Source organism: Streptomyces angustmyceticus, assembly GCF_040701845.1.
GTDB lineage: Bacteria > Actinomycetota > Actinomycetes > Streptomycetales > Streptomycetaceae > Streptomyces > Streptomyces angustmyceticus_A.
In genome coordinates this window covers 56,145-111,521 of record NZ_JBFBHQ010000013.1, presented here as the reverse complement: position 1 = coordinate 111,521, position 55,377 = coordinate 56,145, and the positions used below count along the sequence as shown (strand labels likewise).

54 protein-coding genes and 1 tRNA gene (1 of these 55 cut by a window edge) are annotated in these 55,377 nt (G+C 73.1%); 18 read left to right on the top strand and 37 right to left on the bottom strand.

The annotated features are described in order from the left end of the window. The first annotated feature begins 275 nt into the window (after positions 1–275). A complete protein-coding gene (locus tag AB0411_RS24835; protein WP_086720378.1) occupies positions 276–944 on the top strand; it encodes a lysophospholipid acyltransferase family protein in 669 nt (222 codons plus the stop codon). 81 nt (positions 945–1,025) lie between these two features. Here the strand turns inward: AB0411_RS24835 and AB0411_RS24830 are convergent, their stop codons facing one another. From AB0411_RS24830 to AB0411_RS24815, 4 genes are all read right to left on the bottom strand, one after another. Next, entirely contained in the window at positions 1,026–2,996 is a 1,971-nt protein-coding gene (locus tag AB0411_RS24830; protein WP_366419490.1) for a bifunctional metallophosphatase/5'-nucleotidase, read from the bottom strand. A 229-nt stretch (positions 2,997–3,225) separates the two neighbouring features. Further along, positions 3,226–4,860, bottom strand: a complete 1,635-nt coding sequence (locus tag AB0411_RS24825) for an MFS transporter (RefSeq protein WP_366419489.1) — start codon at positions 4,858–4,860, stop codon at positions 3,226–3,228. Further along, on the bottom strand, positions 4,857–5,408 hold the full coding sequence (locus AB0411_RS24820; RefSeq protein WP_366419488.1) for a TetR/AcrR family transcriptional regulator: 552 nt from the start codon (positions 5,406–5,408) through the stop codon (positions 4,857–4,859). Before AB0411_RS24820 ends, AB0411_RS24825 begins: the two co-directional genes overlap by 4 nt. Positions 5,409–5,568: 160 nt before the next feature. Beyond that, positions 5,569–6,726 (bottom strand): alkene reductase, encoded by a 1,158-nt coding sequence (locus AB0411_RS24815; RefSeq protein ID WP_366419487.1) that lies wholly within the window; start codon positions 6,724–6,726, stop codon positions 5,569–5,571. 66 nt (positions 6,727–6,792) lie between these two features. On the opposite strand from AB0411_RS24815, the gene AB0411_RS24810 reads away from it, so the two are divergent. Next, a complete protein-coding gene (locus tag AB0411_RS24810; RefSeq protein ID WP_366419486.1) occupies positions 6,793–7,221 on the top strand; it encodes a MerR family transcriptional regulator in 429 nt (142 codons plus the stop codon). A gap of 176 nt (positions 7,222–7,397) precedes the next feature. Here AB0411_RS24810 and argH read toward each other — a convergent pair whose 3' ends face one another. The 3 genes from argH to AB0411_RS24795 all read right to left on the bottom strand — a co-directional run bounded on the left by argH (position 7,398) and on the right by AB0411_RS24795 (position 10,675). Next, entirely contained in the window at positions 7,398–8,840 is a 1,443-nt protein-coding gene (gene argH, locus AB0411_RS24805; RefSeq protein ID WP_366419485.1) for an argininosuccinate lyase, read from the bottom strand. A gap of 147 nt (positions 8,841–8,987) precedes the next feature. After that, positions 8,988–10,181 carry an argininosuccinate synthase gene (locus tag AB0411_RS24800; protein WP_366419484.1) on the bottom strand — a complete coding sequence of 398 codons (1,194 nt, stop codon included), beginning with the start codon at positions 10,179–10,181 and terminating at the stop codon, positions 8,988–8,990. A 119-nt stretch (positions 10,182–10,300) separates the two neighbouring features. Next, positions 10,301–10,675, bottom strand: a complete 375-nt coding sequence (locus AB0411_RS24795; protein ID WP_366419483.1) for a DUF488 domain-containing protein — start codon at positions 10,673–10,675, stop codon at positions 10,301–10,303. 142 nt (positions 10,676–10,817) lie between these two features. Here AB0411_RS24795 and AB0411_RS24790 point away from each other — a divergent pair. After that, positions 10,818–10,891 (top strand) — tRNA-Pro (locus AB0411_RS24790). A 263-nt stretch (positions 10,892–11,154) separates the two neighbouring features. Here AB0411_RS24790 and AB0411_RS24785 read toward each other — a convergent pair. From AB0411_RS24785 to AB0411_RS24755, 7 genes are all read right to left on the bottom strand, one after another. After that, positions 11,155–12,294, bottom strand: coding sequence for a mechanosensitive ion channel family protein (locus AB0411_RS24785; protein WP_366419482.1), 1,140 nt, complete (start codon positions 12,292–12,294; stop codon positions 11,155–11,157). Between the two features lie 262 nt (positions 12,295–12,556). Continuing rightward, positions 12,557–13,099, bottom strand: a complete 543-nt coding sequence (locus AB0411_RS24780; RefSeq protein ID WP_152105109.1) for an arginine repressor — start codon at positions 13,097–13,099, stop codon at positions 12,557–12,559. 8 nt (positions 13,100–13,107) lie between these two features. Beyond that, entirely contained in the window at positions 13,108–14,343 is a 1,236-nt protein-coding gene (locus AB0411_RS24775; RefSeq protein ID WP_366419481.1) for an acetylornithine transaminase, read from the bottom strand. After that, positions 14,340–15,257 (bottom strand): acetylglutamate kinase, encoded by a 918-nt coding sequence (gene argB, locus AB0411_RS24770; RefSeq protein ID WP_086717442.1) that lies wholly within the window; start codon positions 15,255–15,257, stop codon positions 14,340–14,342. The genes AB0411_RS24775 and argB overlap by 4 nt, the downstream gene beginning before the upstream one ends. Positions 15,258–15,321: 64 nt before the next feature. Beyond that, entirely contained in the window at positions 15,322–16,500 is a 1,179-nt protein-coding gene (gene argJ / locus AB0411_RS24765) for a bifunctional glutamate N-acetyltransferase/amino-acid acetyltransferase ArgJ (RefSeq protein ID WP_366419480.1), read from the bottom strand. A 67-nt stretch (positions 16,501–16,567) separates the two neighbouring features. After that, positions 16,568–17,596, bottom strand: a complete 1,029-nt coding sequence (argC, locus tag AB0411_RS24760) for an N-acetyl-gamma-glutamyl-phosphate reductase (protein WP_366419479.1) — start codon at positions 17,594–17,596, stop codon at positions 16,568–16,570. A gap of 248 nt (positions 17,597–17,844) precedes the next feature. Beyond that, on the bottom strand, positions 17,845–18,798 hold the full coding sequence (locus AB0411_RS24755) for a phosphotransferase family protein (RefSeq protein WP_366419478.1): 954 nt from the start codon (positions 18,796–18,798) through the stop codon (positions 17,845–17,847). Positions 18,799–19,091: 293 nt separating this feature from the next. Between AB0411_RS24755 and AB0411_RS24750 the strand changes: the two genes are divergently transcribed. The 3 genes from AB0411_RS24750 to AB0411_RS24740 all read left to right on the top strand — a co-directional run bounded on the left by AB0411_RS24750 (position 19,092) and on the right by AB0411_RS24740 (position 21,872). After that, complete coding sequence (locus AB0411_RS24750; protein ID WP_366419477.1) at positions 19,092–19,781, top strand: DUF4232 domain-containing protein; 690 nt, start codon at positions 19,092–19,094, stop codon at positions 19,779–19,781. Between the two features lie 151 nt (positions 19,782–19,932). Next, positions 19,933–20,676, top strand: a complete 744-nt coding sequence (locus AB0411_RS24745) for a VOC family protein (protein WP_366419476.1) — start codon at positions 19,933–19,935, stop codon at positions 20,674–20,676. Between the two features lie 401 nt (positions 20,677–21,077). Next, on the top strand, positions 21,078–21,872 hold the full coding sequence (locus AB0411_RS24740; RefSeq protein WP_366419475.1) for an SDR family NAD(P)-dependent oxidoreductase: 795 nt from the start codon (positions 21,078–21,080) through the stop codon (positions 21,870–21,872). 36 nt (positions 21,873–21,908) lie between these two features. On the opposite strand, the gene AB0411_RS24735 is transcribed toward AB0411_RS24740, so the two are convergent. After that, positions 21,909–23,321: an MFS transporter gene (locus AB0411_RS24735; RefSeq protein WP_366419474.1), complete on the bottom strand. Its 1,413-nt coding sequence runs from the start codon at positions 23,319–23,321 to the stop codon at positions 21,909–21,911. Positions 23,322–23,533: 212 nt separating this feature from the next. Between AB0411_RS24735 and AB0411_RS24730 the strand changes: the two genes are divergently transcribed. Further along, positions 23,534–25,000: an APC family permease gene (locus AB0411_RS24730; RefSeq protein ID WP_366419473.1), complete on the top strand. Its 1,467-nt coding sequence runs from the start codon at positions 23,534–23,536 to the stop codon at positions 24,998–25,000. Positions 25,001–25,103: 103 nt separating this feature from the next. Here the strand turns inward: AB0411_RS24730 and AB0411_RS24725 are convergent, their stop codons facing one another. Next, positions 25,104–26,486 (bottom strand): flavin monoamine oxidase family protein, encoded by a 1,383-nt coding sequence (locus tag AB0411_RS24725; RefSeq protein ID WP_366419472.1) that lies wholly within the window; start codon positions 26,484–26,486, stop codon positions 25,104–25,106. A gap of 146 nt (positions 26,487–26,632) precedes the next feature. Here AB0411_RS24725 and AB0411_RS24720 point away from each other — a divergent pair, with 146 nt between their 5' ends. Then, positions 26,633–27,340 (top strand): SDR family NAD(P)-dependent oxidoreductase, encoded by a 708-nt coding sequence (locus tag AB0411_RS24720; protein WP_366419471.1) that lies wholly within the window; start codon positions 26,633–26,635, stop codon positions 27,338–27,340. 63 nt (positions 27,341–27,403) lie between these two features. Here AB0411_RS24720 and AB0411_RS24715 read toward each other — a convergent pair whose 3' ends face one another. Both AB0411_RS24715 and AB0411_RS24710 read right to left on the bottom strand, forming a co-directional pair. After that, the gene (locus AB0411_RS24715) at positions 27,404–28,291 is read right to left on the bottom strand and encodes a class I SAM-dependent methyltransferase (protein WP_366419470.1); all 888 of its coding nucleotides are present in this window, start codon (positions 28,289–28,291) and stop codon (positions 27,404–27,406) included. A 50-nt stretch (positions 28,292–28,341) separates the two neighbouring features. Next, positions 28,342–28,923, bottom strand: coding sequence for a TetR/AcrR family transcriptional regulator (locus AB0411_RS24710; RefSeq protein WP_366419469.1), 582 nt, complete (start codon positions 28,921–28,923; stop codon positions 28,342–28,344). Between the two features lie 124 nt (positions 28,924–29,047). Between AB0411_RS24710 and AB0411_RS24705 the strand changes: the two genes are divergently transcribed. Continuing rightward, on the top strand, positions 29,048–30,166 hold the full coding sequence (locus AB0411_RS24705; RefSeq protein WP_366419468.1) for an FAD-dependent oxidoreductase: 1,119 nt from the start codon (positions 29,048–29,050) through the stop codon (positions 30,164–30,166). A gap of 51 nt (positions 30,167–30,217) precedes the next feature. Here AB0411_RS24705 and AB0411_RS24700 read toward each other — a convergent pair whose 3' ends face one another. Next, positions 30,218–30,622 carry a DUF5997 family protein gene (locus AB0411_RS24700; RefSeq protein WP_366419467.1) on the bottom strand — a complete coding sequence of 135 codons (405 nt, stop codon included), beginning with the start codon at positions 30,620–30,622 and terminating at the stop codon, positions 30,218–30,220. Positions 30,623–30,680: 58 nt separating this feature from the next. Here AB0411_RS24700 and AB0411_RS24695 point away from each other — a divergent pair, with 58 nt between their 5' ends. Then, positions 30,681–31,469, top strand: a complete 789-nt coding sequence (locus AB0411_RS24695; protein ID WP_366419466.1) for a LysR substrate-binding domain-containing protein — start codon at positions 30,681–30,683, stop codon at positions 31,467–31,469. Positions 31,470–31,546: 77 nt separating this feature from the next. Here the strand turns inward: AB0411_RS24695 and AB0411_RS24690 are convergent, their stop codons facing one another. Continuing rightward, complete coding sequence (locus AB0411_RS24690) at positions 31,547–31,738, bottom strand: DUF1059 domain-containing protein (RefSeq protein WP_366419465.1); 192 nt, start codon at positions 31,736–31,738, stop codon at positions 31,547–31,549. Between the two features lie 119 nt (positions 31,739–31,857). On the opposite strand from AB0411_RS24690, the gene AB0411_RS24685 reads away from it, so the two are divergent. From AB0411_RS24685 to AB0411_RS24675, 3 genes are all read left to right on the top strand, one after another. Further along, a complete protein-coding gene (locus tag AB0411_RS24685) occupies positions 31,858–32,946 on the top strand; it encodes a class I SAM-dependent methyltransferase (RefSeq protein WP_366419464.1) in 1,089 nt (362 codons plus the stop codon). Positions 32,947–33,031: 85 nt separating this feature from the next. Next, on the top strand, positions 33,032–33,778 hold the full coding sequence (locus AB0411_RS24680; RefSeq protein WP_366419463.1) for a helix-turn-helix transcriptional regulator: 747 nt from the start codon (positions 33,032–33,034) through the stop codon (positions 33,776–33,778). A 146-nt stretch (positions 33,779–33,924) separates the two neighbouring features. Then, positions 33,925–34,377, top strand: a complete 453-nt coding sequence (locus tag AB0411_RS24675; protein WP_366419462.1) for a YybH family protein — start codon at positions 33,925–33,927, stop codon at positions 34,375–34,377. 36 nt (positions 34,378–34,413) lie between these two features. Here AB0411_RS24675 and AB0411_RS24670 read toward each other — a convergent pair whose 3' ends face one another. The 5 genes from AB0411_RS24670 to AB0411_RS24650 form a co-directional block, all read right to left on the bottom strand. Continuing rightward, complete coding sequence (locus AB0411_RS24670) at positions 34,414–34,776, bottom strand: DUF4333 domain-containing protein (protein ID WP_366419461.1); 363 nt, start codon at positions 34,774–34,776, stop codon at positions 34,414–34,416. 5 nt (positions 34,777–34,781) lie between these two features. Continuing rightward, a complete protein-coding gene (locus AB0411_RS24665) occupies positions 34,782–35,495 on the bottom strand; it encodes a hypothetical protein (protein ID WP_366419460.1) in 714 nt (237 codons plus the stop codon). A 203-nt stretch (positions 35,496–35,698) separates the two neighbouring features. Further along, positions 35,699–36,268, bottom strand: coding sequence for a histidine phosphatase family protein (locus AB0411_RS24660; protein WP_366419459.1), 570 nt, complete (start codon positions 36,266–36,268; stop codon positions 35,699–35,701). A 43-nt stretch (positions 36,269–36,311) separates the two neighbouring features. Next, on the bottom strand, positions 36,312–36,764 hold the full coding sequence (locus AB0411_RS24655) for a GNAT family N-acetyltransferase (RefSeq protein WP_366419458.1): 453 nt from the start codon (positions 36,762–36,764) through the stop codon (positions 36,312–36,314). 112 nt (positions 36,765–36,876) lie between these two features. Continuing rightward, complete coding sequence (locus tag AB0411_RS24650) at positions 36,877–38,382, bottom strand: PLP-dependent aminotransferase family protein (RefSeq protein ID WP_366419457.1); 1,506 nt, start codon at positions 38,380–38,382, stop codon at positions 36,877–36,879. Here AB0411_RS24650 and AB0411_RS24645 point away from each other — a divergent pair. Continuing rightward, the gene (locus AB0411_RS24645) at positions 38,381–39,358 is read left to right on the top strand and encodes a DMT family transporter (RefSeq protein ID WP_366419456.1); all 978 of its coding nucleotides are present in this window, start codon (positions 38,381–38,383) and stop codon (positions 39,356–39,358) included. The genes AB0411_RS24650 and AB0411_RS24645 overlap by 2 nt on opposite strands. Positions 39,359–39,594: 236 nt before the next feature. After that, positions 39,595–39,804 carry a DUF1918 domain-containing protein gene (locus tag AB0411_RS24640; protein ID WP_086719562.1) on the top strand — a complete coding sequence of 70 codons (210 nt, stop codon included), beginning with the start codon at positions 39,595–39,597 and terminating at the stop codon, positions 39,802–39,804. A gap of 95 nt (positions 39,805–39,899) precedes the next feature. Here the strand turns inward: AB0411_RS24640 and AB0411_RS24635 are convergent, their stop codons facing one another. Continuing rightward, positions 39,900–41,132 carry a glycoside hydrolase family 10 protein gene (locus tag AB0411_RS24635; protein ID WP_366419455.1) on the bottom strand — a complete coding sequence of 411 codons (1,233 nt, stop codon included), beginning with the start codon at positions 41,130–41,132 and terminating at the stop codon, positions 39,900–39,902. A gap of 159 nt (positions 41,133–41,291) precedes the next feature. On the opposite strand from AB0411_RS24635, the gene AB0411_RS24630 reads away from it, so the two are divergent. Both AB0411_RS24630 and AB0411_RS24625 read left to right on the top strand, forming a co-directional pair. Next, positions 41,292–42,149: a 3-hydroxybutyryl-CoA dehydrogenase gene (locus tag AB0411_RS24630; RefSeq protein WP_366419526.1), complete on the top strand. Its 858-nt coding sequence runs from the start codon at positions 41,292–41,294 to the stop codon at positions 42,147–42,149. A 329-nt stretch (positions 42,150–42,478) separates the two neighbouring features. Continuing rightward, the gene (locus AB0411_RS24625) at positions 42,479–42,736 is read left to right on the top strand and encodes a hypothetical protein (protein ID WP_260637951.1); all 258 of its coding nucleotides are present in this window, start codon (positions 42,479–42,481) and stop codon (positions 42,734–42,736) included. A gap of 30 nt (positions 42,737–42,766) precedes the next feature. On the opposite strand, the gene AB0411_RS24620 is transcribed toward AB0411_RS24625, so the two are convergent. The 3 genes from AB0411_RS24620 to AB0411_RS24610 all read right to left on the bottom strand — a co-directional run bounded on the left by AB0411_RS24620 (position 42,767) and on the right by AB0411_RS24610 (position 45,418). Next, a complete protein-coding gene (locus tag AB0411_RS24620) occupies positions 42,767–43,297 on the bottom strand; it encodes an NUDIX domain-containing protein (RefSeq protein WP_366419454.1) in 531 nt (176 codons plus the stop codon). A 68-nt stretch (positions 43,298–43,365) separates the two neighbouring features. Then, positions 43,366–44,703 carry a transcriptional regulator gene (locus AB0411_RS24615; RefSeq protein ID WP_366419453.1) on the bottom strand — a complete coding sequence of 446 codons (1,338 nt, stop codon included), beginning with the start codon at positions 44,701–44,703 and terminating at the stop codon, positions 43,366–43,368. Between the two features lie 124 nt (positions 44,704–44,827). Beyond that, positions 44,828–45,418, bottom strand: coding sequence for a TetR/AcrR family transcriptional regulator (locus AB0411_RS24610; RefSeq protein WP_366419452.1), 591 nt, complete (start codon positions 45,416–45,418; stop codon positions 44,828–44,830). Between the two features lie 81 nt (positions 45,419–45,499). Here AB0411_RS24610 and AB0411_RS24605 point away from each other — a divergent pair, with 81 nt between their 5' ends. Then, the gene (locus AB0411_RS24605; RefSeq protein WP_366419451.1) at positions 45,500–46,435 is read left to right on the top strand and encodes an oxidoreductase; all 936 of its coding nucleotides are present in this window, start codon (positions 45,500–45,502) and stop codon (positions 46,433–46,435) included. Here the strand turns inward: AB0411_RS24605 and AB0411_RS24600 are convergent. From AB0411_RS24600 to infC, 8 genes are all read right to left on the bottom strand, one after another. Next, entirely contained in the window at positions 46,413–47,633 is a 1,221-nt protein-coding gene (locus AB0411_RS24600; protein ID WP_366419450.1) for a PP2C family protein-serine/threonine phosphatase, read from the bottom strand. The two genes, AB0411_RS24605 and AB0411_RS24600, sit on opposite strands and share 23 nt — an antisense overlap. A gap of 356 nt (positions 47,634–47,989) precedes the next feature. Next, positions 47,990–50,515, bottom strand: a complete 2,526-nt coding sequence (pheT, locus tag AB0411_RS24595) for a phenylalanine--tRNA ligase subunit beta (protein ID WP_366419449.1) — start codon at positions 50,513–50,515, stop codon at positions 47,990–47,992. Next, positions 50,515–51,639, bottom strand: coding sequence for a phenylalanine--tRNA ligase subunit alpha (pheS, locus tag AB0411_RS24590; protein WP_366419448.1), 1,125 nt, complete (start codon positions 51,637–51,639; stop codon positions 50,515–50,517). The genes pheT and pheS overlap by 1 nt, the downstream gene beginning before the upstream one ends. A gap of 235 nt (positions 51,640–51,874) precedes the next feature. Continuing rightward, positions 51,875–53,035 carry a sensor histidine kinase gene (locus AB0411_RS24585; RefSeq protein WP_366419447.1) on the bottom strand — a complete coding sequence of 387 codons (1,161 nt, stop codon included), beginning with the start codon at positions 53,033–53,035 and terminating at the stop codon, positions 51,875–51,877. Positions 53,036–53,118: 83 nt separating this feature from the next. Continuing rightward, complete coding sequence (locus AB0411_RS24580; protein ID WP_366419446.1) at positions 53,119–53,973, bottom strand: TrmH family RNA methyltransferase; 855 nt, start codon at positions 53,971–53,973, stop codon at positions 53,119–53,121. A 132-nt stretch (positions 53,974–54,105) separates the two neighbouring features. Next, positions 54,106–54,489 carry a 50S ribosomal protein L20 gene (gene rplT / locus AB0411_RS24575; protein WP_006607577.1) on the bottom strand — a complete coding sequence of 128 codons (384 nt, stop codon included), beginning with the start codon at positions 54,487–54,489 and terminating at the stop codon, positions 54,106–54,108. Positions 54,490–54,593: 104 nt separating this feature from the next. After that, positions 54,594–54,788 (bottom strand): 50S ribosomal protein L35, encoded by a 195-nt coding sequence (rpmI, locus tag AB0411_RS24570; protein ID WP_016576627.1) that lies wholly within the window; start codon positions 54,786–54,788, stop codon positions 54,594–54,596. A gap of 124 nt (positions 54,789–54,912) precedes the next feature. Next, positions 54,913–55,377, bottom strand: the 3' portion of a protein-coding gene (gene infC, locus AB0411_RS24565) for a translation initiation factor IF-3 (protein WP_366419445.1). It continues 246 nt past the right edge of the window; the window shows 465 of its 711 coding nt (coding positions 247–711); the start codon falls outside the window, past its right edge; the stop codon is at positions 54,913–54,915.

Sequence of the window (55,377 nt, the reverse complement as noted above, 5' to 3'; positions counted from 1 at the left end):
GTTCCAGGTGCTTCCGGGTGTTTTCCGGCGTGCGGTGAGGCGTGTTGCACACCGGCCCACGGAACCGGGCCGATCGTAAGCACGGACGGGTCATGCCGGGGAGACGCCCGCCAACATAGGGGGGAACATGGTGGTAACACACGTCAACCGTGGGTCAACTGTGCGTATCGACCTCGTGAACCCGACGTGCGAGCGGGAGTGACCCGCGAGTATTGTCCTGGGCTGCAGAGTTCTGCGCCCGCTTGACATTGACCAGTCGCGACCCGGAGGGCCCGTTGTCCCGCATTGTGCTGAAGGCGATTCTCGGATTCGTCATGCGTGTCCTGTACCGCCCGAAGGTCGAGGGCATGGAGCGCATTCCGGCGACCGGACCGGTGATCCTGGCCGGCAATCACGTCACCTTCATCGACTCGCTGTTCCTGAGCCTGGTGGTCAAGCGCCCGGTGTACTTCATCGGCAAGGACGAGTACGTCACCGGCAAGGGCGTCAAGGGCCGGCTGATGGCCTGGTTCTTCACCAGCGCCGGCATGATCCCGGTGGACCGGGACGGCGGGCACGGCGGGGTCGCGGCGCTGATGACCGGCCGCCGGGTGCTGGAGGAGGGCAGCGTCTTCGGCATCTACCCCGAGGGCACCCGCTCCCCCGACGGCCGGCTCTACCGCGGCCGTACGGGCATCGCCCGGCTCACCCTGATGACCGGCGCCCCCGTCGTCCCGTTCGCGATGATCGGCACCGACAAGGTGCAGCCCGGCGGCAAGGGCCGCCCGCACATCGCGCCGGTGACGGTGCGCTTCGGTGAGCCGCTGGACTTCTCCCGTTACGACGGCATGGACCGCGACCGCTATGTGCTGCGCGCCGTCACCGACGAGGTGATGAGCGACGTCATGGAGCTGTCCGGCCAGGAGTACGTCGACATCTACGCCACCAAGGCCAGGGCCGCCTGACCGCACCCCGGCTCCCTGCACCACGGGCCCCGTCCGCTTTCCGGACGGGGCCCGTGCCGTGTGCCGGGCTTCCGCGTCCGGTCAGCAGGGCACCCGGAAGCCGCCGGGCGCGCGCTGGCCCTCGGCGCCGCCGGTCAGCGCCGTACGCAGCGCCACCTCGGGCCGCGGCACCAGGCCGGTCCCGGCCCGCAGGAGTTGCTGGCGCTGGGTGACGGTCCCGGTGCGGGCGCCGGGCACGCCCGTGTTCTTGACCCGCACCCGGTCCAACGGGGCGGGCTTCAGCTGCTTCTTGGTGCGGACGTAGGCGATGAAGCTCTCGAAGTCGCGGGTGTGCCGGACGGGGGCGGTGAAGCCGGTGAAGGCGCTGAAGCCGTCCTGGTTGATGAGGGTGTACGAGGGGGCGGCGAGGCGGTAGCTGCGGGTGAGGCTGAGCGCGCGGCCGTCGATGAAGACCTCGGCCGGGTCGATCCGCCGGCCGACCGGCCCCGCGGCGTCGAAGGTGTAGCGGACGTTGCCGGAGACGGCCAGCGGGGAGAAGCCGAGGCCGCCGCCGGAAATCGGCGCCCACTGTTCCTCCAGGGCGTCATGGATCTGCCGGCCGGTGACGGTGACGGTCAGGATCGGGTCGCCGAAGCCCACGGAGTTCCAGGCCTGCGCGAAGGTGACGGTGCCGTCCGTCTCCTGGTTGCGGATCAGGTCGCCGGCGATCACGGCCTGGCCGACGCGCGGCGCGACCGCGATCACGGCGAGGTCCGCGGGGGTGTTGGGGTGGTCGGCGGGGTCGTCCATCGGACCGTGCGGCTGCCGGCCCGCCCACAGGGCCCAGTCGGCGACGAGGTTGCCCATGGTGCTCTCCCCCAGCGCGTTGCGCCGCCGGGTGAAGGAGGCCGTCTGGGTGCCGATCTTGCTGCGGGCGCGCCGGGAGGCGTAGTCGGCCCAGTAGCCGGCGATCTCGCGCAGCTCCTTGTCCGGCGTCACATCGCGGGTGTTGGGGTGGTTGGTGGAGGTGGTCAGCTCACGGATCACCGCTCCGGTGTCCGGGTCGAGGCGCAGGTTGATCTCGTTGATGAGCTGGCCGTAGCAGCCCGCCTCGACGAAGGGGCGGGGGTCGCCGTTGGGGTCGGGCAGCATCATGGTGAAGGCGCAGTGCCAGTGGCCGGTGACGATGGCGTCGATGTCGGGCGAGGCCCGCAGCGCCAGTTCGTAGGCGGGGCCCGAGGGGTTCTTGCCGCTGTTGAAGTCGCTGCCGGCCACCGCGCCGTCGTGCATGCTGAGCACGATCGCGTGGACGCCGCGCGACTTGAGCTCGGCGGCGCAGCGGTTGGCGGTCTCCAGCTCGTCCAGGGTGCGCAGCCCCGGCTGGTAGGAGCCGGGGAAGGACTCGGTGCCGATCGCGGTCAGGTGGATGAAGCCGATCGCCAGCCGGCGGCCGCGGCCGGCGTCCACGTACTCGATGTTGTACGGCGCCAGTACGGTCTCGCCGGTCGCGTTCCAGACCATGTTGGCGCTGTAGTAGGGGAACTTCGCGCCCTCGAAGCGGCGCCCCGTGGAGTCCTTGAAGTCGTCGTCCCGGCCGACGACCGGGTAGGCGTCGCCGTCGCCCATGTGCGAGGTCAGGAAGGTCGCCGACTTGTCGAACTCGTGGTTGCCGGCCGAGGCGAAGTCCAGCCCCATGGCGTTGAGCGCCTCGACGGTGGGCTCGTCGGCGAAGGAGGAGGCGTCGAACTCCCAGCCGGAGAAGAGGTCGCCGGGGGCGAAGAAGAGCGAGTTGCTGCGGCCGTCTCTCAGCCGCTCCAGGTGGGCGGCCATGTAGGCGACGCCGCCCACGGTGTACTTCTTTCCGCCGGCGCCGGTGATGACGGAGTTGGCGCCCGGGGCACCCTGCAGATAGCCGTGCAGATCGGTGATGTTGAGGAGCTGGACGTCGACGTATTCGTCGGCGGTGGCCGCGTCGCGGGCGTGGCCGGTGGCGTAGGCGTTGCTGCCGATGGCGCTCGCGGTGGCGAGGGCCCCCGCGGCGGTGAAGAAGGAGCGTCGTCCGATGTCGCGCACTGCGTCACTCTCCTGTGGCCGTCCGTAGGGGGACGACGGGAGAGTCAAACGGGCCGCACGGGACGGCCGGTCACCAGCGCACGTACCGGGCGTGAACGGGCGAGGGACAGTCGCCCCCAGGGCGTGTCCCGTGGATCATGGCGGGTACGGGGCGCCGTGATCCACCAGACACGCCCTGGGGCGCGGTGAGTGCCCGCCGTCCGGCGGAGCGGCCGCAGGGCCTACGGCGTCACGGGCGCTGCGCCTTGCCGCCGGACGCGGAGCCGGAGCCGCGGCCCGGCTCCCGGACGGCCGTGGCGAGCGCCGGGGCGGACGGGGCCGGGCTGTTCGCCAGCTCCTGGCCCCGCAGCAGGAACCAGGCGGCCACCGCGGCGGCCAGCAGGACCGCCGCGCCCACCCCGGCCGCGACGTCCACCCCGGCGACGAAGGAGTCCTGCGCGGCCTTCACCAGCGCCGCGGCCTGGTCGGCGGGGAGGTGGCGGGCCGCCTCGAAGGCGCCGCCGAGCGATTCGCGGGCGGCGTCGGCGGCCGGTCCGGGGACGCCGAGCGGGGTGCTGAAGCCCCGGTAGATGCTGGTGACGATGGAGCCCAGCAGGGCGATGCCGAGGGCGGCGCCGAGTTCGTAGGCCGTCTCGGAGACCGCGGAGGCGGCGCCCGCCTCCTCCTTGGGGACGCTGGAGAGGATCACATCGGCGGTGACGGTGAAGGAGAAGCCGGCGCCGACGCCGACCACGAACAGGATGACGCACAGCGCGGCGGTCCCGGTGTCGCCGTGCAGCGTGGTGCAGCCGACGAGGGAGAGCCCGACCACGGCGAGGCCGCCGGCCACCACGATCCGTACGGACAGCCGCCGGGCGACCCAGCCGGCGGCCAGACCGGCGGCCACCGCGCCGATCGCGGCCGGGAGTTCGGTGAGCCCGGCGTTCAGCGGCGAGCGCAGCTGCACCATCTGGAGGAACTGGGAGAGGAAGAAGACCAGGCCGGACAGCCCGAGGATGGTCAGCAGATCGGCGAGCACCGCCCCGGAGAATCCTCGGTGCTGAAAGAGCTTCATGTTCAACAGCGGCGAGGCGAGGGTGAGCTGCCGGCGGACGAACACGAACAGCGCGAGCACCCCGATGACGGCCGCCAGCGCGATGTCCCAGCGGTAGCCCTCCACCGCCGCTTCCTTGATGGCGTAGACGACGGCGACGATGCCCACCAGGGCCAGCAGCACGCTGGGGATGTCCCAGGGGCCGGGATCCGGATTGCGGGACTCCGGGATGACCCGGGCGCCGACGGCCACCAGCAGCGCCATCACCGGCAGGTTGATCAGGAAGACCGAGCCCCACCAGAAGTGCCCGAGCAGGAACCCGCCGAGGACCGGCCCGACGGCCATGCCGGCCGAGGCCATCGCGCCCCAGATGCCGATGGCCAGACTGCGTTCCCTGGGGTCGTGGAAGAGGTTGCGGATCAGCGCCAGGGTGGCCGGCATCAGCGTGGCGCCGGCCACGCCCTGCAGCGCCCGGGCGGCGATCATCATCTCCGGGGTGGTGGCGTACGCGGCGAGCACCGACATCGCGCCGAAGCCGACGGAGCCGATCAGCAGCAGCTTCTTGCGGCCGATGCGGTCGCCGAGGCTGCCCATGGAGACCAGCAGACCGGCGATGACGAAGGAGTAGATGTCACCGATCCACAGCAGCTGCGTGCCGGACGGCCGGAGGTCCTCGCTGAGGAACGGGGTGGCGAGGCCGAGGACCGTGGCGTCGACGCCGACCAGCAGGACGGCGAGGACGAGGACGGCCAGCGCGAGCCAGCGGCCCGGCCGGGGCTGGTCGTCCACATGAGCCGAACCGGCCGGTTCTGACGCTATGGTCTCGGTCATTTCTCCATGCTCCGTCGGATGCCGCCGAGCAGCAGCTCGGCAATCGAGTGGGTGAGGTCGTTGCGGGCGACCCGTCCTTCATGGACGGCGTAGGCGCCCGCGCCGATCAGGCCGTAGAAGGCTTCGGTGAGCCAGGCGGCGCTCAGGTCGATCCGGAAGTCGCCCTCTTCCTGGCCGCGGCGGAACAGGGCGGCGATCCGGGCGTCCAGCTCCGCCCAGCCGGCGTTGATCTCGCCGTCCTCGAAGAGCTGGTTCTCGGTGAAGAGGAAGGCGAGCACGGCAGCGACCGGCTCGGCCTCGGCGACCAGCCGGCGCAGCGCCCCGGCGGCGTCCCCCTCCTCCAGCCGCGCCGCGTCCATCGCCTGGACGAACTGCGCGATGCCGTGCTCCTCCAGCGCCCGGATCAGGGCGTCCCGTCCGGCGAAGTGCCGGTGCAGGGTCGCGCGGCTGATGCCGGCGGCGCGGGCGATCTCGTCCAGCGGCGTCGATGCCCGGCGCGTGAGCAACGCGGCGGCTTCCTTGAGTACCCGTTCACGGTCCACGGCCATGAGACATACAATACCCGAATGAGACATCAATGTCTCACAACTTCGGCCCCCGCCCCCACGACGGTGGCCCGCCCCCGGTCTTTCCCGGGGGCGGGCCACCGTCACGCACACGTGCGACCAGGCCGGTCGGGGCGGCGGGCGGGCTGCTCCGCGAGCAGGGTCACCGCGCGCCGGATGCGGGTGCGGGCCCTGCGCCGGGTGTCCCGGCCCGGTGCCGGACCCCGGCCAGCACGGGATAATCGGTGTACCCGGTCTCTCCGCCGACGTACATCATGTGCGCGTCGCGCACCGGGTTGAGCGGTGCGCCGATGCGCAGCCGTTCGACCAGGTCGGGGTTGGCGAGGAACGCGCGGCCCAGGGCGATCAGGTCGGCTCCCGCGGTCAGCAGCCGCTCGCCCGCCCGCATGCCGCCGTCGGCGGGCAGTGGTGCTCCCCGGCCCAGCGCCGGGTTGGCGATCAGCGTGCCCGGCCAGGACGTGCGGAGGTCGTGGAAGAGGGGCTGGTCCGGGTCGGCGGACACGAGGTGCAGGTAGGCGAGACCGGTGTCCGCCACGGCCTCGACGAGAGCCGGGTAGAGGTCGCCGGTGTCGCCCTCGACGATGCCGTTGACGGTGTTTCCCGGGGAGATGCGCAGGCCCACCCGGTCGGGGCCGATGGCTTCGGCGACGGCCCGGGTCACCTCGACGGCGAACCTGATGCGGCCGGCGACCGAGCCGCCGTAGCCGTCGGTGCGGCGGTTGGTGCCCTGCGACATGAACTGGTGCAGGAGATGGCCGTTCGCGGCATGCACCTCCACTCCGGCGAAGCCGGCCTCGAGGGCGTTGCGGGCGGCGGCGGCAAAGTCGGCGACGGTGGACCGGATGTCGTCGTGGGTCATCTCCCGCGGCACGACGGCATCCTGGCGCCCGTGGGGGGTGTGGATCGTCTCCGGGAGCGGGACCGGCGAGGGCGCGACGGGCATCAGGCCGCTGTTGTCGGGATGTCCGACCCGGCCGCCGTGCTGCAGTTGCAGGAACATCCGGCCGCCCGCGGCCCGCACCGCTTCGGTGACGTGCCGCCAACCGGCGATGTGCCGCTCGTGGTGGATCGCGGGGATGTGGGGGTAGGTCTGCCCCACGGCATTCGGCGTGGCAGCCTCCGCGATGATCAGTCCCGCGGAGGCGCGCTGCGCGTAGTACGTGGCCATGAGGGGCTGCGGGACACCGTCGGCGCCCGCGCGATTGCGGGTCAACGGTGCCATGACCAGCCGGTTGGGCAGGCGCAGCGTGCCGAGGCGGGCGGGTTCGAAGAGGCGGGACATCGCCGGGGTGTGCGTCATGCCGGTACGGTAGAAGTTGACATCAGTGTCAGGTTCAAGTCCGGTGACGGCACACGGGGGCGGGACATGCGGATCGGTGAACTGGCCCGGCGCAGTGGGGTGAGCGAGCGTTCCCTGCGCTATTACGAGGCGCAGGGACTGCTGAGCGCCGAGCGCACCCCGGGTGGTCAACGGCACTACGGCGAGTGGGCGGTCGACCGGGTCGTCCGCATCCAGGCGCTCTACGCCGCAGGACTGAACAGCAAGAAGATCGCACAGCTGCTCCCCTGCATGAGGGATGCCGACGGCGGCCCGTCCGAGTCCGCCACCCCACGGCTGGTCACCGAACTCACCGCGGAACGGGACCGCATCGACCGGATGATCACCAACCTGATCCGCTCCCGCGACGTCCTGGACGAAGCCATCACCACGGCCTCGGCCGGCCCGCCGGCCGCCGCCGTTTCCCGCGCCGGCACCGATTCCCGCGCCGGCACCACCGGACCGCACCACGGATAACGGCCGCGGCCGGCGGCCGGGAGAAGGACTCGGGTCCATCGGCCGGCCCCCTGCCTGCACCGGCCTTCCGGAGCGCGGACGCGCCGAAAGCCCGGCCCGCAGGCAGCAACCGGCCCCCGGCCGACGACCGCATCAGCCGTGCGGATGCGGTCGTCGGCCGGGGGCCGTGTCTTGGCTCAGGTCAGCTCGGTGGTCTTCTTGGCCGTCGCCCACTCCTGCTGCCCGACCAGGTCCGCCCGCACCTCTGCGAGCTGGACGGCCACCGCGGAGGGGGCGGTGCCGCCGCGGCCGCTGCGCGAGGCGAGCGCGCCGGGGACGTTGAGGACGCCGCGGACCTCGGGGGTCAGATGCGGGGAGATCTTGGCGAACTGCTCGTCGGTGAGCTGGTCCAGCTCGATGCCGTGCGCCTCGCACTCCTTGACGCACTCGCCCGCGACCTCGTGCGCCACCCGGAACGGCACGCCCTGCTTGACCAGCCACTCCGCGATGTCGGTGGCCAGCGAGAACCCGGCCGGGGCCAGCTCCTCCATCCGCTCACGGTTGACGGTCAGCGTGGCCATCATGCCGGTGAACGCCGGGAGCAGCACCTCCAGTTGGTCACAGGAGTCGAAGACCGGCTCCTTGTCCTCCTGGAGGTCGCGGTTGTAGGCCAGCGGCAGCGCCTTGAGCGTCGCCAGCAGACCGGTCAGGTTGCCGATGAGGCGGCCCGACTTGCCCCGCGCCAGCTCCGCGATGTCCGGGTTCTTCTTCTGCGGCATGATCGACGAGCCGGTGGAGAAGGCGTCGTGGAGCGTGACGAAGGAGAACTCCTTCGTGTTCCAGAGGATGACCTCCTCGGCGATCCGGGAGAGGTTGACGCCGATCATCGCCGTGATGAAGGCGAACTCCGCGACGAAGTCACGCGAGGCCGTGCCGTCGATGGAGTTGCCGGACGAGCCGTGCTCGAAACCGAGGTCGGCGGCGACCGCCTCCGGGTCGAGGCCGAGCGAGGAGCCGGCGAGCGCGCCCGAGCCGTACGGGGAGACGGCGGTGCGGTCGTCCCACTGCCGCAGCCGCTCCGCGTCCCGGGACAGCGACTGCACATGCGCCAGCACATGGTGGGCGAAGAGCACCGGCTGTGCGTGCTGGAGGTGGGTGCGGCCCGGCATGGCGACGTCCGGGTGGGTCTCGGCGAGCGAGACCAGCGCCTCCTGGAGGTCGGCGATCAGCCCGCCGATGATCCGGGCGTGGTCGCGCAGGTACATCCGGAAGAGCGTGGCGACCTGGTCGTTGCGCGACCGGCCGGCCCGCAGCTTGCCGCCGAGGTCGGGGCCGAGCCGCTCCAGCAGCCCGCGCTCCAGGGCGGTGTGCACGTCCTCGTCGGCGATGGTGCCGGTGAACGAGCCGTCGGCGACGTCCGCGGCGAGCTGGTCGAGCCCGGCGAGCATGCGGGTGAGCTCGTCCTCGGTGAGCAGCCCCGCCGCGTGGAGCACCCGGGCGTGCGCACGGGAGCCGGCGATGTCGTACGGGGCCAGCCGCCAGTCGAAGTGGACGGACGCCGACAGTTGGGCCAGCGCCTCGGCCGGACCATCGGCGAAACGGCCGCCCCAGAGCCGGACGTCACCGCTGTTGCTGCTCACTGCTGCTCCTCAAGGCTGCTGCGACGGGCACCCGGGGACGGCCCCCGGGTCCCTCTGCCGCCTTCCCCGAGGTCGCGAGGACCAGGAGGTGTCCCCACCCCACAGCGGGGGCGGGGAGGCGGCCGTGTACGTGGGTAACGAGTCGGCTCAGGCCAGGTCGCGCTTGGCGGCGATCTTGCTCGACATCCCGAAGAGTTCGATGAAGCCCTTCGAGAGCGACTGGTCGAAGGTGTCGCCGGTGTCGTACGTCGCGAGGTTGAAGTCGTAGAGCGACTGGTCGGACTTCCGGCCGGTGACCACCGCGCGGCCGCCGTGCAAGGTCATCCGGATGTCGCCGCTGACCTGCTGGTTGGCCTCGTTGATGAAGCCTTCCAGGGCGCGCTTGAGCGGCGAGAACCACAGGCCGTCGTAGACCAGCTCGCCCCAGCGCTGCTCGACCTGCCGCTTGTAGCGGGCCAGTTCGCGCTCGACGGTGACGTTCTCCAGCTCCTGGTGCGCGGTGATCAGCGCGATCGCGCCGGGCGCCTCGTAGACCTCACGGGACTTGATGCCGACCAGCCGGTCCTCGACCATGTCGATCCGGCCGATGCCCTGGCCGCCGGCCCGCTCGTTGAGCTGCTGGATGGCCTGCAGGACGGTGACGGGCTTGCCGTCGAGGGCGACCGGGACGCCTTCCTTGAAGGTGATGACGACCTCGTCGGCCTCCCGCGGGACGGCCGGGTTCTCGGTGTACTCGTACACGTCCTCGATCGGCGCGTTCCAGATGTCCTCCAGGAAGCCGGTCTCCACGGCCCGCCCGAAGACGTTCTGGTCGATGGAGTACGGCGACTTCTTGGTGGTCGCGATCGGGAGGTTCTTCTCCTCGCAGAACGCGATCGCCTTGTCCCGGGTCATCGCGTAGTCGCGGACCGGGGCGATGCACTTCAGGTCGGGGGCGAGGGAGGAGATGCCGGCCTCGAAGCGGACCTGGTCGTTGCCCTTGCCGGTGCAGCCGTGGGCGACGGTGGTGGCGCCGTGCTTCTTCGCCGCGGCGACCAGGTGCTTGACGATGGTCGGCCGGGAGAGCGCCGAGACCAGCGGGTAGCGGTCCATGTACAGGGCATTGGCCTTGATCGCCGGGAGGCAGTACTCGTCGGCGAACTCGTCCTTGGCGTCCGCGACCTCGGCCTCGACCGCACCGCAGTCGAGCGCACGCTTGCGGATGACGTCCAGGTCCTCGCCGCCCTGGCCGACGTCCACGGCAACGGCGATGACCTCGGCGCCCGTCTCCTCGGCGATCCAGCCGATACAGACGGAGGTGTCCAGGCCGCCCGAGTAGGCGAGTACGACGCGCTCGGTCACGGGTTTCTCCTTACGGTGCATACGCTGATGGGTATAAGTATGCACTCCACCGTATGTTTCGTCAACGCGTCGACGAATATGCAGGTCAGCGGCGTGTCACCGGCGTGGCGCGGGCCCCGTCACCCCTCCCGGAGCACCTCTGCCAGGACGTTCACATGGCTCACCGACACGTCCTTCGTGGCCGTCAGCAGCGTCAGCGGCCCCTGCGCGGCCCGCTCCCGCAGCCCCTCCAGTGCCGGCCGGACCGCCTCGCGCGCCAGCTCCTCGCGATACCGCTCGGCGAACTCCGTGAACTTCGGCCCCTCGTGGTGGAACCAGCGCCGCAGCTCCGACGACGGCGCCACGTCCTTGCACCACTCGGTGAGCTGCGCGTCCGCCTTGGACAGCCCGCGCGGCCACAGCCGGTCGACCAGGACCCGCGCCCCGTCCGCCGGCTCCGGCGCCTCGTAGACCCGGCGCACCCGGAGCGGGCTCTTGGCGGACATTTCATCCATAACCTCATCGAACCACGACTCCCGGGCCCCCGCCGGGGGCCCGGGACGGCGCCTGCGAGCACCCGCTTTGGATTCATGGCCCCGGACAGGGTATTTTTCTTCTGCACGCCCCGGCCGGGAGTTCTCCGGCCGGCACGAGCACCGGGACGTGGCGCAGCTTGGTAGCGCACTTGACTGGGGGTCAAGGGGTCGCAGGTTCAAATCCTGTCGTCCCGACGGTGCAGAAAAGGGCTGAGAAGCCCAGGTCAGGGCCTTGTCCCCGCTTCGGCGGGGACAAGGCCCTTGATCTTTTTCAGGGCATGGCCGCCCGGGCTCCGCGGGGCCGCGGCTCACTCGGACGGCGTAGGCCCGCGGCCGGCCGGGAGCTCGCGCACCGCCGGCGCAGGGGAACCGCGGCAGGCGGCGACGTCCGCCGCGCGCTCGACACCGTGCCGCCCCGGCGGGAAGGCCCGCGCGGGGCGGACGGGCCCGGCGCGTCGTTACGGCACCGGCGGCACGGGGCCCGACAGGTCGCGTCGGTCCGAGAGATCGCGCCGCTCGGCGGGGTCGCGCTGGTCGGAGAGGTCGCGCTGGTGCGGGATCACGATGTCCTCCGGCCTCTGGAGGGCGACGGTGCGGGCCGGGGAGGGGATGCGGATGCCCTCGTCCCGGTAGCGCTGGTGGAGGCGCTTGATGAACTCGTGCTTGATCCGGTACTGGTCGCTGAACTCTCCGACGCCCAGGATGACCGTGAAGCCGATCCGGGAGTCGCCGAAGGTGTGGAAGCGGACGGCGGCTTCGTGGTCGGGGTCGCCGCCGTTGACGTCCTTCATCACGCTGTCGATGACCTCGGTGGTGACCCGCTCGACATGGTCGAGGTCGCTGTCGTAGGCGACGCCCACCTGCACCAGGATCGTCAACTTCTGTTCCGGGCGGGTGAAGTTGGTCATGTTGGTGCCGGCCAGCTGGGCGTTGGAGATGATCACCAGGTTGTTGGAGAGCTGACGCACCACGGTGTTGCGCCAGTTGACGTCGACGACATAGCCCTCCTCGCCGCTGCTGAGCCGGATGTAGTCACCGGGCTGCACGGTCTTCGAGGCGAGGATGTGCACACCGGCGAAGAGGTTGGCCAGGGTGTCCTGGAGGGCCAGGGCGACGGCGAGGCCGCCCACGCCCAGGGCGGTGAGAAGCGGGGCGATGGAGATGCCCAGGGTCTGAAGGACCACCAGGAAGCCCATGGCCAGCACGATGATGCGGGTGATGTTGGCGAAGATGGTGGCCGATCCGGCCACCCCGGACCGGGACTGCGCGAAGGACCGCACCACTCCGGTGATCACCCGGGCCGCGGTGAGCGTGACGACCAGGATGAGCAGCACCGTCAGCGTCCGGTTGACGGTGCGTTGGACCGCCTCCGTCAGCGGGAGCGCCGCGGCCGCCGCCGCCAGACCGCCGGTGACCGCCGCCCAGGGGACCACCGCACGCAGCGCGTCGACGAGGATGTCGTCCCCGCTCCACCGGGTTTTGAGGGCGTGTCTGCCCAGCCAGCGCAGGGTCACCCGCAGCAGCAGGGCGGTCATGATGCCGGCGGCCAGCGCGGCGCCGGCCACGATCAGGTCGTGCAGTGTCACAGCGCGGTTCACCGGCCGGCTCCTCCCGCGACCGGAAGGAGCGGACGTGCTATGAGCCGGATGTGATGTCTCGTCACCATGCCACCTGCTTGTCTCTAGGGCTGTGAAGGCGCCGGGACATCCGTGGACGTCCCGGCGCGAACTGCCATCCTGCCGTATGCCGTTCGGCGGGGAGAGAGTGGCTCGGGTGGATGCTCCGCACAACCGCCGGCCGAGGGCGGGGCGAGGCGCTCCGGGGGCGGCGAGAGGCCCCCGGGAGCGCGTGCGGAGGGCCTCAGTGCGCCTTTTGCGCCAGGCGCAGCAGATGGTCGGCGAGGGCCTTGCCGCCCGCCGGGTCGCGGCTGATGAGCATCAGGGTGTCGTCGCCGGCGATGGTGCCGAGGATGTCGTGGAGTTCGGCCTGGTCGATGGCGGAGGCCAGGAACTGGGCGGCGCCCGGCGGGGTGCGCAGGACCACGAGGTTGGCGGAGGCCTCGGCGGAGATGAGGAGTTCCCCGGAGAGGCGGCGCATCCGCTCCTCCTTGGCGGACTCCCCCAGCGGGGCGCGCGGCTTGCGGTCGCCGCCCTCGCTGGGCACCGCGTAGATCAGCTCGCCGCCGGTGTTGCGGATCTTCACCGCGCCCAGCTCGTCCAGGTCGCGGGAGAGCGTCGCCTGGGTGACGGACAGGCCGTCGTCGGCGAGCAGCTTGGCGAGCTGGCTCTGGGAGCGGACCGGCAGCCGGTTGAGGATGTCCACGATCCGGCGGTGGCGGGCGGTGCGGGTCTGCGGTACGGCCTGACCGCCGTTGTACGCCTCGTTGTCCTGCGGCTCGGTCATCGTTGTCGTCAGTCTCCGGCTCGTCGTTCCCCGTCGGCCCCTTGGCGGGCCGTGTCCAGGACGGCGGGGAGCTTGTGGAGGAACGCTTCCGCTTCGTCGTCGGAGACGATCAGCGGCGGGGCGAGCCGGACGACGTCCGGCGCGACCGCGTTCACCAGCAGGCCCGCGTCCTGAGCCGCCTGCTGCACCTGCGGCGCGAGCGGCTCCGTCAAGACGATACCCAGGAGAAGGCCCGCACCGCGGACCTGGCCGACCAAGGGGTGGCCCAGGGCCTCGGTTCCGCTGCGCAGCCGCTCGCCGACCCGCTTGACGTTCTCCAGGACGCCGTCCGCCTCGATGGTGTCCAGGACGGCGAGGGCGCCGGCGCAGACGACCGGGTTGCCGCTGAACGTCGAGCCGTGCGAACCGGGCGTGAGCAGGTCGGCGGCCGGGCCGAAGGCCAGCGTGGCGCCGATCGGCAGGCCGCCGCCCAGGCCCTTGGCGAGGGTGATGACGTCGGCCTCGACGCCCTGGGCCCGGGACTCCAGCCAGTGGCCGGTCCGGCCGATGCCGGTCTGGATCTCGTCGAGGACCAGCAGGGTGCCGGTGGCGGCGGTGATCTCGCGGGCGGCCTGGAGGTAGCCGGGCGGCGGGACGACGACGCCGTTCTCGCCCTGGACGGGCTCCAGGATGACGAAGGCGGTGTCGGTGGTGACGGCGGCGCGGAGGGCCTCGACGTCGCCGTACGGGACGTAGTCGACGTCGCCGGGCAGCGGGGCGAAGGGGGCCTGCTTGGCGGGCTGGCCGGTGAGGGCGAGGGCGCCCATGGTGCGGCCGTGGAAGCCGCCGGCCGTGGAGACCATGTGGGTGCGCCCGGTCAGCCGGCCGATCTTGAAGGCGGCCTCGTTGGCCTCGGCGCCGGAGTTGGAGAAGTAGACCCGGCCGGGGCGGCCGGCCAGCGCGAGCAGGCGCTCGGCCAGGGCGACGGTGGGCTCGGCGACGAAGAAGTTCGAGACATGGCCGAGCGTGGCGACCTGGTCGGAGACGGCGCGGACCACCGCGGGGTGGGCATGGCCCAGGGAGTTGACCGCGATACCGCCGAGGAAGTCGAGGTACTCGTTGCCGTCGGCGTCCCACACCTTGGCGCCCTCGCCGCGGACCAGCGGGACACGGGGGATGCCGAAGTTGTCCATCATGGCGCCCCGCCAGCGCCCGGTGAGCCCTGCGTTGGTCACCGGGCCGTGGCTGTGTGCCGCGTCGCTCATGTCGCCCCCTCGATCGTGTTCGCGTCCGGCACGACCATCGTGCCGATTCCTTCGTCGGTGAAGATCTCCAGCAGGATCGAGTGCTGGACCCGCCCGTCGATGACCCGGGCGGTGTGGACGCCGTTGCGGACGGCGTGCAGGCAGCCCCGCATCTTGGGCACCATGCCGCTGGCCAGGTCGGGCAGCAGCTTCTCCAGTTCGCCGGCGGTGAGGCGGGAGATCACCTCGTCGCTCTGCGGCCAGTCCTCGTAGAGCCCCTCGACGTCGGTGAGCACCATCAGCGTCTCGGCGCCCAGGGCGGCGGCCAGCGCGGCCGCCGCGGTGTCGGCGTTGACGTTGAAGACACCGGAGGGGTCGTCCTCGTCGCTGCTGCGGGCGATCGAGGAGATCACCGGGATCCGGCCGTCCTCCAGGAGGGCGTGCACCGCACCGGGGTCGATGCCGGTGATCTCGCCGACCCGGCCGATGTCCACCCGCTCGCCGTCGATGTCGGCGAAGTGCTTGGTCGCGGTCATCAGATGGGCGTCCTCGCCGGTCATGCCGACGGCGAGCGGGCCGTGCTCGTTGAGCAGTCCCACCAGCTCGCGCTGCACCTGGCCGGCCAGCACCATCCGTACGACGTTCATCGCCTCGGGCGTGGTGACCCGCAGGCCGCCCTTGAACTCCGACTCCAGGCCGAGCAGGTCGAGCTGGGCGCTGATCTGCGGGCCGCCGCCGTGCACGACGACGGGGCGCAGTCCGGCGTGCCGCAGGAAGACCACGTCCTGGGCGAAGGCGCGCTTGAGCTCCTCGTCGATCATGGCGTTGCCGCCGAACTTGATGACGACGGTCTTGCCGTGGTGCCGGGTCAGCCAGGGCAGCGCCTCGATGAGGGTGCGGGCCTTGGGCAGTGCGGTGTGTTTGCGGGTGCTCATGCGCGGGCCTCGCTTCGCTCGGCGGGCTGTGAGGACAGCGCGCCCCTTTGATTGACGCGCTCGCTCATGAGGAGTACGCGCTGTTCTCGTGGACGTAGTCGGCGGTCAGGTCGTTGGCCCAGATGACCGCGGACTCGGTACCGGCGGCGAGGTCGGCGGTGATGCGGACCTCCCGGTAGCGCATGTCGACCAGGTCGCGGTCCTCGCCCACCGAGCCGTTCTTGCAGACCCAGACGTCGTTGATGGCGACGTTGAGCTGGTCGGGCTCGAAGACGGCGGAGGTGGTGCCGATGGCGGAGAGCACCCGGCCCCAGTTGGGGTCCTCACCGTGGATGGCGCACTTGAGGAGGTTGTTGCGGGCGATGGAGCGGCCGACCTCGACCGCGTCGTCCTCGCTGGCCGCGCCCACGACCTCGATCCGGATGTCCTTGCTGGCGCCCTCGGCGTCCCCGATCAGCTGCCGCGCCAGGTCGTCGCAGACCGTGCGCACCGCCTCGGCGAACTCCGCGGTGTCCGGGACGACGCCGCTGGCGCCCGAGGCCAGCAGCAGCACCGTGTCGTTGGTCGACATACAGCCGTCGGAGTCGACCCGGTCGAAGGTGGTGCGGGTCGCGGCCCGCAGCGCCGTGTCGAGTTCGGCGGCCGGCAGATCGGCGTCGGTGGTCAGCACGACGAGCATGGTGGCCAGGCCCGGGGCGAGCATCCCGGCGCCCTTGGCCATCCCGCCGACCGTCCAGCCTCCCCCGGTCTCGGGCCGGGTGGTGCTCCCCACCGTGACCTGGGCGGTCTTGTGCACGCTGTCGGTGGTCTTGATGGCGATGGCGGCCTTCTCGCCGCCGTGGCCGGTCAGTTCGGCCGCGGCCCGGTCGATGCCCGGCAGCAGCTTGTCCATCGGGAGGCGCAGGCCGATCAGCCCGGTGGAGGCGACCGCCACCTCGCCGGCGTTGTGCCCGAGCGCCTCGGCGGCCTTCTCCGCGGTGGCGTGGGTGTCCTGGAAGCCGAGCGGGCCCGTACAGGCGTTGGCGCCACCGGAGTTGAGGACGACGGCGGAGACCGTGCCGCCCTTGAGGACCTGCTCGGACCAGACGACCGGGGCGGCCTTGACGCGGTTGGAGGTGAAGACTCCGGCGGCGGCCAGTCGCGGCCCGTTGTTCACCACGAGGGCGAGGTCCGGGTTGCCGTTCTCCTTGATCCCGGCGGCGATGCCCGCCGCCGTGAACCCTTGTGCTGCCGTGACGCTCACTGCTTCTTCTCCTCCGTCGCTTCGCCGGCCCCGCCGGTCATGCTGTGCTGCCCCGGGTCCGTGCGGGTCACGGGGCCACCCCGACCCTGGAGAGCCCCGTCTCCTCGGGGAGGCCCAGGGCGATGTTCATGCTCTGCACCGCGCCGCCCGCGGTCCCCTTGGTGAGGTTGTCGAGGGCGCTGATCGCGATGATCCGGCCGGCCGCGGCATCCAGCGTCACCTGGATCTGGGCGGTGTTGGAGCCGTACACGGCGGCGGTCGACGGCCACTGGCCCTCGGGCAGCAGCCGCAGGAACGGCTCGTCGGCCAGCGCCTTCTCGTACGCGGCGCGCACGGCCGCGGCGTCCACCCCGGGCTTCGCCTTCGCCGAGCAGGTCGCGAGGATGCCGCGCGACATGGGGGCGAGGGTCGGCGTGAAGGAGACGCTGATCCGCTCGCCGGCCACCGCGCTCAGGTTCTGGATCATCTCGGGGGTGTGCCGGTGCCCGCCGCCGACGCCGTACGGGCTCATCGAGCCCATGACCTCGGAGCCCAGCAGATGCGGCTTGAGGGCCTTGCCGGCGCCGGAGGTGCCGGTGGCCGCGACGATCACGGCCTCGGGCTCGGCGAGCCGGTCCGCGTACGCGGGGAACAGCGCGAGCGAGACGGCGGTGGGGTAGCAGCCCGGGACCGCGATGCGCCGGGTCCCCTGGAGCGCCGCACGCCCCCGGGGCAGCTCGGGCAGGCCGTACGGCCAGGTGCCGGCGTGGGGCGAGCCGTAGAACGCCTCCCAGTCGGCGGCGTCGCCGAGCCGGAAGTCGGCGCCGCAGTCCACGACCAGCACATCGGGCCCGAGCTCCTCGGCGACCGCGGCGGACTGGCCGTGCGGCAGCGCGAGAAAGACGACGTCGTGCCCGGCCAGCACCTCGGCGGAGGTCGGCTGGAGCTCCCGGTCGGCCAGCGGGACCAGATGCGGCTGCAGCCCGCCCAGGCGCTGCCCGGCGTTGGAGTGCCCGGTCAGCGCCCCGATCTCGACCTCCGGGTGCCCCAGGAGCAGGCGCAGCACTTCACCACCCGCATACCCGCTCGCACCGGCCACTGCTGCTCGTACCGTCATGGACCTCTCCTCCTTGATGGCATGACTATACGGATAGCGGCAGTTTTATGCAATGAGGGGTGACCGGGCGCGTGCGCCGCGACCGAGGCCTTCAGCCGGCGGGCGAGCACGCCGGGGGCGGGCCCTGACCCCGTGACGCTGCCTTGCGTTCAGCTTCGAGGAGTGGCGAGGCGGTGCGTGCGCAGATCCCGTCGGGCTGGTTGAGCGGTGCACGAGGAGGCCGGTGCCGCGCCCCGGACCGCCTTGCCTCAGCCCAGCGTGTCCATCAGGGCGGTGACGTAGGCGTCCAGCCGCTCCTCCACGGCTCGGGTCGTCAGCTCGGTCCGCCCTGCCTCCCGCCAGGGCTGCGCCACCCACTGCACTTCTTCCGAGAACGCCAGCGCGTCCCGCACCCGCCAGTACAGCCGCTCGCTCGCGGCCGCGGCCGGCACCCCGCCGGCCTCCTCGTACGCCTCGGCGAACCGCAGACCCCACGCCGGGCCGTGCAGCAGCGCGAGATTGGTGGAGCAGTGCGCCACATCGAGATCGGCCGGGCCCCAGGAGGCTGCTGCCCAGTCGACGACGCCGGTGATCCGGGCACCTGTCGCCCTCGGGGACGGCACGTCGAACAGCACGTTGCCGGGGTGGAAGTCCCGGTGCAGGAACCGCCCTTCATAGGGCGGCGCGGGCCCGCGGATCACGTCGATCGCCGCGGCCCATGCCACCGCGTCGGCACCCTTCGGCACCACGACGGTGCCCGCGGTCGTCAACGCTGCATACGCGCGGGGCCGCTCGGCGGGTCGCCGCGCGTGGATCGCCACGAGTTGACGGGCCAGCGCGGGGACGCGCGCCTCCAATCCCTCGTCGTCGAGGACCGTCCGGCCCGTCAGATGGGTCATGAGGAGGGAGGGATACTCGCCGTGCGCGGCGGTCGGATCGACCGCGACCAGTCCGGGAGCCGGCACGCCGGTCCCCGTGAGCAGGGTCAGGGCGACGGCCTCCCTGTGCAGCCGGTCCTCGGCGTGCTCCAGGTCGGTGACGGTCCGCAGCACCAGGTCACGGGTGCCTCCGTCCCGCGTGCCGATGGTCAGCCTCCGCATTTCGGCAGTGCTGCCGCCGTGCAGCGCCGCGGTTGCGACGATCCGTTCGCCGGGCTCCAGGTGCCGGCTCACCCAGGCCAGTGTCAGCGGCCGGACAGCCGCCGCCTCATCGTGATGGGTCACCGTGCTGCCCCCTGCCCTTCCGGCCGCTTCTCCCGCTGCCGGACCGCCTCATCACCACGCTCACGCATGGTGAACGTCCGCACACATGATCCGCCCACGGAAAGCCTCGGTCGCGGGCCGCCCTGTCCACTGTGCCGGAATCCGGGCCGCCGGCGGGCCCGGCCTCACCCGTTCGGCCGTGGTGCGTTAGCGGAACGTGAGTGAGGCGTTCACGGAACGTCAGCGGCTCCGGGAAAAGTGGTGTCCACACCGCGGGAACGACCTCCCGCACGAAACACAGGGGGAACCCGATCATGCGCACTTCCCGGATTCGCACCGCCACCCTGGCCGCCGTCACCGCCGCGCTGGCGCTGGGCCTGACCGCCTGCGGCGGCGCCGACGGCGGTTCGAAGGCGGCGGGCGGCGACAACGCCGGTGCCGCGCAGAGCCGGTCCGCGTCCCACACGGACGGCAAGGACGGTGCGGAGCAGGCCGACGGCGGCGGGAACACCAAGGAGGGTGCGCGCTCGACGACCGCCTCGGGCGGGACGGGCCAGACCGCGAACAAGGGCGCCACGGCCGGCGCCCAGCAGTGCCGCGGCGACGAGATGCTGCTCACCGCGGTGCACCGGTTCGCCGGGCAGCAGGGTGACCACCTGCTGGTCACCGCGTCGAACAAGGGCACCAAGCCCTGCTGGGTCACCTCGTACCCGACCGTGAAGCTCGGCGACAACGGCAGCGCGCTGCCGCACTCGAAGAAGGACAACCCGGGCGGCGGCAAGCAGATCACGCTCCAGCCCGGCGGCACGGCGTACAGCGCGGTGAACCTCTTCGACTACGGCTCCAAGCACCACACGGCGCAGTCGCTCGCCCTCGCGCTGCGCGGCGCGGACGGCCACAACGGCCCCTCCTACTCCGTCTCCCTCAAGGGCGACAAGCCGCAGTTCAGCTGGAACGAGGCCGACGTGCTGAACTGGAGCACCAAGAAGCCGTACGACTTCTGAGACCAGGGGTCCCGGCGGGCCCCGGCGCTCCGGTCGGCGCGCCGGGCACCGCGGCCGGCGGCGAGCCGAGCAGGGCGGCGGGTGAGCGGAGTGGTCTTCGTTCGGCGACGATCCGGCTGCCGTGGTGGGGCGGGCGCCTAAGATCACCGGCATGACGCTGCGACCGGTTCAGGTGAACATCAAGGCTCTCGACGACTCGGCGGTCGGCCGGTTCTGGGCGGAGGCGCTCGGCTGGGGGCTCAGCAGTGAGGCACCCGGCGTGACGAACGTGGAACCCCTCGGCGACTTCGTCTGGCCGGACCCGGCCGCCGTCTGCATCGACGTCGTCGCCGTCCCGGAACCCAGGACGACGGCGAAGAACCGGGTGCACCTCGATCTCGCGACCACCTCCGCGGCCCATCAGGCGGAGGTGGTCGCGCGTCTGAAGGCCCTCGGCGCGACGCCCGCCCACGTGGGCCAGGGCGACGTGCCGTGGACGGTCCTCGCCGACCCGGAGGGCAACGAGTTCTGCGTGCTGGAGCCCCGGGAGATCTACCGGGACACCGGACCGATCGCCGCGGTCGTGGTCGACTGCACGGATCCGCGGGCCATGGCCCGGTTCTGGGGCGAGGCGATCGACTGGACCCTGCACGAGGTGACCGACGATCGCGCGGTGTGGCGCTCCGCCAAGGGCGTCGGTCCGTATCTCGAATTCCTCCGCACGCCCGGCGGGAAGACCGTGCCGGACCGCACCCATCTCGACCTGCTGCCGTACCCCGGTGACGACAAGGCGGCGGAGGTGGCCCGGCTGCGGGCCCTCGGCGCCACCGACCTCGACCTCGGCCAGGGCGACGTGCCGTGGTCGTGCCTGTCCGACCCGGAGGGCCACGAGTTCTGCGTCCTCGGCCCGTCCTGACGCGCAGTCCGCCGGCGGCGCCACGGTCCGGTACCCAGCCCTGCTCGACGGCGCCGAACTCGCCGAAGCCGTCGCCGGCCACCCCACCGTCGACGCGGCCCTCGACGCCTACGAACGCGTCATGCTGCCCCGCGGCGCCGAGAACGCCACGACCGCCGGACAGATGCTCAGCGCCCTCCTGCCCGGCACCGACGCGGACGACGCCCTCTTCCCCGACGCCCCCTCTGGCCGGCCGTCGCCCCGGCCGGTCCGGGCACGGCGCACACCGCCTGAGCGTGCCCCCCGGGGCAGCGGGCCGGCGGGGGTCCGCCCGGCGGGTGCCGACCGCTCTCCATCGAGCCGGTGGCGGCGGTTCCCCCTACTCTCGGCACAGGGGGCGATCGGACACGTAAAGGACCGTGATGGACCTCCAACTCCAGGGCAAGGTCGCCCTCGTCACCGGAGCGAGCAAGGGCATCGGCCTGGCCCTCGCCGAGGCGTTCGCCCGGGAGGGCGCCCATGTCGTGGCCGGCAGCCGGAGCGTCACCCCCGGACTCGAAGAACTCCGGGAGCACCACGGCGTCACCGCCGTCCCGGTCGACCTGTCCACCGCCGACGGCCCGGACACCCTCGTCCGGCAGGCGGTGGACCGGCACGGCAGGGTCGACATCCTCATCAACGCGCTGGGGGCCGCGACGCCCCGTACGAGCTTCCTGGACATCGACGACGCCGGGTGGCAGCGCATCTTCACCATGACCCTGTTCAGTGCGGTCCGGGCCAGCCGCGCCGCGCTCGTGCACCTGCTGGACGCGGGCGGGGGCGCGGTCCTCAACATCAGCTCCATCAACGCGCGTCTGCCGTTCCCCATGGTCGTGGACTACTCCGCGGCCAAGGCGGCGCTGAGCAGCCTGACCAAGTCGCTGTCCGAGGAGTTCGCACCGCGCGGCATCCGGGTCAACGCGATCGCGCCGGGACCGGTCCGCACCCCCTTCTGGACCGCTCCGGGCGGCTTCGCCGACCTCACGGCGGCCCAGGCCGGGACCACCGCGCAAGAGGCCCTCGACGTGGTCGTGCCGCAGCGCATGGGCATCTCCACCGGGCGGGTCACCGAACCGCACGAGGTCGCCGACCTGGCCCTCTTCCTCGCCTCCCCGCTCGCGGGCAACATCACGGGAGCCGAGTTCACGATCGACGGCGGGCAGGTCAAGACCTGGTGATCTCCGGCCCGGTCCGCCGCCCCGGCCGGCCGTCCCTCAGCCGGCGAGCCGACCGGCCGGCCTGCGGGGGATGCAGAAGAGCGCGAGGGCGGCGGCCGTCAGGTACGCGGCCGCGCCGACGGCCATGCTGGTCCGCAGCCCGGTGGCGAAGTCGGCGGTGGCAACCAGTAGCGAGCCGCCCAGCGCGACGCCCGCGGCGCTGCCGATCTGGCGGGTGGTGTTGAACAGCGCGGAGGCGGTGCCGGAGTACGTGTCCGGGGCGGCGGACATCACGGTGGCGGTCGCACCGGTGAGGGCGAAGGACGTGCCGAAGCCCGCCGCCATCATGGGGCCCACGAGCAGCGCATAGGCCGGGTCCCGGCCGGCGGCCGCCCAGCCGGCCAGACCTGCCGCGCCCAGCAGCATGCCCGTGACCACCAGCGGACGGTGTCCGGTGCGGCGGGCCAGCCGCCCGGACAGGACGGAGGCGAACATCGTCATCACCACCGCCGGGAAGAGGGCGATCCCGGTGCGCAGGGCGGTCAGGCCGCGCTGGTGCTGGAAGTCGAGGCTGGCGGTGAAGATCATGCCGTAGAAGGCGAAGTTGAACAGCAGGCCGATGGCCGCGCCGCCGCCCATCGGGCGGGAGCGCAGCAGCCGCAGCGGCAGCACGGGGGTGCGGGCCAGACGCTCGCGCAGGACGAACGCGCCGGCGGCCGGCAGGCACAGCACGGCCCCCGTGACGATCAGCGGGTCCGTCCAGCCCCGTCGTCCCGCCTCGTTGAGGACGGCGACCAGCAGGGCCACCAGCACGATCAGCGCGCACTGGGCCGGCCAGTCCACGGGACGGTCCGCGCGCCGGGCCGAAGCGGCCACCCGGCGCAGCGTCAGCAGCAGGCAGACGCAGCCGACGGGCACATTGATGAAGAACACCCAGCGCCAGCCCACGGTGGTGACCAGGAGGCCGCCCAGGAGGGGTCCCGCGGAGGCGGCGATGCCCGCCATCGAGCCCCACAGGCCGAAGGCCCAGGAGCGCTCGGCGGCTGCGGGGTACGCCTGTTGGAGCAGCGCGAGGGAACCGGGCACGATCAGTGCCGCGCCGAGCCCTTCGCACAGCCGGGCGGCGACCAGGGTCCCGGTGCTCTGGGCCAGTCCGCAACCGACCGAGGCGGCGGTGAACACCACCACCCCCGTGCAGAAGATCCGGCGGTTGCCCAGCCGGTCCCCCAGCGCGCCCCCGGTGAGCAGCAGGCCGGCGAAGACCAGGGTGTAGCCGTCCGTGATCCACAGGATGCCGGTGAGCGAGGCCGACAGCTCCCGCCCCACCACCGGAACGGCGACGTTGATCACGGTCACGTCCAGGATGACCATGAAGTAGCCCGCACAGACCGCGAGCAGCGGGGCCGGGGAACGCCCCGCTGTCGCCGGCCCCTGCGGCCGATCGCCCTGGGCACCGCCGGCGCGCACCATGCGGACACGGTATGCGCGCGACGCGGACCCGCGGTGGCTTGACCGCTCCAGCGGCGTGCCGGGCGCTCCCGCCGCACCGCATGGCCGATGCTGCGGTGCGGGACGCCGACGACGGGCCGGCACGGGCCCGTCGGGACCGGGAGCGGGCCGGCGGCCGTCCCCGCAGGGCGTCGGTGGCCGCAGGGCGGCGAGGCAAGGGTGAGGTGGCGAAGGTGGCGAAAGCACCGTCGGACGCGCGGGCCGTCGAGAGTTCCGTCGAACTCGGCGGCTACCAGCAGGAGCTGAAGCGGACGCTCGGCTCCTTCCAGGTGTTCGCGATCTCGTTCGCGTTCATCTCGGTGGCGGTGGGCGTCTTCGGGACGTACGACGACGTGCTGCAGGACGCGGGGCCGGTCGGTATCTGGCTGTGGCCCGTCGCGGCGGTGGGGCAGACCCTGGTGGCGCTGGTGGTCGCCCAGCTCGCGGCCCGTATCCCGCTGAGCGGCTCGTCCTACCAGTGGGCCTCGCGGCTGGCCAACCTGAAGGTCGGCTGGGGATTCGGGTGGCTGACGTTCTGTTACCTGGCGATCGCGGTCGTGGCGGTCGACAACGCGCTGGCGAGCCAGGCCCTGATGCCGCTCGCCGGCATCCGGCCGGACGAGGGCACGGCGCGCCTGATCACGCTCGCGGTGCTGCTCGTCCAGACCCTGCTGGCCGTGGCCTCGACGCGCCTCGTCAGCATGATCAACGCGAGTGCGGTGGGGCTCGAACTGGCACTGGTCCTGGTGGTGGCGCTGGCGCTCTTCGTCGCCGTGGCGATCACGGGGCGCGGCGAGACCGGCAATCTCACCTCGCGCGGTGTCGCCGCGCACGCCCCCGACTACTTCACCGTCGGCGGCGGGCTGATGCTCGCGATGATCATGGGTCTCGCCACGCTCGTCGGCTTCGACGCCGCGGCGAACCTGGCCGAGGAGGCCAAGGACCCGTATCGCAGCGTGCCGCGGGCGATCGTGGGATCCGTCGTGGCCGCCGGGCTGCTGGGCATGCTGTTCCTGGTCGCGCTCACCGTCGCGATCGACGACCTGCCGCGGATCAGCGCCAGCGGCTCGCCGGTCGCGGCGATCATGCGCGACCAGTTCGGTCCGGCGATGGAGCGGACGCTGCTGGTCGGGATCTCGTTCGCGTTCTTCGGCGCCGGGATGGTGGTGATGACCGCGTGCTCGCGGATCGTCTTCGCGATGTCGCGCGACGCCCGCTTCCCCGCCCACCGGCTGATGCGGCGGGTCAGCCCGCGCACCCGTACCCCGGTCCCGGCGACGGTCCTGATCCTCCTCGTGGGCATCGTGCTGATGGTCGCGCTGCCGGGTGACGCCCTGCTGAAGCTGATCACGGCGTCGACGATCCTCCCGGCGATCATCTACGGCGCGACGGTCACCCTCTACCTGGCGGTGCGCCGGCGACTGGACTGCAAGAAGGGCGCCTTCGACCTCGGGCGCTTCGAACTGCCGGTCGCGGTCTGTGCGCTGATGTGGTCGGTGCTCTCGCTGTTCGTGCTGGTGGCGCCCGCGGAGGCGCTGGTGCCCGCCCTGATCGTGGTCGGTCTGCTGCTCGCGGGCGGGCTGTTCTTCCTCTGCCTGCTGCGCTTCAACCGCGAGGCGTTGGAGACCGAGCCCGGGGACATGGACGTCTTCCAGCACTGAGCCGGCGTCATGCTCCCGCGCCGCACGGGGACGGGCGGTTCCCGCGGGCCGGCGGTGCCCTGGCGGGCGGGTCGGGGCCCGAAAGGCCCGCGGGCCTGACGTGCTACGCGCCGACGGCGCGCCGGCCGCGGGACAGTGCGGTCAGCACCTCGTGGGCGGCCCGCTCGCCGGAGCGCACCGCGCCCTCCATCAGGCCGTGCATCAGCGTCGCCGATTCGGTGCTGGCCCAGTGGATCCGGCCCACCGGCTCGCGCAGCGCCCTGCCGTAGGCGGTCAGGGTGCCGGGCGGGAAGTGGCCCATCATCCCGCCCAGCGACCACTGCTGGGCGGACCAGTCGGTCTCCAGATAGTGCTCGGGGTGGCGTGCCCGGGGGCCGAACCGCTCGGCCAGCGCGTCCAGCCAGACCTCGCGCCGCTCAGCCGGGTCCAGCCGCCCCATGTGCAGGGCCGCGGTGCTGAACGCATAGCTGCTGAGCACGCCCGGCCGCCCGGAGCGCGGCGTCTGGTCGATGGTGAGCGGGACCGGCGAATGGGGCGCGAGCGTCTGTCCCGACAGGTGCCGCTCGCGCCAGAACGGCTCGTCGTGGACCGTGTGCACCCGGATGATCGCGCCCGGTACCACCCGTTGCAGCAGGTGGCTGCACGCGGTGGGGAGCGGGGGGTCGAAGCGGATCCGCCCCGCCAGCACCGGGGGCGCGGCCACGATCACGCGCTGCGCCCGCACGGTGAGCGAGGACGCTTCGATCGTCGCGCCGCTGCCGTCGTGGGCGATCCGCTGAACGGGACTGGACAGGTGCACCCGCCCGCCCAGCTGCTCGGCCATGCGCCGCGCCAGTTCGGGGGCTCCGCCGTCGACGAGGTGGGACTCGGTCCGGCGGGAGTCGGTGTAGTAGCCGAAACCGCCGCCGCCCCTGGCCAGGGTGAGGGCGCCGAGCAGCGACACCTCCGCCGGGTCGGCGCAGAACAGCAGGTGCATGCTCGACCTGAGCAGGGTGCGGGCGGTGGCCGAGGGCACATTGCGCGGGTCGGCCAGCCACTGCCCCAGCGTCCGGGCGTCCCACGAGCGGGCGTTGCGGGCCCGCCACGGGGCATCCGCCGGCAGCCGCCGCGTCATCAGATGCAGCCGTGCGAGCGCCAGGCCGAGGGCGAGGAGCGTCCCCTTGCCCGTGGCGGGGAGGACACCGTGATAGCGGTGGTTGACGCCGTTCAGGCGCAGGAGGTGATCGCCCCGCTCGTACTGGGGGTACACCTCCAGGCCCAGTTCCCGGCAGAGCCGGAACATCCGGTCCTGGCCCTTGCCCAGCCAGGTGCCGCCGGCCGACACCACCGTCCCGTCGGGCAGTTCCCGGTTCCACACCCGGCCGCCGACCCGGTCCCGGGCTTCGAGCACCACCACCTCGTGGCCGGCCTGGACCAGTCGTCGCGCGGCGGCGAGCCCGGCAAAGCCGGCGCCCACCACGCAGACGTCCGCCCGCACCTGTTCCATGACCCACCTCCACCGCTCAGCCTCGCCCACCGGCCCCGGACCCGCCCGGCGGGTGATCCATCGGGACGCGTCCGGCGGCGGCCGGGTCCGGAGGCGCGGGTCGCCGCCGGCGCGCAGTTCCGCGGCCGGGCGCGGAACCTGGAGGCATGACGACCACACTGATCACCGGAGCGAACAAGGGGCTGGGCTTCGAGACCGCCCGGCGGCTCGTCGCGGCGGGCCACACCGTCTACGTGGGCAGCCGGGACGCCGCACGCGGGCGCCGGGCCGCCGAGGAGCTGGGCGCGCGCAGCGTCCGCCTCGATGTCACCGACGACGCCTCCGTCGTCGCGGCGGCGGAGATCCTCGCGGCCGACGGCGGCCTGGACGTGCTGGTCAACAACGCCGGCATCGAACGACGCACGCCGGAGGGCGGGGTGATCGACGCCGCGCAGCTGACCGCCGACGAGACGCGGCTGCTGTTCGAGACCAACGTCTTCGGGGTGGTGCGTGTGCTGCACGCGTTCCTGCCGCTGCTGCAGCGGTCCGCCGCCGCGGTCGTGGTCAACGTCAGCAGCGGGCTGGCCTCGCTGTCCCGGGTCGCCGCGCCGGACACACCGGCCCATGCCTACCCGGGCGTCGCCTATCCGGCGTCCAAGGCGGCGGTCAACATGCTCACCGTGCAGTACGCGAAGGCGTTCCCCGGCATGCGGATCAACGCGGTGGAGCCCGGCTACACCGCGACGGACCTCAACCGGCACACGGGCACGCAGACCGTCGAGGAGGGCGCCGAGATCATCGTCCGCATGGCACAGGTGGGCCCCGACGGCCCGACCGGGGGCTTCTTCGACGCGGCGGGCCCGCTGCCCTGGTGAGGGACGGGGCGGCGGTGCGGCCGTCCCGCGCGGGCCCGGAGCCGGTCTGCCGCTGAAGCCCCGTCATCCCCGGGGCGGCAAGGGCGCCGAGCCCGGCGGACGACCGGGCTGCCGGCCGGCGGTGCGCCCGGCGCGGATCACCTGACCGCTGAACGCATCGGCGTCGGGCGCGGGTTCACCGAGGTACCGGGCGAGCAGTTCCGGGCCCGCGACGTCCTCGATGTCGGTCAACCCCCTCGCGCGCAGCTCACCGGCGAGGCCCTCGGGGGTGAAGTGGCTGAGCCAGGGTTCGCCGAGCTCCGCCACCTGCCGGGTGGCGGCCTCGTACGCGGCGCGGAGCTCCGGCGCCATCGTCGCGGCCGGCTCGCGGTAGTAGTCGAACACCACCTGCACGGGTGCGGTGTGGCCGGCCACGGCACGCAGGGTGGCCAGGACGGCGTCCCGCGTCAGGTAGGGCGTGACGCCGAGCCAGATGAAGAACGCCGGCCGGGTGCGGTCCAGCCCGGCCGCGTCCAGGGCCCCGTCGAGCGTGCCGCGTTCGAAGTCCAGCGGGGCGAAGACCAGCGACGGCGGGACGGCGATCCCGGCGGCCGCCAGTTGCTGCCGCTTCCACTCCTGGGTGTCCGGGTGGTCGACCTCGAACACCCGCAGGCCGGTGTGGGTGTGCCGGCACGCGAAGGTGTCCAGCCCCGCGCCGAGGACCACGAGCTGCCGGGTCCCGGCGTGCACGGCGGCGGCGAGCGCGTCCTCGGCGAAGCGGCTGCGCGCGGCGACGAACCGGATGTTGTAGCGGGCGACCGGGTCGTCGGGGGGCGGCGGCAGCGCCTCGGGGCCGAGGCGGAGGATCTTCGCCGCCAGCGGGTCGGTGAAGACCCGCCGGGGATCGGCCTGGTGGCGGGCACGGGCGTGCGCCGCCCGCCATGCGGTCCGACTCGGCCTGCCGGTTTCCATGAGCCCCCCTGGATGTCCTGTGCGAGAACCTCGGTATGCCGTGACGGCGGTCAGGCCCCGGGGCGGGATGCCGCCCAGCCGTGTTCGAGCAGGGCGAAGGCGCCTTCGGCGGCTCCTCGCGGGTCGGTGTGCCGCTGGATGAGCCCACGGGTCTCCAGCGCGAAACGGGCGAGGGCGGCACAGGTGACGTCGCCCTCGGGGGCGCCGGTCTCCTCGGCGATGGCCCGGGCCACGGCCGTTTCGTGGCGCATCCACATGCGGTGGGAGTAGTCGCGCAGCGTCGGGGTGTCCTCGACCATGCGCAGGAACGGGGCGCACCGCGGATCCTTGGCGAAGTCCTGCGTCAGCAGGATGTGCGCGCACAGCGCCTGCGGGATCGACTGCCCGGGAGCGCGCTCCCGCACGGCGGCGACGAGCGCCGACTCGATGTCGTCCTCCTCGTCGAAAACCAGCGCTTCCTTGCTGGGGAAGTGCTTGAACAAGGTGGTCACCGACACGTCGGCGGCCTCGGCGACGTCCTTGACGGAGACCTGGTCGTAGCCGCGGTCGAGGAAGAGCTCCAGTGCGGCGTCGGCCAGCGACTTGCGGGTCTGGGCCTTCTTGCGCTCGCGACGCCCGGTCGGTTCGGTCACGGGCACACCGTACCCGAAGCGGACTCGATGAAAAAGTTTAGTGATTGCGCTTATTTAGTGAGTGTGCTTTCTTGGTCGGGCCGGACCTCCCGGCACCTCACCCGCCTTCCGAGGGGAATGCCCCATGCACTCCGCCAGTGACCCCCGTGTCGCCATCGTCGGCGCCGGCCTCGGCGGCCTCGCCTGCGCCCGCGTGCTGCAGCGCCACGGCCGCTCCGTCACCGTCTTCGAACGTGAGCCCGACGCCGGAGCCCGCCCGCAGGGCGGCTCCCTGGACCTGCACGCCGGCACCGGCCAGCGCGCCCTGCACGCGGCGGGCCTGCTCGACCGGTTCCGCGCGCTGTCCCGTCCCGAGGCCCAGGAGTGGCGCCTGCTCGACCCCGCCACGGCCGCCGTCCTGCCGCAGCAGGGGCCCCCGGACGACCACGGCGAGGAGGACCGGCCGGAGATCGACCGAGGTCAGTTGCGCGGTCTGCTGCTGGAATCGCTCACCGCGGGCAGCGTGCGGTGGGACCGTGCCGTCAGCGGGGTCACCCCGCTCGGGGACGGCACCGCCCGGCTGCGCTTCGGCGACGGCAGCACCGAGGAGTTCGACCTGGTGGTCGGCGCCGACGGCGCCTGGTCGCGGGTCCGCCCGGCCCTCTCGGCGGCCGTGCCCGGCTACACCGGCGTCGTCTTCGTGGAGGCCGGTTTCGACGACTGCGACACCCGCCATGCCGGGCTCGCACGGCTGGTCGGCGCGGGCACCATGGTGGCGCAGGCCGGCGCCAAGGTCCTGTTCGCCCAGCGCAACAGCAACGGCCACCTCCGCCTCTACGCGGGGTTTCGTGCACCGGAGGACTGGCACCTGACGGCGGGCGTCGGGCTCGGCGACACGGCGGCCGTGCGCGCCCACCTGCTGACGCTGTTCGACGGCTGGGACGAGCGCCTGCGCGGATTCCTGCGGGACAACGACGGCGGCTTCGTCCACCGGCCGCTGTTCACGCTGCCCGCCCCGCACACCTGGGAGCACGTCCCCGGCGTCACTCTGCTCGGCGACGCCGCACACCTGATGCCGCCCCTCGGGCTGGGTGCCAACCTCGCCCTGCTCGACGGCGCCGACCTGGCTCACGCCCTGGTCACCGCATCAGGCGTCGACGAAGCCGTCCGGGCCTACGAGAGCGTCATGCTGCCGCGCTCGGGCAAGGCCGCCGAGGACTGCGCCGAGGGGCTCGATCATCTGCTTCCCCCGGCGGGCGCCTGAGCACGCCCCGCGCCGCTGTGCGGCCGGGGCGGGCCCGACGAGGGAGCGGGGTCAGGAACGCGGCCGGCCGGACTCCTCGCCCTGCGCCGCCTTCTTCTCCTTTAGGCGCACGGCTTCCTTGCGGACCTCGGCCTGGGTGGCGCGCTCCTGCTGCAGCCACTCGGGGCTTTCCTGCTTCAGCGCGTCGATCTGCTCGGTGGTGAGGGGCTCGGTGACACCGCCGCGGGCGAGGCCCGAGATGGAGACGCCCAGCTTCGCGGCGACCACGGGCCGGGGGTGCGGGCCGTTGCGCCGCAGGTCCTGCAGCCACTGGGGCGGATCGGCCTGCAGGGTGTTCAGCTCGGTGCGCGAGACGACACCCTCCTGGAACTCGGCGGGGGTGGCCTCGAGGTACACACCCAGCTTCTTCGCCGCGGTCGCGGGCTTCATGGTCTGGGTGGTCTGGTGCGACGTCATGGTGTCCAGGGTATCGATCGTGTGCACGGGCTCCGACCACGACCGGTAACCTGTCCCGGTGACTGGCTCGGATGCATCCTCTTCGTTCCGTCTCGCGTATGTCCCCGGGGTGACGCCCGCGAAGTGGGTGCGGATCTGGAACGAGCGACTGCCGGACGTCCCCCTGCACCTCGTCGCGGTGTCCGCCGCCGAGGCGTGCGGCGTTCTGCGGGACGGCGGCGCCGACGCGGGCTTCGTGCGGCTGCCGGTCGACGGGGCGGACCTCAGCGCGATCCCCCTCTACACCGAGACGTCCGTGGTCGTGGTCCCGAAGGACCACCTGGTGACGGCCGCCGACGAGGTGCTCGCCGAGGAGCTGGCCGACGAGATCGTGCTGCACCCCCTCGACGACACCCTCGACTGGGAGCAGCGGCCGGGACGGCCCGCGATCGAGCGGCCCGCCACGACCGCGGACGCCGTGGAACTGGTGGCGGCGGGCGTGGGCGTCCTCGTCGTCCCGCAGTCCCTGGCCCGTCTGCACCACCGCAGGGACCTCACCTACCGGCCGGTCGCGGACGCCCCCACGTCGCGGGTCGCGCTGTCGTGGCCGCAGGAGGCGACCACCGACCTGGTGGAGGACTTCATCGGGATCGTCCGCGGGCGGACGGTCAACAGCTCACGCGGGCGCCGCCCGGAAGCGGCCGCGGCGGAACCCAAGGGCAAGGGCCAGGACGCGGGCGGCGCACGGCGCAAGCCCGCGGCCGGGAAGCCGGCCCGGAAGCCGGCCGGCAAGAGCCCGCGGAGCGCTTCCGGCGGCGGGCAGGCCGGCAAGGGCGGCCGGCGCGGCAGGCCCCGCCGCCGGTCGTAGCGGCACGGGCCGGGCGGCCGGCCCGTGCGGGCACGGCGGCATCACCGCCCCGGCCGGGGCGGCGGGCCGCCCCGGCCTCAGGCGTGCTGCGGAACCTCGTCCTTCAGTGACGCCCTGATCTGTTCCCGCAGCTCCGGGCCGTCCTCGTGGCCGTGCACGGATACGGCGTGCTCGCTGGCGGCGCGGACCACTTCCTCCTCCTCGCCCGTGATGACGAGGGTGCAGTTCATCTCACTCGGGTAATCCCGGCAGTCGACCTTCTTGCGCATGAGGGCACCTCCTCTCCCCCAGTGTCGGCCGGGGGCGCCGCCGCTCCGTATACGGCGAATCCCGTATGGCGCGCGCGGTGGCCGTCCTGCTGCAGTGGAGGGACGAGGAGGTGAGGGCCGTGACGACCTCCGCCGGTGCCACCCCGGCGTCCGGGCCGGACCAGGACCGGGTGCAGCAGTTCCTGGAGAGGGTGATCGCCGACAGCGGCGCCGCGGTGGCCGGCCTGTGCACCTCGCTCGGCGACCGGCTCGGCCTGTACGCGGCCATGGCCGGCGCCGGCCCGCTCACCTCCGCCCAGCTCGCCGCCCGCACGGGGCTGGTCGAGCGCTACGTCCGCGAGTGGCTGGCCGCCCAGGTCGCCGGCGAGTACCTGCACTACGCGCCCGACACCGACACCTACCTGCTGCCCGACGAGCACGCCGCCGTCCTGGCGGACCCGGATCTGCCGACGTACGCGGCGGGCTTCGCCACCGTGCTGCAGGCGATCTACGCCACCGAGGACATCCTGATGGCCGCCTTTCGCACCGGCGAGGGCGTCGGCTGGGAGGAACACGGCCCGGCGCTGTTCGCCGGCACCGCGAAGTTCTTCCGCCCCGGCTACTCGGCCGCGCTGGTACCGGAGTGGCTGACCGCGCTGGACGGGGTGGTGGAGAAGCTGGAGCGCGGCGCGCGCGTCGCGGACGTGGGATGCGGCTACGGCTACTCCACGACGCTCATGGCCCGGGCCTTCCCCCGGTCGCGCTTCGAGGGCTTCGACTTCCACCGCCCGTCCATCGAGGCGGCCCGCGGCATCGCGGCCGAGCAGGGAGTGGACGACCGGGTCAGCTTCCAGGTCGCCGGCGCCCAGGACTTCCCGGGCGAGGACTTCGACCTGATCACGTTCTTCGACTGCCTGCACGACATCGGCGATCCGGGCGGCGCCCTGCACCACGCCGAACAGGCCCTGGCCGACGGCGGCACCTGCATGGTCGTCGAGCCCAACGCCTCGGCCAACGCCCAGGAGAACACCAACCCGGTCGGCCGGGCGCTGACCGCCGGCTCGGTCGCCGTATGCCTGCCGTCCGCGCTGGCCCAGCACGGTCCGCAGGCACTGGGAAACCACGCGGGTGAGGAGGCGATGCGGCGGATCGCCGACGAGGCCGGACTCCACCACTGGCGTCTCGCCGCGACGAGCCCCGTCAACCGCGTCTATGCCGTCGGGCGTTAGCGCCTGACGCGCCCGGCCGGTCTTCCCCCGGCCGGCCGGGTGGGCCTCGCTTGACTGCCCTGTGCCCCCTCGGCACGCTGGAGGTATGAGCGCGGCCGCGGAGGCCGGCCTGCGACGCATTCTCGCCGTCGTGGACCTCCTGATCGATGCCGTCGACGAGGACACCCTTGTTCCGGCACTGCTGCCGCTGCTGCTCGGCGCCGTTCCCGGCGACAGCATCGTCTGGTCCCCCCGCGCCGGCTCCGCCGACCGGCCGCTCACCCTGCCCGCCGGGCTGCTGACCGAGGACATCCGGGACGCGTTCGCCCGCGAGTCGGCCGACGACTGCCTCGTCACCCACACCACCCTCGGCCCCGGCACCCCGATGCGCCGCTCGACGCTGCAGACCCGCGGCGAGTTCCACGCCCTCGCCGCCTACGCCGACGTCTACCGGCCGCTGGGCGCCGAGCAGCAGCTCGCGATGTCGTTCCCCGCGGGCTACGCCGCCGGGGCACCGCGGACGGTGTGCGTGGCCATCGGCCGGGGCGGCAGCGACTTCTCCGACGACGACGTGGCGGCCGCCGCCCTGCTGCGCACCCGGCTCAGCCGCGTCCTCGCCCGGCTCGCCCCGCCGCCCCCGCCGTCCCCCGTCACCCGCCGCGAGTCCGCGGTACTCGCCCTGCTCGCCCGCGGCCTGACGAACCAGCAGATCGCCCGCCGGCTGGCGATCAGCCCGCGCACCGTCGACAAGCACCTGGAGCACGCCTACGCGAAGCTGCAGGTGGGCGGCCGGGTCGCGGCGGCGAACGCCTGGCTGACCCGGGAGCGGACGGCGGTGCGGCTCGCGCCGTAGGGCCCGCCTCGCGCCCCGCGGGGCACCGCGGGCCCTCCCGCGCTCCCGCCCGCACGCCCCCGCCGATGAGTTTCCGCCGGCCGTGGCGTCTACCCGTTGCACACGGAATCCGGGCGCTGCGGCGCCGCCCGACGGGAGGACCCCTCATGACCACCGACCTCGTACGCACAGCCGACGAGACGCAGATCCGGGAGCTGCTGGAGGACCGGGCGGCCGCGACGACCGCGCGGGACGCCCGGCGGTTCCTCGCCTCCTGCGCGCCGGACCTGGTGGACTTCAACCTCGCTCCGCCGCTGCAGTACCGCGGGCCCCGGGCACGGGACCGGCAGGCCGTCGAGGCCTGGTACGCGACCTGGGAAGGGCCGATCGAGGTGTCGCTGACCCAGGTCGAGGTCACGGTCGGCGGCGATGTCGCCTTCTGCCACAGCATCAACCGGATGCGCGGCACCAAGACCGACGGCTTCGAGGTGGAGCTGTGGAGCCGGGCCACCGTCGGCCTCCGCAAGATCGACGGCAGCTGGCGGATCACGCACACCCACAGCTCGGTGCCGTTCCTGATGGACGGGTCGGGCCGGGCGGCCCTGGACCTCACGCCGTAGGCCACCCGGGCGTCCCGGCAACGCCCCGGCGGCCGCTCAGCGCGGCAGGGCGTGGCGGCGGTAGGTGACCTGGTTGTCGCGGACGCGGGTGACCTCGACCCTGAGATGGCGCTCCGGGCCGAGGGGGAAGTGCGCCGTGCAGCGCACCGCGGCGTACGGCACGGGCCGCAGGTCGCCCGAGCAGCGCACCGCGTCGGGCCCGTTGCGGAAGGGCAGCGCGAGCTGGCCGCTGAGCGTCCTGGCGATCTCGGTGCGCAGCACGGTGTGGGTGCCGCCGTCGAGTTCGCTGGTGGCCTCCTGGGCACGGAGGCGGACGGCGGCGAACGCGAGCACGCCCGCCAGGGCGAGGGCCGTGACGAGGCCGATGACCAGGCCGCGCCGTGGCGGGTCCGCGAGCACCGCCGTCAGCTCCGGGCACCGCGGGGGCGCCGGCGGGCGACGGCTCCCCAGCCGGCCGCCGCGAGCAGCAGCACACCACCCGCGGTCGTGGCCGCCCGGCCGGTGCCGGCCGCGCCGCCGAGGCCGGTGTCCGCACCGCCCTGGGGCACGACCGCGTCGGCACCGTCGGAGACGACCATGGTGCCGGTGAGGGTCCTGGGGCCGTCACCGGATTCCTGCCCGTACGCCGCGCCGCGTCCACTGCCGTCGCGGTCCTCGCTGCCGCCGGCCGCGTCGCCGTTCTCGTCGCCGCCCGACCGGCCGGTCTCCAGGGCGCTCTGCCGGGCTCCGGACGCGCCGCCACAGGTGAGCGTGACCCGGTAGGAGCCGGGTGCGGTGTCCTCCGGCACGGTCGCGGTGCCGCCGAGCCCGCCGCTCTGTGCGGAGAGCTGCACCGCGGGAAGTCCGGCGTCGTCGAAGACGGCCTCCGCGGTGTCACCGGAGCAACGGCCGCCGTCGGAGACCGAGAAGGCGGCGCCCGGTGCCACCGGGTCGGGCCGGACGACCACCGCGGGCGCGGTGTCCGGCGTGCCCGCCTCGGCGGTTTCGGCGGTTTCCGCCACCGTCCCGGTGACGGTCCCGGTGGCGGCGTCGGCGCCCTTGTCGTCGCCGAAGAGCAGGACGGACACCACCAGGGCGCCGGCGGCCAGCGCGTACGGAGGAATGTGGCGTATGTGCATAACCCGAGAGAAGCGCCCGGCTCGGCGGTGCGCACCTCGATGGTGTGCCCCGACGGGGCCGACTTCCGCGGAAGAGACCGGCCCGCCGTCTCTTCCCGCAGGTCACACGGGTGCGTACGCCCCGGACGGCGGAACGGCCGGGATGGGCTTTCCGGGTGGTGCGCCGGGGCGGCCCGGTGGGCGGCGCGCCACTGCGGGCCGCCTCACGCCTCCAGTTGGAGGTCCCACTTGCCGGAGCGGCCGGCGAGGGTGGTCACCGACAGCGGCCGGACGTCTATCCGCCAGTACGAGTGCGGCGGCGCCTGCAGCGCGTAGATCAGGGCGGCGCGGACGACGCCGGGTTCGGCGACCGCCAGCAGCCCGTCGGCGTCCTCGACCGGCCGGGTGTCCAGCCAGCGGCCGATGCGGGTGATGAACGCCAGCAGGGACTCCCCGCCGTGCGGTGCCGAGCGCGGGTCGCCCAGCCAGGTCTCCACCGCGTGCGGCTCCTCGGCGGCCACCTCGCCCAGCGTGCGGCCGTGCCAGCGCCCCATGTCGCAGTCGCGCAGTGCCGGTTGGGCGAGCGGGCGCAGGCCGAGGGCCTCGCCGGTGTCCCGGCAGCGGGCGGACGGCGAGCAGTAGCGCAGTTCGGCGGCCGCGAGCCGGCACAGGACCGGCGCGGCCCGCTCCGCCTCGTGCCATCCCGCGGAGTCGAGCGGGCGGTCGTCGCCGAACCGCGTTCCGAGCAGCGAGGAGCTGCGGCCCGCGGCGAGCAGCTTGAGTCGGACGCTCATCCGGCGATGGTAAGAGCAGCACCGGCCCGTTGACCCCGGTTGATCAGATCTCGACAGGTCCGGGGTCGACGAGCCCGAGGGTCATCCACTGTTCCGGGGAGACCAGGGCGCGGAAGCCGACCTTCTCGTACACGCCGTGGGCGTCCTTGGTGGCGAGCGTCAGCCGGCTCAGGCCGCAGGGCGCCAGGTGGTCGGCGACCGCCTCGACCAGGGCGGTGCCCAGGCCCCGGCCGCGGTCGTCGCGGCCGATGTAGACGTCGCAGAGCCAGGCGAAGGTGGCGTGGTCGGTGACGACCCGGGCATAGCCGGCCTGCCGCCCGGAACCCGCCTCGTACAGGCCGAAGTTGAGCGAGCCCGCGACGGCGCGGTCGTGCTGCTCCCGGGAGCGGCCCACGGCCCAGTAGGAGTCGGCGGCCAGCCAGTGGTGGACCAGGCCGGAGTCCAGGCGCGCCGGGTCGGTGGAGATCTCGTAGCCGTCGAGGGCGTGATCGTTCATGCCGGGAGGTTCGCAGAGCGGCGGGGGCGGCGTCGAACCGGTTCGCCGGGCCGCACCAGGAGGGGCCGGTGCCTCGCCCTGGTCCGGCCGCGGGCGGTCCCCGCCGGGCCCGTCAGTCCGCCGGCACTCCCAGCTCCTCGCACGCCGTGCGCAGCCTGCGGACGCCTTCCGTGAGCTCGGCGGTGCCGGACGCGGCCGCGAAGCTCAGCCGCAGGTGCGCGGCCGGCGGCTCGGCGGCGAAGTACGGCCGGCCGGCCGCGACCGCGACACCCGCCCGCAGCGCCGCCCCGGTCAGCGCCCCCTCGTCGGTGCCGTCCGGCAGGCGCAGCCAGAGGTGGTAGCCGCCCGGCGGGACGTACAGGCCGCCGGGCGCGGCGTCGTGCCCGTACGCCGCCCCGTGCCCCATCCCCCGCTCGACGAGGGCGGGCAGCTGTGCGCGCAGGGCCGCGGTCAGGGCCTTGCGGCGGACGGTCAACTCGGCGGCGATCACCCGCAGATGGCGGCCCCAGGCGGGCGATCCGACGAGTTCGAGGGCGGCCTCCTGGAGCGGGCCGGGCACGAAGAAGCTGTCGACGACCTGGATGGCGCGCAGCCGGTCGAGCACCGGGCCGCGGGCGGCCAGGGCGCCCACCCTCAGATGGGGCGAGGTCGCCTTGGTCAGCGAGCGGACATGGACGACCGTGCCGTCCCGGTCGTCCGCGGCCAGGGTGGGCGGCAGCGCGGGAGCGTCGTCGTGGACCAGCAGCCGTGCGAAGTCGTCCTCGATCACGAAGGCGCCCGCCGCCCGCGCCACGCGCAGCACCTCGCGCCGCCGCTCGGCGGCCAGCACCGCCCCGGTCGGGTTCTGGACCAGCGGCTGGCAGACGAACAGCCGGGCACCGCTGGCGCGGAAGGCGTCGGCGAGCAGGTCCGTCCTGACCCCGTCCGCGTCCACGGGTACGGGCACCGGACGCAGCCCGGAGGCGCGGGCCACGGCCAGCATGCCCGGGTAGGTCGGGGACTCGACGAGCACCGGGGCGCCGGGGGCGGCCAGGGCGCGCAGCGCGGCGGTCAGCGCGCTCTGGCCGCCCCCGGTGATCAGGACGTCGCTGGCGGAGAGCGGGCCGCCGGGCCCGGCGATCTCCCGGGCGAACCAGGCGCGCAGCTCGGGCACGCCCCCGACCGTGGGCCGCGCCCAGGCGCCGGGCCGCCGCCCGGCCCGTGCGAGGGCGGCGGCGAGGGCGCGTTCGGGCTGCAGGTCGGGGTGCAGGTAGCCGCCGACGAGTTCGCTGACGCCGGCGGCGGGGGTGGCGAGCGTGGCCAGCACTCCCGCGGCGTCGACGCTGCGCGGTACCTGGTCGCCGGCCGGCTCCGCGCTCAGCGCGATCTCCTGCCAGGAGGTGTCGGCCGGCCGCGGCGCCTCGCCGGGCGGCTCGGCCCGGAAGGCCCCCGCGCCCGGCCGGGTCACGACCAGGCCCTCCGCCACCAGCTCGGCGAGCGCCCGGGAGACGGTCACCGGGCTGACCCGATGCCGCTCGACGAGGGCACGACTGGACGGCAGCTTCTCTCCTGGAGAGTAGCGCTTCAGCTCTCCGCGCAGGGTCGCGGCGAGCTCTGCCCCACTGCTACGCTCATGCATGAGAGACAACGATAGCGCTACCGCGACGGCCACGATAGCGGTCGGCACCCCGGAGGCCCCGGCCACCGCCGCCCCGGACGCCCCCGCCGCTCCGGCCACCCCGGTCCCGGCCCGCAGCACGCCCCTCACCGGCGGCGCCCTGCTCGCCGCGCTCGGCGTCGCCGCGTTCTCCCTCACGTTCCCCGCCACCGCCTGGGCGCTGGAGGGCATGAGCGCATGGACGGTGGTGATGCTGCGCAGCGTGCTGGCGGCCGTCCTGGCCGGGGGCGCGCTGGCCGTGCTCCGGGTGCGCCTTCCCGAGCGGCGGCACTGGTCCGGCATCGCGGTCGTGGCGGGCGGCGTGGTCCTCGGCTTCCCGCTGCTGACCACCCTCGCGCTGCAGACGTCCACCACCTCGCACGCGGCCGTCGTGGTCGGCCTGCTGCCGCTGACCACCGCCGCCTGCTCGGCCGTACGGACCGGCGCCCGGCCCTCCCGTACCTTCTGGGCCGCCTCGCTGGTCGGCGCCGTCGTCGTCATCGGCTTCGCGGTGCAGCAGAGCGGCGGGGCGCCGGGCCGCGGCGACCTGCTGCTGTTCGCGGCGCTGCTGGTGTGCGCGGCCGGCTACACCGAGGGCGGCCGCCTCGCCCGCCACCTGCCCGGCTGGCAGGTGATCGGCTGGGCGCTGGTGCTGGCGCTTCCGGTGACCGTGACGGGCACGGTGTTCGCGCTGTCCGCGGATCCGCTGCGGCTCACGGCGCACTCGGTCGCCGGGCTGCTGTGGCTGGCGGTCGGCTCGCAGTTCCTCGGGCTGGTCGTCTGGTACCGCGGGATGGCCGCCATCGGCATCTCCAAGGCGAGCCAGCTGCAGCTCGCCCAGCCGCTGCTGACCCTGGTCTGGTCCGTGCTGCTGCTCGGCGAGCACCTGCCGCCGGCCGCCCCCGTCGCGGCGCTGGCGGTCCTGGTGTGCATCGCGGTCACCCAGCGGACCCGATGACCGCGCGGCGAGCCGCCGACCGTCCGTGGTGCCGACGCCGGCACCACGGAACGGGAGGAACCCGTACTTTTCCGGGTGCGGCGGCGGCCCGCGGACGTAAACTTGCCGCGACGGCAGGTACCGCCGTCCGGGCCGCCCAGGTCCGCAGACCGAGCAAATCGTTGGCCGTTCAACCGCCGGCCGCCGCTCAGCCGGCCGCCGGGTCGTACGGCCGCCCCGAGGCGGGGAGGACCCTGATGCATGCAAGCAGGGGCGACCGGCTGGTGGTGCACGGCAGGACCGTCGGGCATCACGACAAGGTCGTCGAAATCGTCGAAGTACTGGGCCCGAACGGCGATCCGCCCTACCGCGTCCGCGCCGAGGACGGTCATGAGGCGATCATGTCTCCCGGCCCCGACTCGGTCGTCAGGCACGGCAAGGTCACCGACGTCGACTCCGGCAGGTAGACCCCGGCACCGGACGGCTCACACCGGCCGGTGCCCGGATCCCGTCGGCGGACCGCCGCCGCGGCGCGTGCGGATCAGCCCGCGCGGGGCCGCCGCTAGGCCCGCGCCGTCCCCGCGTAGTGGTCCCGCACCACCCTCGCCATGGCTCCCGCCCGGTCCTTGGCGACCTCCTTCGCCGAGAAGTAGACATGGCCTCCCACCTGCGGATAGCCGCGGGCGAAGGTGACATGGCGGGAGAGTTCGGCCGGGTCCTTCCAGGCGGCGGGCTGCGCCTCGCCCGCCTTGTAGAGGGCCTCGCCGATGTAGAGGTCCACCCCGGTGCCGTCCACGGTCCGGGCCCACCAGGGCACGAGTTCGGCGTAGTCGGCGGCCGCGAAGCCGAGCGGCCAGTAGACCTGCGGCACGATGTAGTCGAGCCAGCCCTCGCGCACCCAGCGGCGGGTGTCGGCGTACAGGTCGTCGTAGGTCTGCACCCCTGCCTGGGTGCGCGAGCCGTGCTGGTCGGCGGCGCGGTTGCGCCAGACCGCGAACGGGGCGACGCCGAACGGCACCCGGCGCCCGCCCCGCCCGCCCTCGTCGCGGAGCCGGGCCGCCATTTCGTAGACCAGCCGGTCGATGTTGTCCCGGCGCCAGGCCGCCCGGCTCTCGAAGCCGCTGCCGAACTCGTCGAACGCCGCGTCGTCGTCGAACCGCTGCCCGGCGACCGGGTACGGATAGAAGTAGTCGTCGAAGTGCACCCCGTCGACGGGGTAGCGCCGCACCGCGTCGAACATCGCGTCCTGGACGAACTGGCGCACCTCCGGCAGACCGGGGTTGTAGTAGAGCTTGCCTCCGTACGGGAGGACCCAGTCGGGGTGCCGGCGGGCGGGGTGGTCCGGCGTGAGCCGCCCGGGGTCGGTGTGGTTGGCGACCCGGTACGGGTTGAACCAGGCGTGGAGTTCGAGGTTGCGCCGGTGGGCCTCGCGGACCGCGAAGTCGAGGGGGTCCCAGCCGGGGTCGCGGCCCTGCTGCCCGGTCAGGTACGCGGCCCACGGCTCGTACGGGGAGGGCCACAGCGCGTCCGCCGTGGGCCGGACCTGGAAGAACACGGTGTTCAGCTTGCGGGCGACGGCCGTGTCGAAGTGGGCCCTCAGTTCGCGCTGTTGCTCGGCCGGCCGGAGCCGCGCGCTGGAGGGCCAGTCCAGGTTGGCGACGGTGGCCAGCCACATGCCCCGCATCTCGCGCCGCGACGCACGGTCCGCGGGCGCCGCGGCACCCGTGGTGGTGAGCAGCGACGAGGCCGCGCCCAGCGCGGCCACCGCGAACCCTCTGCGTGTGATACGCCTCATCAAAAATCCCCAGGTTGTCCGGTTCGTCCCGTCCTGAGGGCTCAGAATGCCCGCCCCGGCCCCCTTAGCACAGCACCGCGCGGAGTAACGTCGGGCCAAAGGCGGGTGCCGGACCCTTACGGCGTACCGCCGGTCCTGAAGATCAGCGAAAGGCACGATGTGACCGACATCGAACGCGTCGGAGTGGTCGGTTGCGGCCAGATGGGCGCAGGCATCGCCGAGGTGTGCGCCCGCGCCGGGCTGGACGTCATGGTCGCGGAGACCACCGGCGAAGCCCTGGAGCTGGGCCGCACCCGCTTGACCAACTCCCTCGGCAAGGCCGCCGAACGCGGCAAGATCTCTGCCGAGGAACGCGACGCGACGCTCGACCGGCTCAGCTTCACCACCGATCTGGGCGAGTTCGCCGACCGCGATCTCGTCATCGAGGCCGTGGTGGAGAACGAGCAGGTCAAGACGGAGATCTTCCAGGTCCTCGACCAGGTGATCACCCGCCCGGACGCCATCTTGGCGTCCAACACCTCGTCGATCCCGCTGGTGAAGCTGGCGGTCGCCACCTCCCGCCCCGACCAGGTCATCGGGATCCACTTCTTCAACCCGGCCCCGGTGCAGAAGCTCGTCGAGCTGATCCCCGCGCTGACCACCGGCGAGGAGACCATCAAGCGCGCCGAGGCCCTGGTGCAGGGCGTGCTGGACAAGCACGCGATCCGCGCCCAGGACCGCTCGGGCTTCGTCGTCAACGCCCTGCTGATCCCGTACCTGCTCTCCGCGATCCGGATGTTCGAGTCGGGCATCGCCAGCCGCGAGGACATCGACAACGGCATGGAGATGGGCTGCGCCCACCCGATGGGCCCGCTCAAGCTGACCGACCTGATCGGCCTGGACACCGTGGCCTCGGTCGCCGCCTCCATGTACGAGGAGTACAAGGAGCCGCTGTACGCCGCTCCCCCGCTGCTCGCGCGGATGGTCGACGCGGGCCGGCTGGGCCGCAAGTCGGGGTCGGGCTTCTACCCGTACTGAGCCCGGGGCGGCCCGCCCGCCGCTCGGGGGAAAACCGGCGGGCGGACCCCGGGCCGGCGGGCGCCCGTCCGCCGGCGTCGGCCCCCGTGACACCTCCGAGTCAACTCCCGTGCGCACCCGCACGGGAGCGTGTGAACCGCCCCGGTCGGGGTGCGCGGTTCACACCCCGTACGAATCCGCCCTACCGCCACGCTCCGTCACTTCGCACGGGGTGTGAACCGCAGACCCGCATATCCCCGCCGCACACGCTCCCGTCCTTCGCCGCAGGGCAGTTGACTGCTGCCCGTACGGACAACGAAGTCGCTGACTGAAGGAATGAGGAGCGGACCGTGACCGCCCACCCCGAACCCGATCTGGTCACCGCCGACTTAGCGGAGCTGAGGCGTCTCCTGGACGTCCGCACCGCCCGGGTCGACGGCCAACTCGCCCTTCTCGCCCAGCGCTCCGAGCAGCACGCGCGTGACGCGGACGAGGTGCACTCCCGCGTCACACGCCTGGAGCACACCCGCTGGCCACTGCCGTCCCTCGCCGCGCTCACGGGGCTCGCGGCGCTGGCGGTGGCGCTGTGGCAGGTCCTGGGCCGGTGACCGCCGGACGCGGCCACCGGCCGGCTCCGGTCAGCCCAGCCGGAGGTGATGCAGCATCAGCAGTGCGGCGGCCATGTTGGCGGCCGGCACCTCCCCCCGCGCCACCATGTCGGGCACCAGCTTCAACGACACCCACTCCCGCCGGTCGGATTCGAAGCCGTCCTGGGGCAGGCCGGTGTACTCGCCCTCCTCGGACCAGTAGATGTGGTGCCGGGCATCGGTGAGGCCGTTGGAGGGCTCCACCGTGAGGAGGTGGTGGAGGGGGCCCGGGCGCCACCCGGTCTCCTCCTCCATCTCCCGGGCGGCCGCCGCCGCGATGTCCTCGCCGTCCTCGACGACACCGGCGGCCAGCTCCCAGCCCCAGGTGTCGGTGATGAACCGGTGCCGCCACAGCAGCAGCACCTCATTGGCCTCGTTGACCACCGTGGCCACGGCGACGGGCCGCATCCGGATCAGATAGTGGTCCAGGTGCCGGCCGTCGGGCAGTTCCACATCGGCCAGATTGACCCTGAACCAGGGGTTCGCATAGACGGGCTTTTCGCTGAGGTTGTTCCAACGCACGTGACTGCCACCTTCCGCTGTAGGGCCGGCAAGGTGACACGAGCCCGGTCAGGGGCGTGACCCACGCCCTACAGCGGAACGCGCAGCACCTCGTCGATGAGATCGGCAGCCTCGTCCGTCGCGGAGCTCCCGGTCTCCGCCAGATGCTCGCGCACCGCCCGCAGCCGGTCCCGCAGCCGTTGCGACTCCATGCCCCGAGCCTGCTCCGTCATCTGCGCGGCATTGGCCACGGCCTGGTCCGCATCGCCTTGGCGCAGCTCGATATGGGTGAGCATGGCCAGCCGGTGGACCCGGCCGCGGTCGTGTGCGGGGGTGTCGACGGCGGCGTCCGCCTGCTCCCGGGCGGCCCGCAGGTCACCGAGGCTGAGCAGCGCCTCCGCCACCTGGACGTTCACCAGGCCGGGCTGGACATAGCCCGTCTCGGCCGGCTCCAGACCGGGCCGGATGCGCTCCGCGGCCGCCTCCGCGCGCCGGATGCACGACAGCGCGCCCGCGCCGTCGCCGAGCCGGGCGTAGGCCTTGGCCTGCATCGCGTAGAGGTCCGCGGAGAGCGCCGGGGTGATCTGCGGGCCCGCGGCCCGCAGCGCCGCCTCCGCGAAGGCGACCGCCTGGCGGTACTCCCGTACGAAGAGGGACTGGTTGACCAGCAGCGCGATCACATACGCGCCGAGCCCGCGGTCCCCGCTGGCCTTGGCCAGCCGCAGCGCCTGATGGAAGTAGCGCTGGGCCAGCCCGAGAGAGTCCGAGTCGTACGCACAGATGCCGGCGACCGCGACCAGTCCGCCGGTCGCCCGGTGGAGCTGACGCCCCGTCGCATCGCTGTAGCTGCCCCGCAGCAGCGGCGCCGCCTCGGCGTTCAGGAATCCCACGATGCGTGCTCTGGTAGCGATACCACCCGCCTTCCGGTACATCGTCTCGTAGTGCGTCCGCGCGGCGCGCAGCATCTCGATGTCGGCCGTGCCGACCCGGGTGAGCCCGTCGCGCGACACATCGGAGTCCTCGGGAGGGTTCTCCCACTCCCACACGGGGATGACCGCCGAGGTACCGGTGAGCGCCGGGGCGGCGAGGATGTGCGGCCGTTGCTGCTCGTCGGACCGCCACAGCGCGGTGGCCCGCTCCACGAAACCGGAGAGCGGGGTGTCGGCGGCCCGCTGCGTCCCCGGGCCGCTGAGCCCGATGTCGTCGAGCCCGACCGGCCGGTGCAGCCGTTCGCCGAGGATCTCGCAGATGAGGTCGGGGACCTGCCCGCGCGGCCGCTGCCCCTTCAACCACCGGGCCACCGCGGTGTGTTCGTACCGCAGTGCCAGACCGCGGCACCGGCCGAGCCGGTTGATGCGCGCGGCGAGACCGGCGTGCGAGATGCCGGCCTCGTCGAGAATCGCGTCGAGCAGGGTGTTGGGCTCCATGCCGGCCTCCCGGTGAGCCGGGCCCGCCCACGGGCCATCAGCTCATGGCCTTGTCGACTTCACCACGTTGTCAGTCGAGCGTAGTGAAGCGCCCCTCACACGGGGTGTGAAGGGATCCGGCGGCTCAACTCGGCGCGCAGCCCCGCACCATGTACGCGATGACCGCGTCGAGGCCGGACTCGACCTCCTCGGCGGAGAGCACACTGCTCACCGCGAAGCTGGCGAAGCCGTGCAGGGTGGTGAACACCGGCATGCCGATGTCGTCGACGGGCCCCTCGCGCACCTCACCGCTGCGCTGCCCCTCCGCGACCAGCTCCACCGCCATCGCCCCCAGCCGCTGAGCGGCCGTGATCAGCTCCTCGGACGCCGCCGGGTCGTGCTTGACCGTGTACATCAGGTCGAGCAACTCGGCATTGGCGAGGGCGAAGTCCACATAGGCGCGGACGAGCCCGCCGAGCCGGTCGGCAAAGGTCTCGCCCGCCGCCCGGGAGCCGGCCAGCGCCTCGTCCAGCCGCTCGAAGCCGGCCAGCGCCAGCGCGTCGAGGAGCGCCTGCTTGTCCTTGAAGTGCCGGCTCGGCGCGGCATGGCTGACGCCGAGGTCGCGGGCCAGCTCCCGCAGGGACAGTGCGCCCGGCCCCTTCTCGCGGAGCGTCCGCTCGGCGCGGGTGAGCAGCGCGGCGCGCAGGTCTCCGTGGTGGTAACGACGAGTCTGCATGACCGCCATCCTATCCCCCATGTATTCACTGGCTACATTGTTGGCATTGACATCATTGTTGGCGTTGCCTACATTGAAGCCATGGCTCACACCCCGAAATGGAACGCAACCCACATTCCCGACCAGACCGGCCGCACCGCCATCGTGACCGGCGCCAACAGCGGACTCGGCATCGCCACCGTCGAGGCCCTCGCCCGGGCGGGCGCCCATGTCGTCCTCGCCGTACGCGACACCGCACGCGGCGAGGCTGCCGCCGACACCGTGCGGGGCGCCCGGGGCAGCGTCGAGGTCCGCCGCCTCGACCTGGCCGACCTCGCCTCGGTACGCGAGTTCGCCGCCGCCTGGCACGCCCCGGTCGAGCTGCTGATCAACAACGCCGGCGTCATGAACATCCCGGAGTCCCGGACCAAGGACGGCTTCGAGAGGCAGTTCGGCACCAACCACCTCGGGCACTTCGCGCTGACCAACCTGCTGCTGCCGCACGTCACCGACCGCGTGGTGACCGTGTCCTCCGGGGCCCACCGGATGCCCGGCAACCGCATCCACTTCGACAACCTGAACCTGACCGGCGCCTACCGCCCCGTCACCGCCTACAGCCAGTCCAAGCTGGCCAACCTGTTGTTCACCCTGGAACTCCAGCGCCGCCTCGCGGCTGCCGGATCGCCGGTGCGCGCGCTCGCCGCGCACCCGGGCTGGGCCGCCACCAACCTCCAGGGCGCCGACGTCAGCGCGCTGCGGCGCGCGGTGATGCGGGTGGGGAACCGCGTGGTCGCCCAGGACAACAAGGCCGGCGCGCTCCCCACGCTCTACGCCGCCACCCAGGACCTGCCCGGTGCCTCCTACCTCGGCCCCGACGGCCTCGGCGAGATGCGCGGCGCACCGACGATGGTCGGCAGGACGCCCGCGGCCGCCGACCCGGAGACCGCCCGGCGCCTGTGGCGGGCGTCCGAGGAACTGACCGGCGTCACCTTCCCCGCCCCAGCCGGCCGGGAGGTCACCGCGGAAGGCGCGCGCTAGGAGGCGGGGTGCCGGCCGACGGCGCCGGCACCCGCACCCGGTCGTTGCTCAGCATCACCAACGCCACGTCATCGGTGAGGCGCCCGCCCGCATGCCGCAGCAGCGCCTCCCGCACCTCCCCCACCACCCCCGCGGGCGAGGGCCCGCACGGCGCCGCGGCCGCCTCGACACTGCTGCGCAGCTCCTTGGCCAGCGGAAAGAACTCCCCCGCGGCGTCCCGCGCATCGGCCGCCCCGTCGGTGTGCAGGAACAGCCCCTCACCGGGCCGCAGCCGCCCGCACCCCACCGCGGAGAGCTCCTCGGGCAGGGGGAACAGCCCCAGCGGCGGCATCGGCTCGGCCGGCGCCACCGGGTCGACCGCCCGGCAGGCGACCCGGTACGGCCAGGGGTGCCCGCAGTTCAGCGCCGTGACGGACCCGTCCCGCGCCACCTCCAGGAGCAACAGGGTCACGAACTCCTCCGCGAGCCGGCCCGCCGGGTCCCCGTCACCGCCCGCCACCCCCGCGCCGCGCGCCCGTTCGTGCAGATGCCGCCGGTGCGACCGCTCCAACCGGCGCAGCACCTCGCCGAGTTCGGGCTCGTCGTGCACCACCTCGCGGAAGCTGCCGAGCATCGCGGCGACCGTGCCTATGGCCTCCAGGCCGTGCCCGCGCACGTCCCCGATCACCGCCCGCACCCCGTGCCGGGTCCCCACGACCTCGTACAGGTCCCCGCCGACCAGCGCCCCCTCGCTCGCGGAGAGGTGGTCGGCCGCCAGCAGCACGCCGTCGATCCGGCGGGGCAACGGCCGCAGCACCACCCGCTGCGCGGCGACGGCGACCTCCCGGGTGCACTCCAGCTCCCGTAACAGCCGCAGCCGCCGCCGGGCCGTCAGATAACTGGCGCCGATCACCGCGAGGATCGCCCCGCAGGTCATCAGGCGCGTCCCCACCCCGGCACCGGGCTCCACCGCGCCGAACGGCACCAGCGCGAGCAGCGCGCACACCCCGCCGAGCAGCACGCACTGACGACGGCCGGTGCCCGCGCAGGCGATGGCCGGCGCGGCGGCGAGCAGCTGCAGCAGCCGGCCGCTGGTCGGCTGGCACAGTTCCCAGATCACCACCCCGAGCACCCAGAGGCCGGGCAGGACGAAGACGAAGGCGCGCCGGGCGGCTGCCGCTCCGGCGCGTCCTCGGCCCCTCGCCCAGGTACGGATCATGCCGATGGTCCCCCTAGCCCGGTGGTCCCCTCTAGCAGGCGTGAGCGGGTCGGTCGGCCCGCCGGCGCGCTCGCGCGGGCCGCCACGACGGGTCGATTCTCGCGACGTACCGTGTCCACCCGGCGACGATCCGTACACCATCACCCGATTGAGTGATGGTGTACGGATCGGATCGTCGCCCTGCGCCCCACAGGCACGCCCGCGCCCGCCCCGGGCGCCCTCGGCGCGTCCGGCCAACGCCCCACAAGGCCGCACCACAACCGCCCGCCGCACAGCGAAAAGGTGCGGGCGCGGACGGTGTCACCGTCCGCGCCCGCACCCTTCACCACACGTCGTCGCGGGCCGCGGGGCCCACGTCAGCCGCGCAGCACCGCTCCCGTCCGCTCCACGGCCGCACCGACCGCCGCGTCACGGGCCGCCGAGGCCTCCTCGGCGGTCAGCGTCCGGTCGGCGGCGCGGAAGCGCAGCGCGTACGCCAGCGACTTCTTGCCCGCGCCGATCTGCTCGCCGGTGAAGACGTCGAACAGCCGCAGCGACTCCAGCAGTTCACCGGCGCCGTCGCGCAGCGCGCCCTCGACCTCGGCGGCCGGGACGGTGTCGTCGACCACGAGGGCGACGTCCTGGGTCGCGACCGGGAAGGCCGAGATCTTCGGGGCGCGCAGCGGTCCGGCGGCGGCCCGCTCCAGGCGGTCCAGGTCGATCTCCATCGCGCAGGTGCGCTCCGGCAGGGCCAGCGTCTTGATGACCCGCGGGTGCAGCTCACCGGCGTTGCCGACGAGGATCTCCTCGCCGTCGACGACGGCCAGCAGCGCCGCGCAGCGGCCCGGGTGGAACGGCGCGTGCTGGTCCTGCCGGACGATCAGCTCGACCCCCGCCTCCCGCGCGACGGTGCGGCCCGCCTCGATGGCGTCCGCCCAGATCGCCGGGCGGGCACCGCCCCACCAGCCGTCCTGCTCGCGCCCGCCGGCCAGCACCACGGCGGCACGCCGCGGCTGCTGCGGGAGGGAGGCGTCCAGCGAGGCGATCTCGTCGTCGGTCGGCCGGCGGTCGACCACCAGCCGGCGGGCCGGCTGCTCGTCACCGGTCGCCCGGAAGACCGGGCCGGTCTCGAAGAGCGCCAGGTCGTGCGTGCCCCGGCCGTAGTTGCGGCGCAGTGCGTTCAGCAGACCCGGGATCAGCGTCGTACGGAGGTCGGGTTCCTCGTCGGAGAGCGGGTTGACGAGGGTGACCGCGTCGCGGCGCGGGTCGTCCTGCTCGATGCCCAGCTGGTCGAGGACGTGCGAGCCGGTGAACGGGTAGTTCAGGGCCTCGACAAAGCCCGCCCCGGCCAGCGCCCGGCCGACCCGGCGGTGCAGCCGCTGCCGCTCGGTCAGCCCGCGGCCGGCCGGCGGCTTCGGGAGGGTGGAGGGCAGGTTCTCGTAGCCCTCCAGCCGGATGACCTCTTCGGCCAGGTCGTTGGGGTCGCTGAGGTCCGGCCGCCAGGACGGCACGGTCACGACCAGCTCGTCCTGGCCGTAGACGTCGCAGCCGACCTGCTGGAGGCGGCGGACGACGGTCTCCCGGCCGTAGGCGACACCGGCGACCTTGTCGGGGTGGTCGGCCGAGATGGTGATCGTGCGCGGCCCGCTGGGCGTGACGACCCCGGTGACGCCGTCCTCGGCGGTGCCGCCCGCGAGCAGCACCAGCAGGTCGACGGTCCGCTGCGCCGCTGCGGACGCGGCCTCCGGGTCCACCCCGCGCTCGAAGCGCTTGGCGGCCTCCGAGGACAGCTTGTGCCGGCGGGCCGTACGGGCGATGGAGAGCGCGTCGAAGTGCGCGGCCTCGATCACCACGTCGGTGGTGCCGCGCTGCTCGCCGGTCTCCGGGTCGGTGACCCCGCCCGCGATCTCGGTGTTGGCGCCGCCCATGACACCCGCGAGGCCGATGGGCCCGCGGTTGTCGGTGATGACCAGGTCGGCGGCGTCCAGCACCCGCTTGGTGCCGTCCAGGGTGGTGAGCTTCTCGCCCGCGGTCGCCCGGCGGACGCCGATCGGACCGTCCACGCTGGTGCGGTCGTAGGCGTGCAGCGGCTGGCCGAGCTCCAGCATCACGTAGTTGGTGATGTCGACGGCCAGCGAGACCGGACGCATCCCGGCCTTCTGCAGCCGGCGCTGCATCCACAGCGGGGAGCGCGCGCCGGGGTTCAGACCGGTGACCGTACGGGCGGTGAAGCGGTCGCAGCCCAACGGGTCGGAGACCTGGACGGGGTAGCCGGCGGAGTTCGGCGGCGGCACGTCGAGGAGCGCCGGGTCGCGCAGCGGCAGGCCGTAGGCGGTGGCGGTCTCGCGGGCGACGCCGCGCATCGACAGGCAGTAGCCGCGGTCCGGGGTGACGGCGATGTCCAGCACCTCGTCGACGAGCTCCAGCAGCTCGATGGCGTCGGTGCCGACCTCGTACTCGGGCGGCAGCACGATGATGCCGCCGGTGCCGTCGTCGCCCATGCCCAGCTCGTCGCCGGAGCAGATCATGCCGTGCGACTTCCTGCCGTACGTCTTACGGGCGGCGATCTTGAAGTCGCCGGGCAGGACGGCGCCGGGCAGCACCACGACGACCTTGTCGCCGACGGAGAAGTTGCGGGCGCCGCAGACGATCTCCTGGGGCTCGCCGGTGCCGTTGGCGTCGCCGACGTCGACCGTGCAGAAGCGGATCGGCTTCTTGAAGCCCTCCAGCTCCTCGATGGTCAGCACCTGGCCGACGACGAGCGGGCCCTTGAGGCCCTCGCCGAGGCGCTCGACGGTCTCGACCTCCAGGCCGACGGCAATGAGCTTGGCCTGTACGTCACGGCCGGTCTCCGTCGCCGGCAGGTCGACGTACTCCCGCAGCCAAGAAAGCGGGACCCGCATCAGATCTCCATCCCGAACGGCCGGGTGAACCGGACGTCGCCTTCGAACATGTCACGCATGTCTTCCACGTTGTGCCGGAACATCAGCATCCGGTCGATGCCGAAGCCGAAGGCGAACCCGCTGTACTTCTCCGGGTCGACGCCGCAGGCGATCAGCACCTTGGGGTTGACCATTCCGCAGCCGCCCAGCTCGATCCAGCCCTCGCTGGAGCAGGTGCGGCAGGGACGGTCGGGGTTGCCCACGGACGCGCCACGGCAGACGTAGCAGACCATGTCCATCTCGGCGGACGGCTCGGTGAACGGGAAGTAGTTCGGCCGCAGCCGGGTCTTCATGTCCGGGCCGAACAGCGCCCGGACCATGTGGTCGAGGGTGCCCTTGAGGTCGGCCATGGTCAGGCCCTCGTCGACGGCCAGCAGCTCGATCTGGTGGAAGACCGGGGAGTGCGTGGCGTCCAGCTCGTCGGTGCGGTAGACCCGCCCCGGGCAGACGACGTACACCGGCGGCTCGCGGTCGACGAGCGTACGGGCCTGGACCGGCGAGGTGTGGGTGCGCAGCACGACGCCGGACTCGTCGCCCTCGGTGCCCTCACCCTGGACGAAGAAGGTGTCCTGCATCTGGCGCGCCGGGTGGTCGGGCACGAAGTTCAGTGCGTCGAAGTTGAACCACTCCGCCTCGACCTCGGGGCCCTCGGCGACCTCGTAGCCCATCGCCACGAAGACGTCGGCGACCCGCTCCATGAAGGTGCTCAGCGGGTGCCGGGCGCCGGCCGGGGTGCGGTCGTAGGGCAGCGTGACATCCACCGCCTCCTCGACCAGCACGCGGGCGTCCCGCTCCGCCTCCAGCTCCTCCTGGCGGGCCTTGAGCGCCTGGCCCACCCGGCCGCGGGCCTGGCCGACGCGCTTGCCGGCGTCCGCCTTGGCGTGCGGGGGCAGGGCGCCGATCTCGCGGTTGGCGAGCGCGAGCGGCGAGCGGTCGCCGGTGTGCGCGACCTTCACCTCACGCAGCGCCTCCAGAGAGTCCGCGGCGGCGATGGCGGCCAGCGCCTCGTCCAGCCGTGCGGCGATCTCTTCCGGTTTCAGGGCTTCGACCTCGACAGGGTCGTACGACTTATTGGGTGCGGACATCTCTTCCCGTGCTTCCGGTGGACTGGCTTGGCTTGGCTCGCGTCGCCTCGGCTCCTCGATCACAAAGGTCGGCTGCCGAGCCCGCGCTGCGCCCGCGATGCCTGTGCGCCAAAGGTGCCAAAGGTCAAGTCTAAGGGGGACGGGCCACGCGGCAGGCCCGAGCCCCTGCGGGGCGCCCGCCGCTTCCTCCCGTCCGTCGCCCGCCGCCACCCTTGCACGGCGCTGCGCGACACCTCTAATTCATAAAGGCCGGGGCCGCGACGGGCAGGCTAAATCGGAACTGCGCGCCGCCGGCCGGGGCACGGCCGACCGTGATCGTCCCGCCGTGGGCCTCGACGATGCCCTTGACGATGTAGAGGCCCAGGCCGGTGCCGCCGCGCTTGCTGCCCCGCCAGAAGCGGGTGAACACGCGGCTCATCGACTCCTCCGGGATGCCGGGGCCCTCGTCGCTCACGGTGACGCACGTCCCCTCTGCGCTGGTCGCGTCCACTACCGGTCCGACCTCGATGGTGACGGTTCCCTCACCGTGGCGCACCGCATTTTCCAGCAGGTTGCCCAGCACCTGGTCCACCTTGTCCGGGTCCGCCCACAGATCGGGCAGCGGTTCCAGCATCCGGATCAGGAACCGGTCGGGCCGCTGGCCCGCGGTGGTCTGCGCCTGGACGTGCCGGCGCACCGCGGCGCTCATGTCGACCCGCTGGCGGCGCACCTCCAGCCGCCCGGAGTCGATCCGGGAGATGTCCAGCAGCTCGGCGATCAGCCGGGTGACGCGGTTGGCGTCGGCGTCCACCGTCTCCAGCATCAGCCGCTTCTGGTCGTCGGTGAAGCGTTCCCACTTCTGGAGGAGGGTGGCGGTGAAGCCCTTGACGGAGGTGAGCGGCGAGCGCAGTTCGTGGGCGACGGTGGCGATCAGCTCGGCGTGGCTGAGCTCCGTACGGCGCCGGGCCTCGGTGCCGCGCAGCGCGATCACCAGCCGCTGGACGGGACCCGTCGGGCGGCTGCGGACGTAGCGGGCCGATACCAGCACCTCGCGGCCGCCGAGCAGCAGATTGCGCTCGGGCTGGCCGCGGCGGATGGCGAGCCCGCCGTAGGGGTCGGTGAGCCGCCACCAGCGGCGGCCCTCGATGTCCTGCAGCGGCAGGGCGTGCTCCAGACAGCGGCCGAGCGCGTCGCCGGGGGCGATGTCGGTGATCCGGGCCGCCGCGGTGTTGAAGCAGATCACCCGGCCGGTCTCGTCGGCGACGACCAGGCCGTCGGGCAGGTCGTCGGGATCCAGCCCGAGACCGGCGCCCAGGGCCTCCGGGCCCGCGGCAGCGGCGGTCGGCCGTCCGCGTTCCGGCGCGTCGGACGGGCAGCTGCCGGCGGTGACCGCGGTGCCGGAAGTCCTCACACTCATCCCCGTTACCCCCTTCCGGTCCCCCGGGCACGCAAGCCTACTAGCTCGGATCGGAAGTGCCGGGGGGTTCCGGTGGACGCCCCTCAGGCGGGTGACACCGTGCGGCAGCCGCCGGGGCTGCGCTGGGCCCGGGCGGAGGCGTAGAGGCAGACCGCCGCGGCCGTCGCGAGGTTGAGGCTCTCGGCCCGGCCATGGATGGGGACGCGGACCACCGCGTCCGCCAGGGCCCGGGTCTCCTCCGGCAGGCCCCAGGCCTCGTTGCCGAAGACCCAGGCGCTGGGCCCGCCCATCGAGCCGGTGTCCAGCTCGGCGTCCAGGTCCCGGTCGCCCGCACCGTCGGCGGCGAGGATCCGGACGCCGGCCGCCTGGAGCCCGCTCACCACCCGCTCGACGGGTACGCCCACGGCGACCGGCAGGTGGAAGAGCGAACCCACCGAGGCGCGCACGGACTTGGGGTTGTACAGGTCCACGGAGGCGTCGGTCAGCACGACGGCGTCCGCGCCCGCGGCGTCCGCACAGCGCAGCACGGTGCCGGCGTTGCCGGGGTCGCGGACGTTGGCGAGCACCGCGATCAACTGCGGGCGGGCGGCGAGGATCTCCTCGAACGGCGAGTCCAGGAACCCGCAGACGCCGAGCAGGCCCTGCGGGGTGACGGTCTGGGAGATGTCGGCGACGGTCCGGTCGTCGGCGAAGTGGACCCGGACCCCGGCCGCGCGGGCCGCCTCGACGATCTCGGTGTGCCGCTCGGCCGCCTCGACGGTGGCGAACAGCTCGATGAGCGTGGGCGCGCCGCCCGTGCGGTGCGCGATGGCCTCCCGTACGGCCTGCGGGCCCTCGGCGATGAACCGGCGCTCCTTGCCGCGGACGGCGCGGCGGGCCAGCTTCCTGGCGGCGGTGACGCGCGGGGATCGCGGGGAGATCAGCTCGGGGGTGCCCATGGGCGGCGGCTCGCTTCTGTGGTTCGGTGCGTGGGGGCCGGTCCGTCACGGGGGACCCGGCCGGTCCGGAAAAGCGGCGGACCCGCAGGCCGGGGCCTGCGGGTCCGCATCACAACGTCGTCAGGCTGGAGTTCAGGCAGCCTTCGGGGCGTTGACGTCGCTCGGAAGCGCCTTCTGGGCGACCTCGACGAGCGCGGCGAACGCGTTGGCGTCCGTCACCGCGAGGTCGGCCAGGATCTTGCGGTCCACCTCGATGTTGGCGGCCTTCAGACCCTGGATGAAGCGGTTGTACGTCATGCCGTTGGCGCGGGCAGCGGCGTTGATGCGCTGGATCCACAGCTGACGGAAGTCGCCCTTGCGCTTCTTGCGGTCGTTGTAGTTGTAGACGAGGGAGTGGGTGACCTGCTCCTTCGCCTTGCGGTACAGGCGGGAGCGCTGGCCACGGTAGCCGCTGGCCTGCTCGAGGATCGCCCGGCGCTTCTTGTGGGCGTTGACTGCCCGCTTGACGCGTGCCACTTGTTAACTCCTTGTAGCGGGGCCGTGGTTGTCGTCACACGGCCCGGTTCGATTGGGTCCCGGTCCGAGTCGCGCGCCCCCTCGTTTGTGTGGGGCGCGGCGGCTCACTTGCCGAGAAGCTTCTTGATCTTCGCGGCGTCGCCCGGGGCCATCTCGGCGTTGCCGGTGAGGCGACGCGTCACGCGGGACGACTTGTGCTCGAGCAGGTGGCGCTTGCCGGCGCGCTCACGCAGCACCTTGCCGGAGCCGGTGACCTTGAAGCGCTTGCTGGCACCGCTGTGCGTCTTGTTCTTCGGCATGCGCCGTTCTCTCCTCGTCAGTGGCGCTCCCGCAGGCTGAAACCGGCAAGCGGGAGCGTCATGCATATCGATTGATGTCCGGGGCGGGGTGCCCCGGCGCGAACCGGGGCTCACGCCTCGGGGATCACGCCTGGGCGTGCTCCTCGGTGGGCTCCTCGGCGGGCTCGTCCACGGACGGGTCCGCGGCAACTCCGCTCTGGCGCTCCGCCTTGCGGGCGGCCTGCGCCTCACGGGCCTCGGCCATCGCCTCGGTCTTCTTCTTGTGCGGACCGAGCACCATGATCATGTTTCGGCCGTCCTGCTTCGGATTCGACTCGATGAAGCCGAGGTCCTCCACGTCGGACGCGAGCCGCTGCAGCAGCCGGAAGCCCAGCTCGGGGCGGGACTGCTCGCGACCACGGAACATGATCGTGATCTTGACCTTGTCACCCTGCTTGAGGAACCGGACGACGTGACCCTTTTTGGTGTCGTAGTCGTGCGGGTCGATCTTCGGCCGGAGCTTCATCTCCTTGATGACCGTGTGCGCCTGGTTCTTGCGCGCCTCACGGGCCTTCATGGCCGACTCGTACTTGAACTTCCCGTAGTCCAT

Coding starts and splice junctions, on each gene's coding strand:
- AB0411_RS24650 (WP_366419457.1), bottom strand. CDS start 38,382: ATGCATGAGCGTAGCAGTGGGGCAGAGCTCGCCGCGACCCTGCGCGGA.
- AB0411_RS24655 (WP_366419458.1), bottom strand. CDS start 36,764: ATGAACGATCACGCCCTCGACGGCTACGAGATCTCCACCGACCCGGCG.
- AB0411_RS24780 (WP_152105109.1), bottom strand. CDS start 13,099: ATGACCGAGCCGCAGGACAACGAGGCGTACAACGGCGGTCAGGCCGTA.
- AB0411_RS24700 (WP_366419467.1), bottom strand. CDS start 30,622: ATGACGTCGCACCAGACCACCCAGACCATGAAGCCCGCGACCGCGGCG.
- AB0411_RS24615 (WP_366419453.1), bottom strand. CDS start 44,703: ATGGAGCCCAACACCCTGCTCGACGCGATTCTCGACGAGGCCGGCATC.
- pheT (WP_366419449.1), bottom strand. CDS start 50,515: ATGCGGGTCCCGCTTTCTTGGCTGCGGGAGTACGTCGACCTGCCGGCG.
- AB0411_RS24775 (WP_366419481.1), bottom strand. CDS start 14,343: ATGAGCGACGCGGCACACAGCCACGGCCCGGTGACCAACGCAGGGCTC.
- argB (WP_086717442.1), bottom strand. CDS start 15,257: ATGAGCACCCGCAAACACACCGCACTGCCCAAGGCCCGCACCCTCATC.
- AB0411_RS24815 (WP_366419487.1), bottom strand. CDS start 6,726: ATGACGCACACCCCGGCGATGTCCCGCCTCTTCGAACCCGCCCGCCTC.
- AB0411_RS24795 (WP_366419483.1), bottom strand. CDS start 10,675: ATGGATGAAATGTCCGCCAAGAGCCCGCTCCGGGTGCGCCGGGTCTAC.
- AB0411_RS24810 (WP_366419486.1), top strand. CDS start 6,793: ATGCGGATCGGTGAACTGGCCCGGCGCAGTGGGGTGAGCGAGCGTTCC.
- AB0411_RS24750 (WP_366419477.1), top strand. CDS start 19,092: ATGCGCACTTCCCGGATTCGCACCGCCACCCTGGCCGCCGTCACCGCC.
- rpmI (WP_016576627.1), bottom strand. CDS start 54,788: ATGCCGAAGAACAAGACGCACAGCGGTGCCAGCAAGCGCTTCAAGGTC.
- AB0411_RS24660 (WP_366419459.1), bottom strand. CDS start 36,268: ATGAGCGTCCGACTCAAGCTGCTCGCCGCGGGCCGCAGCTCCTCGCTG.
- AB0411_RS24715 (WP_366419470.1), bottom strand. CDS start 28,291: ATGGAAACCGGCAGGCCGAGTCGGACCGCATGGCGGGCGGCGCACGCC.
- AB0411_RS24820 (WP_366419488.1), bottom strand. CDS start 5,408: ATGGCCGTGGACCGTGAACGGGTACTCAAGGAAGCCGCCGCGTTGCTC.
- AB0411_RS24735 (WP_366419474.1), bottom strand. CDS start 23,321: ATGGTGCGCGCCGGCGGTGCCCAGGGCGATCGGCCGCAGGGGCCGGCG.
- pheS (WP_366419448.1), bottom strand. CDS start 51,639: ATGTCCGCACCCAATAAGTCGTACGACCCTGTCGAGGTCGAAGCCCTG.
- AB0411_RS24680 (WP_366419463.1), top strand. CDS start 33,032: ATGAGCGCGGCCGCGGAGGCCGGCCTGCGACGCATTCTCGCCGTCGTG.
- AB0411_RS24725 (WP_366419472.1), bottom strand. CDS start 26,486: ATGGAACAGGTGCGGGCGGACGTCTGCGTGGTGGGCGCCGGCTTTGCC.
- AB0411_RS24675 (WP_366419462.1), top strand. CDS start 33,925: ATGACCACCGACCTCGTACGCACAGCCGACGAGACGCAGATCCGGGAG.
- AB0411_RS24665 (WP_366419460.1), bottom strand. CDS start 35,495: ATGCACATACGCCACATTCCTCCGTACGCGCTGGCCGCCGGCGCCCTG.
- AB0411_RS24635 (WP_366419455.1), bottom strand. CDS start 41,132: ATGAGGCGTATCACACGCAGAGGGTTCGCGGTGGCCGCGCTGGGCGCG.
- AB0411_RS24745 (WP_366419476.1), top strand. CDS start 19,933: ATGACGCTGCGACCGGTTCAGGTGAACATCAAGGCTCTCGACGACTCG.
- AB0411_RS24580 (WP_366419446.1), bottom strand. CDS start 53,973: ATGGGCACCCCCGAGCTGATCTCCCCGCGATCCCCGCGCGTCACCGCC.
- AB0411_RS24690 (WP_366419465.1), bottom strand. CDS start 31,738: ATGCGCAAGAAGGTCGACTGCCGGGATTACCCGAGTGAGATGAACTGC.
- AB0411_RS24645 (WP_366419456.1), top strand. CDS start 38,381: ATGAGAGACAACGATAGCGCTACCGCGACGGCCACGATAGCGGTCGGC.
- AB0411_RS24600 (WP_366419450.1), bottom strand. CDS start 47,633: ATGATCCGTACCTGGGCGAGGGGCCGAGGACGCGCCGGAGCGGCAGCC.
- AB0411_RS24825 (WP_366419489.1), bottom strand. CDS start 4,860: ATGACCGAGACCATAGCGTCAGAACCGGCCGGTTCGGCTCATGTGGAC.
- AB0411_RS24585 (WP_366419447.1), bottom strand. CDS start 53,035: ATGAGTGTGAGGACTTCCGGCACCGCGGTCACCGCCGGCAGCTGCCCG.
- AB0411_RS24605 (WP_366419451.1), top strand. CDS start 45,500: ATGGCTCACACCCCGAAATGGAACGCAACCCACATTCCCGACCAGACC.
- AB0411_RS24705 (WP_366419468.1), top strand. CDS start 29,048: ATGCACTCCGCCAGTGACCCCCGTGTCGCCATCGTCGGCGCCGGCCTC.
- AB0411_RS24740 (WP_366419475.1), top strand. CDS start 21,078: ATGGACCTCCAACTCCAGGGCAAGGTCGCCCTCGTCACCGGAGCGAGC.
- AB0411_RS24640 (WP_086719562.1), top strand. CDS start 39,595: ATGCATGCAAGCAGGGGCGACCGGCTGGTGGTGCACGGCAGGACCGTC.
- AB0411_RS24720 (WP_366419471.1), top strand. CDS start 26,633: ATGACGACCACACTGATCACCGGAGCGAACAAGGGGCTGGGCTTCGAG.
- AB0411_RS24610 (WP_366419452.1), bottom strand. CDS start 45,418: ATGCAGACTCGTCGTTACCACCACGGAGACCTGCGCGCCGCGCTGCTC.
- argC (WP_366419479.1), bottom strand. CDS start 17,596: ATGACGGTACGAGCAGCAGTGGCCGGTGCGAGCGGGTATGCGGGTGGT.